This window comes from Litoreibacter roseus, assembly GCF_009811795.1.
Taxonomy (GTDB): domain Bacteria; phylum Pseudomonadota; class Alphaproteobacteria; order Rhodobacterales; family Rhodobacteraceae; genus Litoreibacter; species Litoreibacter roseus.
This window is the reverse complement of the sequence record NZ_BLJE01000005.1, coordinates 1-55,307: the sequence shown is the minus strand read 5'-3', so window position 1 is coordinate 55,307 and position 55,307 is coordinate 1. Positions and strand designations below refer to the sequence as shown.

Sequence of the window (55,307 nt, the reverse complement as noted above, 5' to 3'; positions counted from 1 at the left end):
ACCGGAGCGTTCGTTGTCTGATTTGTTCAGAAGCTCGCGTGCGGCCTGCGCGACGACCGGATGCGGGTGATCTCCGAGATGCGGCGTGCGCATCATGGCCGCGAGGGTCGACTCGATCGGGCGCTTCGGATCGGACAGGAACGCCGCGACGCCGGCGAGCGTCTTGTCCGCTTCGGCATAGAGGACATGCAGGATCGCGCCGACCAAAAGCGAATGGCTGGTCTTCTCCCAATGGTTCCGCCGTTCGAGCAAACCTTCGGGATCGACCAGGATATCGGCGACGTTCTGGACGTCGCGCACTTCCGTATCGCCGCGCCGCACTTCGAGCAGCGGATTGTAGGCCGCCGAATTCGGATCGGTTGGATCGAAGAGCAGCACGCGGCTAAAGCGCGAACGGTAGTTGGCCGTAAGCTGCCAGTTCTCGCCCTTGATGTCGTGGACGATCGCCGAGCCCGGCCACGTCAGGAGCGAGGGCACGACCAGCCCGACACCCTTGCCGGATCGCGTCGGCGCGAAACACAGCACATGCTCGGGTCCGTCATGGCGGAGGTAGCGGGATTGGTAGCGCCCGAGCACCACGCCATCGTCGACGAACAAGCCTGCCTCGCGCATATCTTTCTCGGTCCCCCACCGGGCAGAGCCGTAGGTGGTGACATTGCTCGCTTCACGGGCGCGCAGCACGGAGAGAAAGATCGCGACAGCGACACTAGCAATGCCGCCCGCACCGGCGATGATCGCGCCTTCCATGAAGACGCGCGGCGCATAGGCGTCATACCAGTACCACCAAACGAAGACATTCCACGGCGCATAGATCGGCAGGCCAAGGATCGTCGTCATCGGATCGCCAAGCTCGGACTGGAAGCCGAGTCGGAACGCCACCCATTGCGTTGCCGCCCATACGAAGAGCAGCGCGACGGTCGAGACGATGAGGATCTGGCCCCAAAGGATGGCGGTGGCCGGTGATGCGTGTTTCTTCGAGGTCATCAAATGCTCCAGTGCTCAGATCGACAGGCCGCGCTTGCGGCCGAGCGACCAGTCGATGCCGCCACCCGCCGTGACCGTGCCCGTGACCGTTTGGCCGAGATGCTTTTCGAGCGTGGGTTTCCAGGGCACGAGTTCGAAGCCCATCCCGTCGTCGATCATCACGAAGCGGCCGGACGCGAGGTCGAGGCGTTGGCGATAGGTGCCAGCCACGGTCTCGCCCTCACCAGACTTGCGGAACGACAGGCCCATGTTGTTGGCGATCTTGCTTGCAGCTTGATCGAGATCGCGTTGGCGCAGTGTCTTGAGAAGATCGCGGTTGAAGGTGACCCGCTGCCCTTGTCGCGTCGCGAGACTCTGTCCGACTAAATGCTCGGCGCGTTTCTCCAATGCGTCGCGGACCTCGGCTCCGAACCCGCTCTGCGCCAGCGGCGCACGGGTCTTGGCGAGCGCCAGCCGATCAACCCAGGTCGCACCATCGGCATCAACTTGTTTCTCGAGCGCGATATCCGACCGCCCGACCAAAGCTAGGCGTCGCGATCCTCCATCATTCCCGGCCCAACTCCGCGTCTCGACGATCCCGTCGATAGGCGTGTCGCCGGTGAGATCGAGATCGCGGAAGCGTAGGTGATGGAGACGCCCATCGACCCCATCGATGATCGCATAGGCTTCGCCGGAGAGTTCGTTGTGCAGCCCGCGATCGACCAGCTTGCCTAGGATCGGATTGTCCGGCTGTCCCTCGATAGCGAAGTCGGTTTGTGCGCGGGCCTGACCACCCATCGCCCGGTGCATCGTTTTGATGATGTCGCCGTGCACGGCCATTTCGCGCAGCGTGTCTTCCATGCCTGGCCTGAGCTGCCAGACCGAGGGCGCGAGTTTTTCGGCGAGGCCGAACCGTTCCAACGTCTGTGCCCGTCCGATCATTCGGCGCTTGAGGTCTTTGTCGTCGAGATCGGGCGCGCCGGGCCGCAGGTCGGCGACGCCGAGGGTGTCATCGGCGTAAGATCTCAGCGCGCGATCCAGACCGGTCCAGCGTTCAGCCTTCACCTCTGCATCCAGACCGGCGGCGATCTCCCTCTCGCTGCGCGGACCTAGCTCCAACTCGACAAGTTCTTCCGCCCGCCCACGCAGACCGCGGCTGATGTAATCGCGCGAGATGACGAGGTCTTTCCCATCATCGGCCTTGCCGCGGACCAGCACATGGATATGCGGATTGTCGGTGTTCCAGTGATCGACGGCGACCCAATCGAGTTCGGTGCCGAGATCGCGCTCGGCCTGGGCCATGAGGTCGCGCGTGAAAGCGCGCAGATCCTCCATCTGTCCGGCGTCTTCCGGCGAGACGATGAAGCGGAAATGATGACGGTCGTCTTCGGTGCTCGCGGCGAAGGCGCGGTCGTCGGCCTGGTCGTGCTCCTTGTCGAACATGGCCGCATCCCGGCCGTCCTTGGTGACGCCCTCGCGCTTCAGATAGTCGAGATGCTTGGCGAGCGGTGCTGACCGAAACTTCTGGCCGCGATGTCGGACGATCCGCGCATTTACCACAACCCGGCGTTGCGTTCGCGCGAGGCCGTGCGAGACTCTGACGAAGCGTCCGCGCCCAAAGGTCGACCGTCCAGCCCGACCTCCGTTCGTCCTGAAATGATTGCCGGTATGCCCCGCCTTCTTCGCGGCGCGCATGACCTGTCCGACGAAGCTTTTCGCGCGCCTGGCCGACGGTCCTTTGTCGCGGATACGCCCCGGCTTGATGCGGATGTCGCCATCGCGCTGGCTCACGCTCGTACCTTCCCAAAATCTGACATGGCACGGTGAAAGGCGCATATAATCAGAGGGATAGCTGGGAGTGCAGCACTGTGACCAAGTGCGCAGCACGCAAAAACCCCAACCACAACAACGCCGTAGCGCCCCCGCGTGCCCGGCCTTTTATCTTGCCCTCCCGTCGTTGAGTTCGGCTGCACTCCTCCGTCAGCTGCATTCCATACGAACCTGCACGACAGAACGGGGCGGAGCCAGACTGGTGCGGTCATCGGTCCGAATCCTCGGTTCTTGAGACGAAGAGCGGGTTCGGTTGGCTGTTCTGTGAACGCGCCTGAGTTGGTTCGTCGACGGTCTGAATATCAGCCGATGAGTGGTCTGGTTCGGCTCCACGTTGCGCTTCACGCGCAACTGTGACTGGCGCAAAAAGCGGTGCAGCTTGCCACCGGTCGGCAGAAACGGTGCGAACAGACTGCAACGGCGCTGCATCTAAGAAGCTGAGTTCCTGAGAAAGCGCAGCAACGTAGCGACGGGTTTCACGCGGCAATATCCGCCCGGTGCGAAGGTGCTCGGCATACCGTCCGGGGCCAACATTGTAGGCAGCCAGGAACCCCGGCGCGCCGAACTGGTCATACATCTGGCGCAGATAGGCCGCGCCCGCGAGGATGTTCTCGCGGCGGTCGAACGGGTCAGAGCCGAACCCATGCGCGGCTCGGAGTTCAGCCCATGTGCCGGGCATGATCTGCATCAGGCCCATCGCGCCGGCGCTGCTGACGGCGCGCGCATTGCCCGCGCTTTCGGCCTGCATGACCGCGCGTATCCAGCGCTCGGGGATGCTGAAGCGTTGCGCCGCTTCGGCAACATGAGCGTCGATATCGGACTTTGGTGCTGCGGTCTCCGCGGAGCGCGAGACAGTATCCTGTGCGCCGGCCGCGGGCGGATTGGCGCAGCCTGAAAGCGTGATCAGGATCGCGGACGCGGCGATGAGACGAAGGCCGGAAGGGAGAAGGAAGGCCATCGCGTCAACCGTCCCGCGTCCAGATCGGCACCGCACGACCGAGGATCGTGTCGCGCGGCAGCGGCCCGAAATACCGGCCGTCGAGGCTCGCCTCGGTGTCGGGATTGAGGAAGAAGACCTGATCGTTGGTCAGCCGTTGGCAGCCCTGCCAGACGGGCAGCGGGCGGTCGAACCGATCTCGCTCTTTCGCGGTCGCGACGGTCTCGCCGTCGATGCGGACCGTGACGCCGACGCGGCAGACACGCTGTCCGGGAAGCGCGACGACATGCTTGATGAGCGGGACGTCGGCGCCGATATAGCCGTGCTCCAGGAGCCAGTCGCCGAGCGGAGATGGCGGTTCGAGCACGGCGAGATCGCCGACTTTCGGCGTGTCGAGCGGCTGCACGGCGTAGAAGCCGATCGGCACGCTGGCCGACGCGTTCCACACGAGGATCGGGTTGGCGCGGACGATCGCGGAGAATGCGATCAGGGCGATACCGGCGCTGCCGAAGATGAGCGAGGGGCGCGCGCGTTTCATGCCGCCAGCGCCCGACGTTTGAGCCAGGCGTCATGCCGGAAAGGCGTGTAGCGGCGGGGCCCGAGATTGCAGCTGAGGCGGTTATGGACGTGCCGCCAATGGTCCGGGCAGGCATCCTCCGGTGGGATGTTTTCGGCCTCGATCTGGTCGATGCAGAGCAGTACCGCTTCGACCTTCGGCCAGCCGGACAGCCGCAACAGAGACACTCCACCGGGGGTCACGAATGGCGCCGTCGAATAGCGCTCGCCGGGGCGCACGGCTTGCAGGATATCGATCCGGCTCTCGACCGTGCCGTAGTCGTTCGCGGCCCAGCGGATGAAAGCGAAGATCCCGCCGGGATCGACACCGACGACACGAACCGATCGGCTTTTGATCGTCTCCTGAACGATCCGACCGAAGCGCAGCCAGCGCTCGATGCGGCCTTCGATCCACGTCAGCTCGATGGTCGTGCGCCTGCTCATGAGCGCTTCTCGCCGCTATAGGCCGGCGAGATCGCCGCATGCCGCTTGGCCGGAAGCACGGTGTCGCCCGTGTCATCGGAGGTCGAGCGTTTCTCGCCGCGGCTGACCCAGGCTTGCAGATCTTCGACCGCGTACACGACACGACCTCCGATCTTGGAATACTTCGGGCCGGTCCCGTAGGTGCGGTGTTTCTCCAGCGTGCGGCCGGACAGACCTAGAAAACGGGCGGCTTCAGGGGTTCTGAGATAGCGCGGCGGCAGGCCGGCATTGGGATCGGGCATCGGGGGCTCCTCTGATCATCGCGGGTCCGTCGCGGGATGCGAGGGACGGCTCGCGGCCAGAGAAGCGGAGAAGGGCGCCCGGGAGGGATGACGAAGATTCTCGCGAGGAATCGTCACCCCTTCGATAAGGGCGAGAAGTGTCGCGATAGCGCCCGTTTGGAGGGCGGTGAGACGGCTACTTTCGAGGCAAGCGGGCTGCTGATTTCCCGCGCAATAGCTGTCGATAGCCGTCACTGACGAGGGTACGTCCATATGCGGCGAGACGCGCGACTTGCGCTTTCAGAGCGCTCGTCTTCCAAGGTTCGGCGGCGACCCGTCGTGCGCCGAAATAGGCCACCGCGATGTCGCGAAGACGCGCGCTCGCTTGTCGGGCGTCGTCGGTCCTAAGCGCTCGAGCGATGCGCTTGCGTCGTTGAAGGGTGAACAAGGCGCGCGGTGTCTGGCCGCGCCAGACACGCCTTAAACGCTGGGCGGTCGCGATCCTGATTGACCAGTCGGGAGCCAAAGGGATGATGACGGCTCGCGGGCGGTCTCCGGTCAAAGCGTCGTCGGAAACGACGATCAATCCGGTCCGAATGTACGTCCAGTAGCGACCACGTGTGCCGCGCTTCGTTTCGACGATGACCTGATCGAAGACAGCGTGTTCGGCCTCACCGAGGGTTCTGGCCGTCATCAGGGACGTCACTGCTGGAGCAACGGATGGTCTCCAGTAGAGCCTTGCGTCCGTCGCTTTGAGCTCAGGATCGACCGGGAAATCGTAACCCCCAAGGGGCCGCATCGCTTTCGGCCATGTTCGGGAATGCGGCGCGGTAGTCCGGATTGCGTCTCAGGCACTCCCAAGCCAGCCCGGACGCATCGAGGTTTTCGATGTAATCGTAGTCGGTTTCGTCTCGCCAGTTCGTTGGCATATCCGCTCTCCAACTGTTACGCGCCGAGCGTCAGACGCTTTGGACTTAGCAATATGCTCGCGTTAAACGGGAATTCGTAGGGAGACGCTCGGCATAGGGCGATGCGCGAAACGCATCGTGCATTGGATCTGCCCTGGTCAGCCAGCGATGAGGCTTCGGTATCCGTTTTCGGTCATCCAGCGCGCGCGTCCGAGATGCCCGGCATGAAGCCTCTGGGCACGTTCTGGCTCATTCTCGGCGTCAATACCGAACAAGACTTTGACGATCTCGGCGAGCGGTGCGCCGTCCGCTTCGGCGTCAAGGAGCCGCGCGTAGAGCTTCAAATGCTGGCGATCGTAGTCGGTCACGAAGTCGTTTTTGGGAGGAACATCGGCAAAATCTTCGGCAATCTGGTCGGCCATTTGTGTCCCCCTCGTGCGTCCATACGCAACAATGGTTAATGCCTCATGCTCACCCCGGCTGGCAAGCATCCGACAACGGAACGGTCGTTTTTCTGCTGTTGAACGATGCTTGAACAAGCAGGTACGCGTATTATAGCGCGTCGCACTACAATACGCGATAGGGCTGTGTCGGCGGATGGATATCCGTCACACATTTGGTAACAATCTCAAGCATTACCGGACCCAAGCGAACATGAGTCAGGCCGCGCTCGCGGTGAAGATGGGCATTGATCGGGCGCATGTCAGCGCCATGGAGCGCGGCCAGCAGAACGTCACGATCGTCACGCTCTGGCATGTCGCGCAAGCCTTGGACGTCGAGCCGGCTGCGCTGTTGGAAAACCGACGCGAAAGCCAAAACGTCGTTAATAAATGAACTGCTGAATTGGCGGCAAGCGGGACAAACTTGCCGTTCGCAACTCAGTCACGAATGACGGCTTTACATTTGCTCAAATAGCGGGGGACGTCACTAATGTCGGAAAGCTTGGTCCAATCATTATGTCTATTGCAATTTTTCGAGCGCGATGACCGTGTCGATCACCGTTGCCGTTTGGCCGCCCGGGCCGTTTGCGACCCGTTCGATGGGCCCGATGAAGACCTCGTTCCATTCGGATTGGTTGAGGTCGAGATGGGCCAGTTCTTCGTCTGCCGTGGGATAGATCGTGTCCGCATCAGTCCAGGACCAGGGTGCGCGTGATCCGTGTGCTGCGATCAGAAGCATGCCTCCCGGTGCAACTACACTTGCTGCGCGCTGCAATGCTGCGGCCCGGTCGAACTTGCCCGGCGAATGCAGAAACATAGCCGAGACGAGATCGAACGCTCCATCTGGGATGGAGACATTCAGATCGTGACGCGCGAAGGGGGCGCGTTCGCTGACGCCAGCAGTTTTCGCTGCCCGTTGCGCCGCATAAATTGCGGACTGCGCCACATCAACGCCCGTGGCCGCCCATCCCTGCTTTGCGAGCCAGATCGCGTCGTCCCCACGGGCGCAACCCAGATCGAGCGCACGCGCAGGAACGAGGCCCTCAGTAAATCGAACCAGAATGGCTGACGGGCGACCACCAGAAGGCGTCGTCAACTTCGCATAGTGGCCTTCCCAAAACCCGGCAGCATCTTCATGGGCTTGTGGCATCGTCCTGTCTTGTCCCTTCTTGTGCGCCATGCCGAAACGCCAACCAGAACTGTCAGTGTCGCGAAAACGGCGATGGAATAGGTTGTGGCCATGGCAGCGGCCTCGACAAAGCGGGGTGCTGTGGCAGCGCCAGCGGCCATGCCTTTCTCACCGAGCAGCCCAAAGAAGATCTGACCCGCGATCGCGATGCCGAGGGCTGCGCCGATCTGTTGGAAAGCTTGCATGGCGCCCGACCCTCCGCCCGCATCCTGGGGCTCGACGCTCGACATGGTGACTTGAAACAGCGACATGATCGCCGTGCCCATGCCGAAGCCACAGACGAGAAGTGGCAGGGTGAACGCATAGGGGTTCAGGTCGGCCCCAATGGAGCGGATCACCAATTGCAGCGCCACCATACCAATCATCAGCAACGCTGCCCCGCCCGCGATGCGGGCTGAGAGGTAACGGTTGCCAAACCGCTCTGTTGTCATCGAGGCGAGCATGACACCGACCGGGAACGGGGTTGTCACAAGGCCGCTTTGCAAGGCGGTCAGCCCAAAGCCCGATTGCAGGAAAATCGCAAGCACGAGGAACAGACCTGGGACGCCGCTAAAGAACAGTGTCACCAGTCCGAGCCGTCGCAGATAGGGACCGTTCGATAGAAGGCCGGGCGGCATCAGGGCTGATAAGCCATTCGCGCTGCGGCGATGCTCAAAGGCGACAAAGGCAAGTGTTGCGGGGATTGCAGAAAACAAGGCGGCAAAACACCACCAAGGCCAACCAAGTGCGCGGCCTTCGATCAGGGGCAAGACCAGCAACACCGCAGCCACGGTGAAGAGTGATGTCCCGATCCAGTCAGACTGAGCGTCACTATCGGTATCTAGTAGGGGAACAAAGATGCGTATGCCGATCAGCGCTGCAATGCCAAGTGGGATGTTGATCAGGAAGGCCAAGCGCCATCCAAGACCTGCAATGTCGGCTGAGATCAATGCGCCACCGATGATCGGACCTGCCACAACCGCAAGGCTCGACACGGTGCCAAAGAGGCCGAAGACACGTGACTTTTCCTCGGCCGGAAAGATCACATGGGCGATGGCGAGAACCTGCGGCACCATCATTGCCGCTGCAATGCCTTTGACCGCCCTCGCTGCGATCAGTGTCACCACATCCGGTGCAAGGCCGCAGACAGCGGAAGACACGGTGAAACCGATCAGGCCCCAGATAAACAAGCACCGCCGACCGAAGACGTCTCCAAAACGGCCAAAGGGAAGCAGGCCAACTGCAAGGGCCAGGACATAGATCGCGGCGACCCATTCAAGCTGCGTTGCGGTGGCGCCGGTATCGGCTTGTATCTGCGGCAGGGCCACATTCACGATGCTGACGTCGATTAGGTTCATGAAGCTGGCGAGAAATAGTACGGCCAAAGCCGCCCATCGTTTTGAATGAACCGTATCGGCCTAGAAGCTGGCGTTTGATGCAATACTCATGTATCACTAAATGTATCAAGAGATCGCAAGTGTCAATCTCTTGTGTGTTTAAAAGTTACGTGAATGGGGTGAAACCACCGAATGAGACAGGACAAACGGCTTTCCCGTGTGCTGCACGCCCTTCTGCATCTGGATGAAATGGATAGGCCCGCGACCTCCGAGCAAATCGCACAAATGCTGCAAACAAATTCTGCCGTTGTGCGCCGCACGATGTCCGGTCTGCGCGAGGCCGGGATCGTGACCTCAACCAAGGGCCATGGGGGCGGGTGGTCACTTGCCAAACCGCTGACCGACGTGACCCTGCTTGCAATCTACGAGGCGCTTGGCTCCCCGAAGCTCTTTGCGATTGGCAATGACGAGGATAACCCAAGTTGCCTGCTGGCAAAGGCGGCCTACGCGGCAACCGATGACGCGCTAAACGCCGCACGATTGCAATTTGAGGCATCGCTGAACGGGATCACGGTCGCGCAACTGGCGGAAGGCTGGGCCAGTCCAACCGCAAATTGTGAAAGACGATAGTCAGGTACCCGACTAGAGAGGCGAGCATTCGTAACAGGTATCCGAACGATTGCTTTCAACCAAGGGCCACATAAGGCGGTGCTGATCTTCGCTGCTTTAATGCAGTTAGCGCCACTCAGGTTGATTGTTGCCATGCACTCGGTCAACATTCCCCTGCAACTATGATTGATAATTCGCGGGTGGGTGAGCATGGAACGCACAAGTATATTCTTTCGCTCCGATTTGTTTCCAGCTGACCAAGACGAAATTGACTACGCTTCACGCGAAAAGCACCCTGAATTGATATATACTAACGCCCTGTGCAATTTTCTGACTAAGGAGCTTGCGAAAACTGGATACAGCGTGCTGCCGGGGGAAGAGGACCAACGCGGCATCTATCGAGAAAAATGTCAGTATCTTCCGGTCGAACATGACGAGCCGTTTGCTCTTGGCATCTTTTGTGGGAGCTACTTGGACGGACACGGCATTTTGGTTCATCCCCAAAATGCTTATGCATGGAAAGGATTCAGGCGTTATCACGCCGAACCTGTGGCGATGCCGCTTTTTACGGCTATCGTCAGGCTACTCAATGAAACTGAAGGTATTTCTGAGTTGGAGCATGGCTGGAAAGGATAGCTCGATACTGAGCCTTTAGCCGGTCAAATCTGCTGTTTGCGCAATGCAGTACGGGGTCGGAGGTGTGATGAGGATTTCAGCGACGAGACGATAAATAATCTGCTTACTAGCGATCCCTATCAACGTTCATAGCGTCATTTCGCCCCCTCCCGCAGCAGTATCGCATCTACATCAGCCAGTTGCCTTCAACGCGCGATCAAAGAACCCAATCATCTCCCGCCATCCACGTTCTGCTGAGGTCACGTCATAGACCGGGAAATCCGGTTTCATCCAACCATGTGCAGCAGGATAGGTTTCAGCCGTGTAGATCACGCCTTCCTGATCCAGCGCTGCCTCAAAGCTCTTCGCCATTTCAGCAGGGTAGTGTTCGTCATTCGTGGCGGCAGCGATGTAGAGTTCGGCTTTCAGCTTTGATGCATAACGGTGTGGGCTATCAGGCGCATCACTGGCCAAATTGCTCCCGTGGAAACTCGCAGCGGCACAAATCTGATCGGGATAGGTTCCGGCTGCCGTGATGGCCATGCCGCCACCAAAACAAAACCCAACTGTGCCCACATTATCTCCAACGACATCGCTCCGCGTCGCGAGGTAGTCGAGGATCGCGCCGGTGTCTTCTGCGGCCTTCGCATTGTTCGTGGTCATGAGCAGAGGGCCGAGAATGGCCATCATGTCGCCCGCCAGCACTTCGACGGGATCGAAAGGTCCATATGGGCCGTGACGGTAGAAGAGATCTGGCAGCAGAACCACATATCCGGCGTCTGCGAGCTTCTGCGCCATGTCCGCGACAGCCGGGCGAATGCCTCCGGCGTCAAAGTAGAAAATGATGGCAGGGCCGCAACTGCCGTTTGTCGGGGTATAAACGAGAAGTGGGCAATCACCGTCTTGGGTTTTGACTGTAAGCTGTTCTTCGATCATTGAAGCTGTCCTGTAATGAGGTTGCGCAGGTTCAAAACGAATCTATATATCTACGTATGTAATATTTTGGCGAGGCTCGCAAGAATGGCTAGTGACAAGGATGATGTGCTTTCAACACCAGGGCATCTGATCAGCTTGACTGCACGCAGCTTCGCGCGGCTCAGCGAGGCGCGCCTGAAGCCGCTAGGCTTTGCGCCGGGTCATCTGCCGGTTCTGGTGGCTCTGCGAGACGGTCATGCGGACACGCAGCGTGACCTTGCACGCTTTGCGAAGATTGAGCAGCCGCCGATGGCACAGATGCTCAACCGGATGGAGCGCGACGGTTTAATTGAACGCAAGCCAGACCCCACAGATGGCCGCATTCAGAAGATTTCGCTCACATCAATGGCTTTGGAGCAGATGCCCATGGCTATTGACGCTCTCGTGAAGGGCAACCGAGAAGCGCTGATAGGACTAACGAATGAACAGAAAGTCCAGTTCACAGGCCTTTTGGTGCACATCATCGGAAACCTCGATCAAATGGTGCAGGGCGAAACCAGATCGAGCAGTTAGCTCGGATCGCGTGAAAGCAGGGCCGCAAATGCTGCTGTGTCTAGGAATGCAATGACCTCTGTGACAAGACCACCATCCATCTTGAAGATCCAGAGGTAGCTGTTCCTATAGATATCACCGGCTGCCGTTCTCCCCTGGCCATCGAAATGAATGATAACCTCGTCTCCATCTGCCCAAACACTGTATACGGTTGGGCTGAGACCTTCGCTCATGCGTTCGCTAAAGGGTTCGACCGTGCGGGAGAGCAAGTCTACTTTTCCATGGTACGTTCCAGATACCATTGGATCGAAACTTGTGATGGTCCAAATGACGTCATCGGCCAGGAGATCGAACACATTGACTGTGCCCGCCTCCCAGCCTTTGAACGCGTCACCAACAATCTGTCGGTTTTCTTCTTCCATCGAGGAGTCTTCAGCAGCGCTGGGAGAAAACCAAAGTGCTAGCATCAAACAAACGACGAGGCTCAAGCCACGCAGAATGGTAAGTCGGTAGGTTTTGGTCATTTTGATCTCCGGTCTCATATGCCGTTGATTTCACGGTGGATTGGGGAGGGGCGCTATTGCTCGCGGTAGAAAACGTAACCGCCGTGATAGAGGACACCATCTCGGAACTGGCCATCAGCATAGAAACCGGTGTCGTCCCAATATTGGATGATATCGTCGGTGACGTGATAGCGCCCCTGATAGGCACTTTCCCGGTCACCGCGTGCTTCATCGTAACGCCCGTTCGGCAGTAGATCATGGCGGATATGACCGTCTTCTGTCACCCACATGCCGACGAATTCGTGCGATTGCGGCTCTGTTGGGGCCTCTGGGCGCGGCGAGCGTGGGAAATCGGTGGTGACAAGCTGCGCGCCAGCGGTCGTGCCACTCATGATGACCCCCAATCCGACGGCGAAAACCTTGGCAAGCAATCCATGTCCAATCCCTCTCACTGGTTTGTCCCGGCACTGCGCCGCTCTTCAAACAGCTCTGACATGGTCTGCGAGGCGAGGATCGCCTTCGGAAAACCTGCTGGCACGGTGATCATGTAGACGATCTCTTTCAACTCGTCTTCGGTCACACCGACGTTGAGAGCGTAGCCTGCGTGGATTTTCATCAATCCACGCTCTCCCATGACCGCAAAGGCCGCCACCGCTGCAAGTTGGCGCGTGCGGTCATCAAGGCCGGGGCGGGTCCAGACGTCGCCGAGAGCGTAGGCCTGAGTGGCGTCGGCCAAGAACGGAAATTCTTCACGCATGTTTTCCAGCGTGGTTTGAGGAACGCCGTTGTTCAGCTTGAGAATGACATCAGCACCAAGCTGAAGCCGTTCTGCGGTGGTGTCGGGCATCGTGCTTCCTTCATCATTTTGAGCGTTCACCGGGGACATCGAGAGACTGATCGCAAACGCGATAACTGAAAGGGTAATCTTGTGCATGGTCATGGTCCTTTAGCTCTATGTTGATCTTCAAAAGGCATCCGAAATCACATGCCTTCAGGTCTAATTCAGCTTATGATCAAGCCGCAGACGCGGTTGCGCCGTCTGTCGATTTGGACAGGTCTTGCCACTTGGCCAGCTCACCCTTTCGGGCATCATAGGCACCGCTGAGATATTCAAATGCATCTGAGCCAGCGGCGTAGCGCAAAGGTGCCTCATCTTCGCGTGAGAGACGTACCAACGCAGCGCCAAGCTTTGCTGGGTCTCCGGCTTGCACATGGTTTTGTGATTGATAGAAGCCCTGCGTCGCCTTGGCGTATTCGGCATAGTCACCGATCGGCTGATCTGAGTATCGGATTGAGCTTTCATCAAGGAAATCCGTGCGGAAGAAGCCTGGCTCAACAATAGTGACACCGATGTTGAATGGTTTCACCTCAAGGGCCAGACATTCCGAGAACCCTTCGACCGCAAATTTTGTGGCGCAGTAGATCGACGCAATGTCGAAGCCGAGCGCACCACCAATGGACGAAATGTTGAAGATGTGGCCCGATTTTTGCGATCTCATGGTCGGCAACACAGCGCGGGTGACGTGCATCGTGCCATGCACGTTGGTGTCGAATTGGCGGACGATCTTTTCGTGCACAATCTCCTCGAACACGCCAAGCTGTCCATAGCCGGCATTGTTCACCAGAACGTCGATACGTCCAAAATGATCAACGGCTTTGGCCACGGCGGCATCGGCTTGGGTGGCGTCCGTTACATCCAGCTGCAATGCGAGTGAGTCGTCGGTGTCCGGCAATACTTTTTTAACAGCATCCGCGTCCCGCCCGGTCGCTACGACACGATCACCAGCATCCAAAGCCGCTTTTGCAATCTGAAGACCAAGGCCTCGTGAAGCTCCGGTTACGAACCATACCTTTTTGTTATCCGTCATATCGACCTCCTGTCTGTCGTTGGCCCCATGTTCGGGGCCGTCCCTCATGCAGGAGATATGTGGACGCCTGTGCTTTAAGCGGTAGCACGATCCCACGGGATCATTGCCTAATTCTCCGTGAAGGTGGGAAATCTGCTTACCTCAGCCTAGATGGTATGCAATGCAGCCGCACGGCTTGCTTATGAAATTTGGGATAAACCATGACAGAGACGGTGGAAGATCTTGCGAAGCTGGTTGCCCGATTTGTGCGATCTGACGGCGTTCATACAACTCCGGTTCCTCGGTTGGACCTCATCCGCAGCACGCACCAGACCCAAGACCTGCATGCGGTTCACGAACCGGCACTTTGTATCGTGGTGCGAGGTGCAAAGCGGGTGATGCTTGCCGATCATATCTATGATTACGACCCCGCAAACTACCTGGTTGTGTCTTTCGACCTACCCATAATCGGACAGATCACGTCCGCCAGCCTTGCAGAGCCATATCTTTGCATCCGCATTGGTATTGACGCTGGAGTCCTGTCCGATCTTGCCGTTGATATGCCTTGGGATGATGAAGCAACGTCAAAAGGGCCAGGTTTGTTTCTTGGTGAAACAACACCGGACATTGTGGATGCTGCAATGCGGCTGGTCAAACTTATTGAATCGCCCGACGATATTCCCGCGCTTGCCAAACTCTATGAGCGTGAGTTGCTCTACCGGATCATCCGTGCACCTGGCGGACAGGCGGCGGTGCGCAGTGTCTATGGGCCGGGGCAGGGGAAGCAGATCGCGCGTGTGATCGCTTCGATCAAACAAAACTACCGGGAGCCGTTTGAAATGGCCCGACTGGCCAAAGAAGCGCATTTGCAACCCTCGGCTTTGCATCAGCACTTCAAGGCTGTAACACTAATGTCGCCCTTGCAATATCACAAGCGTTTGCGTCTGCAGGAAGCGCGCAGGCTGATGCTTTTCGAAGAGAAGTCGGCAGCGCAGGCGGCATTTGCAGTGGGATATGAAAGCCCATCGCAATTTAGCCGCGAATACCGTCGGCAGTTTGGTTTGCCGCCGATGAAAGATGTTGAGGCTTTAGCTGGTTCAATCCTGGCGACGGAACCTCAAAGCAGAGAAGCAGTCGGGGCAAGGCCCACGTGAGAGACCGTTTACGGATGTCCGGAAGCCGCTGTTCGTTCACGTCGCAGCATCCAGTAAATTGGGCTCAGAGCCGTCATTCGCAAATATTGGTTGCCCGTATAGTCAAAAACTCCGCCCGGTCGCCCGGGCGGAGCTGAAACCGAGGTCCTCAGTCGCCGTTCTTGCGGCGTGCCCGGGACCAGATGAGGCTGAATGTCTCCTCGCCGCCCTCGACGACGGCGTCATCGAAGAGGTTGGCGTAGATCGGCTGGGTGAAGCTCGGATCGTCCAGCTTGAGGCTCAGATAATCGCGATCTTCGTTCGAGCGCTTCGACCAGGCGGCGCCAATCTCGGCGCGGCCGACGAAGACCCGATGGGAAGGAGCGTTCTCGCCCGAAGTGCTGTCCTCGGGGACGATGCGGACGTTCTGCGCCTGCACGTTGAGGGTGACGATTTCTCCGACGTACTCGTTGCCGGTCTTCTTGAAGGTTCCGATGGTAGCCATGTCATTTCTCCTATTGGTTTTCGATCCCGCGCTCGTCGCGGTCTCGATGGCGATCGTCAGGACCGGGACGACCGCCGACGCAGCCCCTGTGGCCCGCAGCGCAGCGGAGGACGCCGGGGCCGGACTTTTCTTGGACCCGTGAGGGTCGTCCCGCGAGGAATGGGCAAAGCCCAGGGGAAGAAAGTCCGAACCCGGCGTTGCGGCTGAGGCGGTCGAGGCGTCAGCCGGTCCCGGTCAGATCAGCCCATGGAGAGGCCGTGACGGGCGCGGGTGACGAGGGCGCTGGAAGAGAAATGACCGCCACCTCTGGACCGGGCAATCCACTGGCCACGTCCATCGGAGAAAGACAGGCTTTGGCGTGCAGAAAGGCGCATAGCGGATTTACAGTCAAACGTTGATAGCAGATTGAAAACCGCTTCCGATCAACGGGCATTTGTTGGTGGGTCTGAAATCGAACCCGGTCGAACCGATGAAATGATGTCGGAAGCTAATCCTGAGTTCGACAGAATCTAGCTTCAGCCTTTCAGCCGAACCTTTCAGCAATTGACCTCTTAAAACGACGAGATTTCAGCGAGCATTCGCCACCGGCCCATCCACGTTTCATGACAACGCAGCGACGCTCGTCGTCCTTTGAACGGGTTAGGCTTGCAGTGTCCTAGTAGGGCGTTGGAACCTAACGATGTCTCGGACGTGAGCTGCGAGATAATCGCGCTGCGCCTTGCTCAGTCCGGTCGGTAGGCTTCGTGTTCACTTCGAACGATGCTGCGGTTTGCACAAACGTCTACATCGCATACCTTCACTCCTTCAGCGTTTTTCGGAACTCTGACGGAGTGCTTTCAGCAAACTTTCGGAACGCCCGATTAAATGCACTGAGGGAGTCAAAGCCGACTTCTCCGGCGATCTGAATAATCGATAAATCGTCTTCGGCCAGAAGCTGAACGGCATGGATCATGCGAAGCCGGGTGAGTGTTTCGGACCAGCTCATACCAACGTTTTCGCTAAAGCGCCGCTGGAGGCTTCGCTCGGACAGGTTGGCAGCACGCGCGACCTGGCCTGCTGTAATGCCGTCAGTCAGGTGGCATTCGGTGAACGCAATAGCGGCTTGCAAGGCCGGGTCAGTCGCTGTTGGGCGCTTTACATCGATTGATCGGGTGACAAGCCCGGCGCAGACGTTCAGCAGCGCGAGAAAGAACCCGTTCGCTTCATCGGGATGCGGTCCATCGGCCCCCCAATCTTTGCAGTGCCGGATCATGAGCCGGGTCATTGGCGACATCTGAAAAACAGTCGGCGTATCAGGCAACGTCGCACAGAACCCCGGCGATGTCAGCACCGAACAAGTAGTCACCGGCTTGTCGATATCGACAAAGATCGGCGTATCCGCAGGTATCCAGGCCGCGAAGGACGGCGGCAGCAACCATATGTCTTCCGCGACGGTCACCCGCAAGGCACCCTTGATCGCATAAAGCAAGTAGTCACGATCAAAAACCGCGTCCAAGGGGGGACGCGGTTCAACATTCTGGAAAAAGCAATAGGCCGCCGGCAGGTCGCTCGTCATGCCTTAGATAGTATCGACCTCGGCCACCACAGTCACGGGCGGCGCACTCATCAGAGGCCGCAATCCAGCCCCAAGTTTGGCAAAGACGTCACTCGCCCGGTAGGCATCGAAGGCATCCATCGTCGCCCAATGCTGCAGGATCGCGAGGCCATCGCCCGACGGTTTGCGGTAGAGGGCATAGTGTTTGCACCCGTTCATGTTCCGCACTTCATCAGCCTGACTTGAGAACAGGTCGATGGCGGCGTCCAGATCGGCGGTCGCGAATGCAGCTTCAACAGTGATCAGTTTCATATTGAAAGCTCCTTTATAGATTTTCTGGATTGCCTGTGGCGATCCGAGTAACCAAGCCGCGCAGCTCGCCAAGTTTGGCATCCATCACAACGAAACCATCGGCACCCCGCATAAGCCGTGAGCAGCTGTTTTGTGGGCCATTTTTCCAGTCGATACAGTATTGATCCGCTTCGAGCGTCCATGACCCGACCAGTTTCAGTCCAGCCGGAAGTAATGCCGTGGCTGAGCCGTCCTTAGCGTAGTAGATGGGTGCGGTTCCCCCATCCGGCGCGCCGGGTGCACCGGCGGGAACGTCGACGTAAAGTGTGTTGCCAGTGACTAGCGCGCTGAGCTGTGAGGTGTTCATCACCTCGTCCGCATTGGCTGGTGTCCCTAACATTCCCGCTGCAATGACTATGCAGGGGACTATGAGTGCTTTGCTATTCATGATTGATCCTTTCTAAGACGAGCCAATCATGCGGCCGATTGATTTGGCGATCCGCCACATCTTCGCCAAACATGCGCCCTGAGCCGCCACGTGTAGAAACTCGGTTTCGTTACAAAGAAAGGCCGAACGGTCTCTTTAACGATCGTTCGCGAACGGACTCGCCTGCACCGCGTCTGTGCGCCGCACATCATCCTCGCCGATAGGGCCCGCGAGGCTTGCGATCCGCACCCAGGCGGTTCCGGCGGTGACGATACCGCCGATGATGGCGAAGGCGAGCGTCCAGCCTTCGGAAGCGCCGCCGATCTGCGACAGGCCCCGGATTGTTGAGAACCCGGCCACGCCAGCGGGTGCAGCGTAGAGCGCGCCGATGGCCAAACGAATGGGGATGGACTGGACCTTGGCGAAGACGATCTGACCGATGAGATAAGTGAAGACGGCGGCAAACATACCGGCGACCAATGCCGCGATCACGCCCGCTTCGGTGTCATAGACATACATGCCGACGCTCACCCCGACGAATGCGGGCAGCGCGTAAACGGCCAGTGCGAACAACACCCAGACGAGGAAGCCGAGGCCGATGACACTTAGGAAGGCTGATACGAACATGGGCGGTCTCCTCTCATGGGATGCGCCTCCACCACCGCCACGGCGCTGACAAAGCATAGCACAATTGCGATGTTCGCGGAATATTCCTGTGTGGCGCATCGCGATGCGATATACGCATCACGGGTCATGACGACCCGCCTTTCGCTGCGCGGAAATCATAGAGCGGGATGCCGAGCACCTTGGCCTTGTCGGCGAGGTTGTCGGTGATGCCGGAGCCGGGGAACACGATCAGCCCGATCGGCAGCGTCTCCAGGAGTAGATCGTTACGCTTGAACGGCGCGGCCTTGCCGTACCGGGTCCAGTCCGGCTTGAAGACGATCTGCGGGCATTTGCAGTTGTCGGCCCAGCAGGCCGCGATGCGTTCGGCGCCTTTGGGCGATCCGCCATGCAGGAGCACCATGTCGTCATGCTTGGCGCGCACCTTGTCGAGGGCGGCCCAGATGGTCCCGGTGTCGCCAACGTCCTGCCCGCCGGTGAAGGCGATCTTTGTGCCGGTCGGGATGAGCGGTTCGAGGTCGGTCTTCCGCTTGGCGTCGAGATAGTCGCGGCTGTCGATCATCGCGGCGGTCATGTGCTTGCGATTGACGTGGCTGCCCGAGCGCGGATGCCAAGTCTGGCCGAGATGCACTTCGAAATGCTCGGCAGCGAGATCGCGCATGCTGTCATAGGCGTTTCGTTGTTCGGTCAGGGTGAGCCCTTCGGCGATGAGGCGTTCCAGTTCGACCGAGCGGACCTCGGAGCCGTCCTGGCTGCGCTGTGCGCGCCGCTGCGCCTGTTCGTTATCGTCGAGCTTGCGGTCGATGCGGCTCGCAATGCGGTGGAAGACGTTGGTCGTGGACCAGAGCAGGTCTTCAAGATCGGGTTCCAGTCGCGTGTCGCCGAGGGCGACGACAAGCGCGTCGAAGATGTCGGCGATCGCGCCTTCGACGGTGCTGGCGTCCGGCAGTGGCCGCGGATCGGGTTCGTCGGCGAAGGGTCGATGTCCGAAGAGCTGCAATTCGTCGAGAACGAGCGCTGTGGCGGAGCGTGTGTCGGGGTCGTGCTGGGTCATTGGCGTTGTGCCTCCTTGTCGCTGACCGCGCCTCGCGCGGCCTTCATGGGCGACGGAAAGCGGGACCCGACCGGGCCTGCACCGACGCAATTCCCCACGAAGTGGTACTTCGCGGGGAACCCGTGGCTGCGTCGGCCGGAGCGTAAGCGGAGGATGGCGGAGGCGGCGCGGTTTTGGATCGCGATGCAAAGCCGGGCTTGCCCGGCGGCGGAAAACGGTGTCGCCGCAGCCATTGCCGGACCGGGCGGGTTCCGCTCCGGCTAGCCCCTCTCGGGAAGGCCTTCAGGCGCGGCTCTGTGGCGTGAGGTTCATTCCGCCTGTCCAGTTGACGAGACCGGTTCTCTGCTTCAGTCGGACTCGACGGCGAGCAAGGCCGGAACATCGACCGGCAAGAGCTGAGGACGCAAATGGCTGCGCATCTCGTCGATTGGGCATTTCAGGAGATCGCCGTTGAAGTCGTCCAGCATCGGACGCAAGGGCAGCAGATGGAGATCACAGCCTTCGAAGCGATCCGCCAGTGCGTCGAAAGCCGCCTGCCCAGTCTCGTCATTGTCGATGGCGACATAGAGCCGGCGAAGATCGGTCGGCGGATCGAACGCTGCAAGATGATTGCCCGACAGCGCCGCAGCAATCGGCAGACCGGCAAGTGCCAGCTTCAAGGAGAGCATCGTCTCCAAGCCTTCGCCAACAGCGAGAATGTTGGCCGGTGATCCGATCCTGACGGCATGACCGAGCAGATTGCCCATCGCCTTGCGGTTGGGATCGAGCGGAGCCTTTTCGGCTGTCTGCGGATCAAGCCAGGTCCGATGAACGCCGATGAGGGTTCCCGAAGTGTCGGTGACCTTGGCGAGCAGTGCGGGCCAGGCTTCGGGTGTGTCGTAGGCATCCGCTTTTTCTCGCCAATAGTAGCAATTCGGATGGAACCGAAGCGCGCTCACGCTTCGAAGGTCCGTCAGTCCGCGTGCGGAGAGATAGCGTTCTGCCAGCGTGCCCGCGATCGGCTTGCCCATCGCCCATAAGCGTCGTGCTGCCTCGGGCGATCCTTGCGGAGTAGATTCTTGTCGCTGTCGCGCGGGTGGTTCGGGACGTGGCAGGCTCAAAAAGCGACGCGCCTCCTCAAGCGTGTCGCGCAGCGTCGAGAGATTGAGATTGGCGGCGATGAGGTCGAGCAGATCGCCATGCTCGCCGGTGGCGGCATCGGTCCATTTGCCCGCCGCACCCTTGCCGCGGGTCGGCCCGGTGAGCCGGACATAGAGACTGCGACCCGGCGAATTGTCGACATCGCCGACGACCCAGTAGTTGCCGTGCTTGCGTCCATTGGAGAGGTACTGGCGGCATACAGCCTCGGCCTCGCGGCTGAGCTTCTGCGAGAGGTCTGCGGCGGGGCTGTCCATGTCTTTCTCCTGAATGATGCACAGAAAAAAGGGCCTGCCGCGTCCGACAGGCCCCCGGGGTGAGGGAGTTGGGGGAGCGTCTCCCTCGGTTGGTGGTCGCCTACTGCTCGAAAGTGGGCGAAGGCGGCTTCGGCGACAGGTCGATCATCGCCCAGTCAGTTGCATCGAACCATCGACCGCGCGCCGCCGAACGCCTGTCTCCGTGCGATCACTCGGCAGCTTGGAGTGCAGCCTCGTCGTCCTCGACGATCTCGAACTCCGGCTCGTCGGGTTCTTTGGCGAGCGGAGTCGTGCGGAGCGGCTGCGGGAGCCAGCCCGTGCCCACCAGCAGCTCCTCGGCCGCTTCGACCATGTCGGGCTTCTTGAACCCGGCGATCCGGTCGGCGTCCTTGTCGCCCTTCGCCTCGCGCACCGCGGCGAGGATCTGGGCCTTGGTCACACGACCGAGATAGCTGTCCGCCGTCGGCGTCCAGCCCGCCTTCACCATATCGAGACCGAGCGTCGATGCGAGGATATCGGCATGGGCGATCTGGCGCGGCTTGCGGTGGTGCGGCTCTTGTACAGCATTCACCGTCATCGCCACGCAGTGCGCGAAGAGCGCATCACGGCTGTCGCTGTCCCATTCGGTCAGCGCATCCCACAGGTCCTCTGGTTGCTTCGGCAGGTTGCTTGCCCAGGTCTCGATGCCGAGATCGATCGACTGGACATAAGCAGACTCGCCGAGGTTCGGGGCTTGTGATCCGAACTGCGTGGAGCGCGGGCTGATCTCGATGCAGCTGTCCTGGCCGTAGTGGTAGAAGAGCTGCAGGACCATCGCATGCAGGCAAGCGAGCGCGGCCAGCTGCGGATCGTTCGCGAGCGCATCTCGCAGCGCCATCGTGCGATGGACGGTCAGTTCGCAGACGAGGCGATCCGACAGAGGCTTGGTGCCGTCGTCATCGTCTTCCTCGTCCTGATCCATCACCGGCTCGGATGCGTCGGCGACTGCATCGTCCGTATCGGGATCGACGGTTGTGCCCACCGGATCGTCCTCCGTCTCGACTGCCGGTTCGTCTTCGGGCCGGACATAGCCGCGTTCGACCCGCACCCCGCCGGAGCCGTCGATGCTGACGAAGGCGCCCGCGATGGCGTAGTCTTCCGCCTCGAACCGGATCGGACGGGTCTGGAGTGCTTCCATCGCCGTCTCGATCTCGCCAAGCCGTTCGTCGACCTCCTCGGGGAGCTCATCCGCCTCGGAGTATTCATCTTCGAGCTTGTCATATTCCGCCTTGAGCGCGGTGTAGGTCTTCTCTTCCTCCTCGCTCATCGGCTCGGCTTCGCCGCGAATGCGCCGCAGGTCATAGGTGTGCCCGTAAGGAAAGTCGGTGCCGACCTCGATCCAGTGCCAGCCTTCGGCGCGGATAGCCTCGGCTTCCTCGTTCAGCTTCTCGGTGACCATGGTTTCGAGCAGCGCCGCGTCCTGCAACCAGCCACCATCATCGGTCTGGAAAAGATCGCGCAGCACGTCGCCGCCCGCCTCGACATAATTGTCGAGGCCCACGAATTGCGCGCGCCGGTCGGAGGCGCGCACGGCGCCTTCGGTCAGCATGCGGCGGATTTCGTAAGGCTGCTTGTTGTAGTGCTGCTTGAGCGCGTCCCAGACCTGTTCCTGGCGTTCATGGTCGGGATTGACCGTGAAGGCCATGAGCTGGTCGAGCGTCATCTCCTCTTCGGCATAGGCGTCGAGCAGTGTCGCCGAGACGGCGGCCAGCTTGAGGCGTTGCTTGACGACACCCACCGAGACGAAGAAGGCCGCGGCGATCTCCTCCTCGGACTTGCCCTTCTCACGCATCGCTTGGAAGGCGCGAAACTGATCGAGCGGATGCAAGGGCGCCCGCTGGATGTTCTCGGCGAGACTGTCTTCCTCGGCCAGACCTTCCGTGCGCACGATGCAAGGCACGGGCGCTGTCTTGTTGAGACGCCGCTGTTTAACGAGCAGTTCGAGCGCGCGGTAGCGGCGCCCGCCGGCCGGGATCTCGAACATGCCGGTTTCTGCGCCCTCATCGTCGAGGACAGGACGGACCGTGATCGACGACAGGAGCGTGCGCCGGGCGATATCCTCGGCCAGCTCCTCGATCGAAACGCCGGCCTTGACCTTCCGGACATTGGCTTGGCTGAGGACCAGCTTGTTGAAGGGGATGTCGCGCGAGGCGCTGAGGGTGATCTTCTTGGACTTCGTCATGGGATTTCTCCGCGACGGGCGGTCACGAGACTCTCTCTGACCTCCAAACCCGTCACGAAAAAACCCGCACTCCTCTCACTCTAGGCTTCGAAGAGCGCCGACGTGTCCCCGAACACGCGGATCGAAGACACGAGACCGTCCTCGTCCTTGTCGGTGAAGGCGACGGCACGAACCGTGACCTTTTTCCCGTCATGTCGCTCGTAGTGATTGAGCGCTTCGAGGACGTAGGACCGATCGGTGCCGTAGATGTTGGTCAGGTCGTGCTCGATGCTCTTGAAGCTCTGCCAGTAGCCGCCGAGCATTTCGACGACGGCGGCCTTGCCTTCGACGGCTGGCGCGTTGCCGAACTGGATCGACACATCGTCGGCGAGGAAGGCCGCATAGGCGTCGATATCCTTGTCATCGAGCACTTCCAGGTAGCGCAGATAGCTCTGATAGGCGTCGTCGCTGAGTTGGTTGATGCGGAGGTTGGAGGTGATCACGGTTTCGATCCTTTCATCTGTGTGGCTTGATTTCTGATGATCTGAAAGTACCGCTCTGGCCTCATATCTTCCAATCGAAGGAGTTAGTGAGTATCATAAGCATTTATTATGAGTGCCAAACCTGATCTGAACCTGTTGATCGTCTTCGATGCGATCATGTCCGAGCGCAATTTGCGGCTCGCGGCGGAGCGCCTCGGGCGTTCGCAGCCGGCTGTCAGCCAGTCCGTCGCCCGGCTGCGGGACATTCTGGGTGATCGGCTATTCGAGAAGACGCCGAAGGGGGTCAAACCGACTCAGCGGGCCGAAGCGCTCTGGCTGGAGATACGGGATTCACTGCATCTGATCGATCAGGCGCTCACCCATTCCGAGTTCGACCCGAAGTTGATCTCGACGCAAGTCAGCATCGGTCTTGCCGATGATGTACACGAGATGGCCTTCGCCGATATCGTCTCCGACCTGCGCGAGCGCGCGCCCGGCGTGGTCCTGCGCGTGGCGGAAGTCGACCATCAGTCCGTTTGGCAAGATGTGGGTGATGGCCGTGTGGATCTGGCCGTCTCGGTCGCCCCGCCACCGCCGCGTGGTCTCGGCGCGTCCACTTTATTGGAGCAGCCATTCGTGATCCTGCACCGACCGGATGTGTCTCCGCCGACCACCCTCAAGAGCTATCTGAAGTCCACACATGTCGCGGTGGGATTCCGGGACGAAGTGGCCGGATACACCGATCAGCGGCTTGCGAATATGGGGCACACCCGCGAGGTGATCGCATGGACACCCCGGTTCGGTTCGATCCCCGATCTCGTCGCGCGGACGGGTGCGCTCGCCACGATGCCGGATCCGATCGCCCGCTGGCATGCCAAGCGGTTCAACCTGGCTATTGCAAAGCTGCCCTTCGATCTCGACCCGGTGCCGGTCCACCTGTGCTGGCATCAGCGACGGCGGACCGATCCGTTGAACATTTGGCTGCGCGACCAAGTGGGGGCGACGGTCTTGAGACGGATGGCGTCATAAGCTCAGACGAGTCAGATGCGGTCGGAAACCAGTTTTGAAGGCTTGATCACGCCGCCTGTTCCAGCAGCTTCTTGGCGCGGGTTTCCATGGTGAGCCGTGCATCCTGCTGCGGCTTGGACCGCGCGACAGCGGTGATACCCTGCACGAAGTCGAAGACACTCTCAGGCGGGCGGCCTTCCTCCGCGAGAACTGTCTCGACGATCTTGCCGATCTCCGTCTTCGAAAATCCCCGCTTGCGCAGGAAGTCGGTGCGGTCGTCGTCGCTGCGCGCGACGATCCGCTCGCGTGCTGACCGGATGCCCAGGACGAAGGGCTTCGGCGACGAGTCTGCGAAGTTCGCCAGCGCCGGGGCCGCCTCGTGCGCGAAGCGGTTCGCGGCGTATTTGGAATGCCGGATCGTGATCTCCTGGAAGTCCTCGACGCCCCAGAGATTGCGGTTCTGGCAGACGGCGCGGAGATAGAAGCTCGCGATGCCGAGCGTCTTGGCGCCGACCTCCGAGTTCCAACAGTAGAATCCCCGGAAGAAGAGATCGGGAGAGCCGTCGGGCAGCATGCCCGCCTCGATCGGATTCATGTCGTCGACCAGGAAGAGGAAGACGTCGCGGTCGGAGGCGTAGAGCGTGGTCGTGTCCTTGGTGACGTCGACCACCGGGTTGTAAATGCCGGTGGACCAGTCGAGGACGCCCGGCACCTTCCAGCGAGTTTCGCCGACGCCATCGCCTGCGATACGCTGGACGGCAGAGACGAGTTCATGGTCATAGATGCGACCATAGTCCGGGCCAGTCACAGCGCGCAGCTCGGTGCGACCGTTGGCAACCTCCATCGTCTTGAGCTGCTCGGCGCGGTGGTTGGTGAGGCCGTATTGCAGGTTGATGCCCGCGAGCGGCGCCGGAAGCTGACGCAGATAGGCTGCCGGCGCGCCGACGAGGCTTGCGAGTTGCCCGAAGCTCCAATGGGTTGGCGCGACCGGCGTCTCGGCGTCCGGAAGGACGAGCCCCAACTTCTCCGGATCGTCGCGATGGGCCTCGACGCGGATCGCCGCGCTCTCGACCGTCCGCGTCTTGCTCCGTTCGGCGCGGCCTTTGACCGAGGCATATAGGTCCGAGAGGGAGAGATACTTCTCGTCGTCGGGCCGGGAAAACCATTCGGACGATACCCGCCCGTTATGCCCGCCACGGGACACATCCACCTTGTAGCCGCCGCTCTCGGGGCGGTCGTTCATGATCTCAATCGCTGTCATGGCTATTCTCCATGACGGGCGGTCCGAGAGCCTCTCTCTCGACCTCCAAACCCGTCACAGCGACAGCCGCAGGCCTCTCACTCTCCGACACGCATCAAGCTGTGGTCACAGATCCGCAAGCATGTGGGACGAGGCGGTCCGTCGCGAGAGTCATGCGTTGACGCCCTTCATGCCCTCGGCGGTGTAGCGTTCGCCGATGAAGCTGCCCGGCGCATAGGCGCGGTCGAGTCTTGCGATATCGTCGGGCGACAGGCGTAGACTGGCGGCGGCGACATTCTGTTCCAGATAACTCAGCTGCTTGGTGCCAGGGATTGCGAACACCCCTTTGGCCAGCACCCAGGCGAGCGCGACTTGCGCAGGGGTGGCCTCGCGTCGATCGGCGATGACGCGGAGCGTATCGAGGCGGGTAAGATTTTCCTCCATTGTGGAGCTGCTGAAGCGCGGCAGGTTCCGGCGGAAATCGCTTTCGGAGAGGGCGTCAAGATCGAAAGCGCCCGACAGCAATCCTCGCCCCAGCGGGCTGTAGGCGACGAAGGCTATTTCTAGTTCCCGGCAGGCGGGCAGCATTTCAGCTTCCATGTCACGGGTGGTCAACGAATATTCGCTCTGCACAGCTGCCACGGGATGGACGGTATGGGCGCGGCGCAACGTATCGTCGGAGACTTCGCTTAGACCGATGCGGGCGATCTTGCCGGCCTGCACCAGATTGGCAAGCGCCATCATGGTGTCTTCGATCGGCCGCCCGGTTTCGGCGCGGTGGACGTAGTAAAGGGCGATCCGTTCGACTCCGAGGCGCTGCAAAGACGCCTCGCAGGCTTCGCGGATGTATTCCGTGCTGTTATCGATCGTTCGGGCATACTCGCCCGGCGCCTTGCGGATGCCGAACTTGGTGGCGACCAAGGCACTATCGCGGCCGCCTTCGCTGAGAAAGCGGGCTAGCAGCTCTTCATTGTGGCCATTGCCGTACATGTCAGCGGTGTCGAACATCCGCACGCCGAGCTCATGGGCGCGCCGGAGGACAAGCAGCGACCGTTTGTCATCAGTTTCGCCATAGAATTCGGACATGCCCATGCAGCCTAGACCGAGCGCAGGCAAAACTGGGCCGTCGGCTCCGAGCGGAAGGGTCGGGATCATCGTATTGCTCCAATCTATCGTTGCGACGAGATGTGGCAGGCCAAGGTCCTGCTGAAAATTCGTTCTCTCGTCACGGCATCTGTGCAAAAACGATCAAATGGATTGGCGCGATTTACATGTTCTGGCGGTGTTGCACCGCGAAAGCTCATTGGCTGGTGCAGCGCGCGCGTTGGGCGTGAACCATGCTACAGTGTCGCGCCGGATCAGTGCATTGGAGGCAAGCCTTGGCCATAAGCTGGTGCGGCGTCTCGCCCGTTCCACGCCGCTGACAGAGAAGGGGCGAGAGGTTGCCGAGGTCGCTCTGGAGATGGAACGTCAGGCGTACCGCATCGAACGTCTGGTCCGCGCCGCTGAAAGTACCCTGACCGGCCGGGTCAGGCTGACGGCGCCGCCCGTACTCGTCAGCGAGATTATAATTCCGGCGCTGAGTGATCTACGCGCGGCGCATCCGGACCTGCAGATCGTGCTGTCCGCCAATTCGCATCTGGCCTCGCTTGATAGCGGAGAGGCGGATCTAGCCGTCCGCATGGTCGAGCCGCAGGGACGGCATAACATCGTGCGGCGCATCGGCTCGGTCTCTTTCGCGCTCTATGCCAATCGGTCTATCGCGGGACTTCCGCAGCATCGGTGGCGTTTCATAGCCTTCGACGACACACTTGCCCATGTTCCGCAACAGCGCTGGCTGGAAGAGTTTGCGAAAGAACGCCCGCTCGACCTGCTTACCGGCGACTTTCATAGCCAACGCGCCGCGGCTGAGGCCGGTCTCGGCGTCGCGCTGTTGCCCTGTGTTATGGCGGAGCACAGCCGAACCCTCATCCGAGTCACCGAGCAGCAACCCGATCCCAGGCCCGTCTGGCTGGTCATTCACGCCGACTTGAAGGATGCGCCAGCCGTGCGTGCTGTGGCTGACCTGTTGATCGGCGCCATTGGGTAGAAGTCGCATGGTCGGTACCGTTCACTCGGCATCTTCAAGCCCTTCCGCGTCAGGGATGGACGCCCGTCAGGGGGAAGACCCGCTGGGGCTTCCGCTTCGCCGACAGCCCGACCCGCAGTGAGACGCCCTTTTGAATCCTCAGATAATACGAAACCTCCAACAACGGCACCCAGAGTGGGAGCAAAGGTATCATCCGTGGTTTCGCAAAATCATAACGCGATCTCCGCGTCTGGCGCGCACTTAAGACTATGAATTTCAGCTTCAGATCGTTGGCACTTGCTTCCGGTTCCGGGGCGTCGCCGCTGTCGACAGCACCAGACCTCTGGTTTTGTCAAACCGTGCACGACACTCGGCATCGCCTGTCCGAAGCGTGTAGACAGATTTCGGACAGGAGTGCTTCTGACCGCACATCCGACGATGAGCTTGCTAATTGGACGAAATTTCACTATCAGTCATATTTGACGGTTAAATTATGTTTGGACGTCAGATATGGCGGTTAAAATGAACTCAGTCAGCGCACGGCGATCCTTGGAGGCTCTGGGCGCAAATATCAAGACGGCGCGGTTGAAGCGGCGGATCTCCGTGAAGGACTTTGCGGAGCGGATCGGTGTGTCCGAAAGCACCGTGGCCCGGCTCGAGAAGGGCGATGACGGTGTAAGCATCGGCACGCTCGCCATGGCGTGCCTCGTCCTGGGCGAGATCGACCGTATTTCAGACTTCCTGGACGCGGGTACAGATGACACCGGATTGCTGCTCGACCGGGAAAGCCTGCCCAAGCGGATAGATCGCAAGCGCACGCTGAAGTCATCGAGCAAAGGCCCGGACAAGGTTGCCCCAATCGGCGATGGTGATGACGAGGAAGGGGTCGGTTTCTGATGCCCGAGGCGATCGTCGCGCTTGGCGAAGGAAAACGGATCGTGGGACGCCTGCGCTTTGAAAGCGACGGGCGGCGCCAGCATTCGCAGTTCGGATATCATGAGGCGTGGCTCGTTGCCGAAGATCGCTTCGCGCTCGCGCCGGGACTGCCGCTGCGCAACGGCAGTCACTTCTCATCCGGAAAGGATGATAAGCGCTCGGCACTGCCGGGCTGCTTTGCCGATGCGGCGCCAGATTCCTGGGGGCGCGCGCTGATGACCAAGGCCTTGGGCGGCGGCCTCAGCGAGTTCGATTATCTCGTCCTGTCAGACGACCGCACCCGGCAAGGAGCGCTGCGGTTTCTCGGCGAGGACATGGAACCGCTGTCCGACCTCACGCCGCCCATTCCCTGGCTGGTCGAGCTTGAGCGCCTGCGCACGCTCGCACAACGCTTCGAACAGGATCCTGGCGGCGCGGAAGAGGAAGCCCGCGATCTGGCCGGTGTCGCTGGGTCGCTGGGTGGCGCACGACCAAAAGCCAACGTCGAAGGCGACGGACATCTCTGGATCGCCAAGTTCACGTCCGCACAGGACACCAAACCGGTCGAGCGCGCCGAAGTGGCGACACTGAAACTGGCGCGCATGTGCGGGCTGCGCGTGGCCGAGGCCCGGCTTGAGCTGCGCGACAGCGACAGTCCCATTGCTTTGATCCGCCGGTTCGATCGCCGCGGCGACACGCGCATTCCCTATATCTCGGCGCGCACCGCGCTGGACTGGCAGAGCGAGGACGGCGGGTTCTACACCGACATCGCCGATGTGATCCGCCAGATTTCGAGCAAGCCGACCGAAGATCTGCATGAGCTCTGGCGACGGATCGTGTTCACGATCTTGGTGTCGAACAAGGACGATCACCTGAAAAACCACGGGTTCATCTATGCGGGTGGAAATCGGTGGCGGCTGTCTCCGGCATTCGACATCAATCCATCCCCCTCCAGGCATCGCGTTCTGGAAACGGGGATTATTCAGGGTGGGTCCTTCAATGCGTCGCTTGAAATCGCGCTGGAGGCGTGTGAGTTTTTCGAATTGAACGAGGAGAGGGCGAGGTTGATCACACGTGAAATGGCTGCGACGCTCTCGGGCAACTGGCGCGGAGCCATGCGGGAAGAAGGCATGACCGGTAACGAAGTTAGGCTATATCAAGACGCCTTCGAGCACTCGGAGAGCGCTCGAGCCTTAGGGGCATAAATGTAGGAAAAACCTGGAAAAAAGGGCGGAAACCGGACCTTCGCGGCAGTTGCTAAGGGCCCAGCACGCTGCCTGCAGAGCTGCCGTTCGCTACATACTCAGAGCGGTGCTGCACAGCGTAGTAGGATGAACAATCCACTGGGAATGCAATGTCACAAGATTGCGCATCAAATTCGTTAGTTTATTCGCTTCGGATCTTTGACCTCTTGCAGAAGAACTGCCTCAAGCTCTTCTAGAGCAAATCGAAGATCAGATATCGCCTCTCGAATTTCTCCGTGCGGATCGTTTTGATCGTCTCCCTTTTCCTTATCGTACACCACAACCTTCAAGACATGTAGAAAGCTTGTTTCTGCGTCTGGATCGGCAATATTGGCAATCTCAGCAAGCTGGTCTTGGTCGAGATCTAGTTCTGCCACGACTTCGTTAACCAATATGGAGGCCAAACTTGCAGAATGGTGCTTCAGCTTTCTGGCCAAGCTGAGTTTATCCTCATTGGAGCCATTCGTCGGTTCAAACGGCGTCCGGATTTGGAACACTGGATCACCGATGGATAGCTGTAACTCCATGGCAGAAAGTGCTTTTTCATATCGTTGCATTGGATCTCTGCCAGGGTAGTGGCGTCGTTCCCGCCAAAGCTTCAAAATTAGATCAGCAGTTTCCTGTTTGAGTTTTGCATCTTCATCAGAGGCGATCATCTGCTCAGACAAATAAGCAGCCATCCATTTCGCGATTATGTCCCGATCATCCAGATCGCTGATTAGCTTGCGTCCAAGTTCCTCTATGGCCTGATCGCGTTTCGTACGTTCCGTCCCGACCGAGCCGGATGACTTCGACCCTTTTGTGAGCGGATCTTTTTTTGCTGCTTTTGCCATATTCGCTCCCAATCGAACGTTCTAGGTTCACTGTAACTAGTAAATCACATTCCAGTGCATTCATTGACTTTTGAAGTGCCTTTTCAGTTACGCTCAACCTATAGCCGTCGACGTAGGAATAGGATCGATGTCGCATCGATCTTTCGCTGTCGTTCGGAGTGGTGCTCCAAGCACTATAGCTCAAATCGGCAATCCCATTCTCCTCAACGCCCCAAGATGAGGACCACGATGGACCAGACGGTATTTGAAGAACATCGAGGACTGTCTTTGAGGGGGCCGCTTGAACACCGCGCCCCTTGAAGCAGCGCGGGTCTTCCTCATCAACTCCGACGTCACGACCGGCCAAAGGCCGCTGGATAGCTGAGATGATGCTGAAATCGCCGTCTTTCCCGTCATTCTCTTCAAAATCGTCGGGGTCAGGAATGAAGACGTCATAGTAATCCGCTGTGGCTGCGTAGGCCCTCAAAAGTGCAGGTGCCGTTTTGCTTGGTACGAATGCAGCTTTACTGCGAACTTCGCTATGGGCTGCCTGATCTCCATACTCATGCATTCCATGCTCTCGATACTGACTAAGGGCCAGCCCGCCGTCTTCCCCCATTATCTCTGCCAGCGGATCAACTGCATCCACCTCACCAACCCAATCCTCACGATCAGGTTCAGGTTGTTCCCAGTATCTGTTTGAAAGTGGCAGTGTTCCCAGGAGGTCGGATATCCAGATTGTTGGGTAGGTCGTATCGTCGCGCTCCAACCATCCTTCAAACGCATCATACGGGTCGTCGTCACGCTCCACTAAAGAGCGTGTTTTTATTAGCTCTCCAACCGCCATGTGTAAGCCGTGCCATTGCAAATAAACGGAGTGTCGATGGATGGTCGGTCGCGAACCGTGACTAGCCGAATAAAGCCCGTAGTCGTCATCTTTCAAACGGCTCTTTCTCGGTTCATTCACCCAATGACTTGTTTCTTTGTGGCCACCCCAACGATCCACAATCCATTCTTCGGCGACGTGGATCAACTCTCTCGACGATAAATCTGCAAACACCCGGCACGCAGGGGAGTACCAATACGGTATGATGTCCATGCTGTCGAAGCTAAATCGCGAACCTGGGTCGGCGTGACTATCGAAGTCACGCGAATAGCGATCCTTCAATCTAGGGGTTCTTGTTGAAGCCGATCCATTCATTGATGAAAGGATTGTTTCATCCACGCCTACTTTCGCTCCTCCCTGTCGTGCCTGAATAAGCGTTCTCGCGAGCAAGTGTCCGATTAGGATGTGCGCTTGGTTTTTGGTCCATAGCTTCAGGATCTCAGCTTCATGTTTTTCAATCATTGCTGGATGATGAGACGACACTCGAGCCAACACGATCGACAATTGCTGAGCAGCATTCATTTCCTGAAATGGGCAGTCGGGGAAAGCGTAGTGGCAATTGAACTGCCCGTTAGCGTGATCAAAAATACCTTCTATCAAGTCTGCTAGGCCTAGCTGCACAGCGCATAAAAGTGCGTGAGATGCCTGCCAACGCACTCTTGCATCTATATCGCCCAAATACCTGTAAATCAGAGCGGAGACGATCTGGCTTTGAGACGTGGGCAAATTTTGCGGCTCAAATAGGTACCGCTTACGCACGTTATCATCCATGTTTAGGCGAGCTTCTGTGCGGTCCACCAGCCGCACCAATAGTTCATCCGCTGTTTGCAATTCCAAGTTGCTCACGTACTCGGCAAGAAGCTTCAAAAGACTCGCCGCTCCCAGCTTCGCAGCATTCTGTTCAACCAAGTCTAAAACTACCTGACGTCGACCTTCCGGAGGCAGCCCAGAGCGGGCCTGGAGTTCAGCGAACTGTTCTCCATGATACCAGCTATAGCCCATCGTCCTGCCACCAAGTTCCACCGTCAGCCTAGGAAGCTCGGTTGTGCACCATTCGTTTGTTACCCTTCCTGGCCAGTCGTCCAAAGCTGCAAAGATCGCCTCTATTTCATTGTCGGGCCACCTTGATGTACGTGCGCATTGAGCCAGCGTATTGAGGTGTTCTATCCGATCTGCAAATCGAACTCGCGTTCGCAACTCAAACAGACGTTCTTTGAAGTCGAAAAGTCTTGCCTTTCGATCTGCTTCTTGCGCTTCCACAATCGCATTAGCTGACAGAGGATCGACGGATGACCAATCAACCGCAACTTTTTCCTCCTGATTTTCCTTCGTGTGCTCTCTCTGCTTTTTACCGATTCTACCGCTACTAGGCTTTTGTGGCGCGGGGGCCATCGACTTGAAATTCCTGATTTGCTCAAGACGGGACCAGGCTTCCGCTGCGGATTTCCCAGATCGGCACAACTCTTCAAGATTGTCGGGAATGTAGGCGTCAGAGTAGGGCGTTGTTGCCAAAATTTTTCGCTCAACGAGATGTTTCAACAAATCATCCCGTACGTCCTCAGAAACCTCGCCCAAGCCAATCAGAATTCTGTCTTCAACCGATGGTGGGACATCTCCCAAGACCTGAGCAAGCGTGTATCCATCGGGTGCGGTAAGCCAACCTTTGTCGAGCGTCGCTTTCAGGAACAGCCTTATCTCATTGCCGCGCGAAGTGAATCCCTCGTCTCCCCAACGAGAAGCAGTCATCGCGCCGACAGATGGGTTTGAAAAAGAGATGGCTTCCAAAGCTTCCTCTAGAGGAAACCCATCCTCCGAATCTAGCAATTCGCCAGCGTGCCGTACAACTCTCGCAAACGCGCCCAAGAGTTCTTTCGTTTCCGATGTGTCTGGGCGTTCCCGTTTCACGATGCGGCACAAAGCATGCAACACGTCTAATGCTTCGAGATCGACTTCCTCTGCAATCTTCAGCGCGTCCGAAAAAATCGCCGATGCATGGTCTTTAGAGAAGTCCATGAAAACTCGCGCAATTGAAAGCAGATACTCAGATTTTTCGGTTGCTCGGACGTGAAGACTCCGAATTTCCTCCGACTTTTGCTCCAACGTTTCAGCAACTACAGATTGCAGCGAAAGATCGTGCAAAGTGATCGCACATAGCTCCGCGTCTTGTTCAAAAAAACCCTCGCCTTTGGCCAAAGAGGACTTCAAGAAAGTGACCTTGGTTGGACGGTCCAGCCTTGATGAAAGCATCAGATCGGTCGCCTTGAGGCGCAGAGTACTCTTCACGTATGAAAAGTGATAACTTCTGCTACTTGTGCTACCCAGGCTTGTTATTTTCTGATCCAACTGCGTAGCGGCGGCACTTGTCCTGCTGCCTAATAAAGATGCGTATGCTTTATACGCCGGGAGCAACCCGCAAATCTCGTCGTACCGCTCTTTCGCGAGCCTGAATTCCCTTCGGCTTTCCTCAGGTTCTTCTTCTCTCGGCTTATCCGGTTCAGTGAAGACAGCCTCGAGGTCAGGCTCCTCACTGTTCGAATACGATGTCAAAATGGCCGTGCGAAAAGCAAAGTCGATAGGGTAGGGATAGGTTAGATGCAGCCCCTGGAAGCTTTGCGAGCGGCTGCTTCGAAGTTTGTCCAAGATTAACTTCGGTATTTCCTGCGCAATTTTTCCAGTTGGTACTAACCCTTCGAGAAAGAACAGTATCTCTTCCCTTATTTCGGCTGTTAGCGACGGTCCGGAACCAAGTCCGTCATCTTTCGCAATCATCTCAAAATCGAATTTGGAGAGGCCGATCAGGGCGGTTTTCAGCTGTTCGGGTGAGGGAGTAACTCCAGCTCGACCCAAAGCATTGACTGCCAGGAAATGATAGCGAAAGTCCATCTCCTCCAAGACATTAGCGATCACACTAGGGCCGAACTCGACCACAATCTTTGCAAGTATCCATTTGCGCAAAGCTACACAAAAAGAGGCGTTCGTCCATCGATCGCAATCCCGCTCGACCAGTGACCATCCTCGGAGGGCGAAAAATGTAAAAAGCCTTGTTACGACGTCACGCCTTTGCGTGCTCCATTTGTGATGCCAGTTTTCATCTTTGAAAGTTTCGTTCATCCACTCTTCGGCGGCCTGTAGATTTAAGCGGCTTTCAAAGAGTTTGCCTTGTCTCGCCTTTTCTCGTGCAAGGTGGAACAACACGGGGCCTTGTCTACTTCGCTCCTCGGGGTCATTGAGGATCAGGAGGCCGATTGTTGTTTCGTCTAGGCAAGGAGCCGATAAATCCGTGTTCTCCAAAATTAGACTGTCCACTTTGCCGGAGGTCCGCATCGCTTCCGCCGCAACAAAAATTGTCTCTCCGACTGCTATTTCGTCTTGATTATTTGATGCAATGTGGAGTGCGGCTTGCAAACGTGAAAGGTCCACTCTTCGCCTAACAATCGGGTCTGAGATTGCGGCAGTGCCATCCTTCTCTCCGAGAAAACTGCCAATTTCGGATTTTCTGCCGCAAGCTATAAGTGCGTCAAACAAATGCGATGCTGCGTAACCTGAGTTCAGTCTTTCTGTAACAAGAGCATCCGCAATCGCCGAACGCACTTCGTCCGTGGCCTCTTTGGCAGTGGCCTGAGAGTACACTTCGAAATCCTCGTTAGAAAACTCTACGCCTCGATCTCCCAGCCTTAGGTTCGGAGCAAGGTCGTTCACTATGTCTTCAGCGACTTCTTCGTTAAGCTCGCAAACGCGAGACAAAACACCAATTGGTATCGGAGCTGAAAGTTCGTCCAAAGCTGCGCACCAAAGGCTACGCCGTATGTTGACTCCACTACGGTCAAATGCCTCGCGAACCTTTGCATCGAAGAGATCATTCAACGACTTCCCATTAGGGCGTAGAAAGTCGACCGCATCTGACAACGATTTTGCTCCGGCCAATGCACTTGTTTGAACGCGAGGAATACAACGCGAGAGAGCATGAAAATCGGTGATCTCAGTTTCGCCTCCTTCCAAACCATGTAGCCTGACCATTGCCCTAGTTTCGCTCAGAGAAAACGTGGGGCATGGGATTTTTTGGATCCCATCAGGCAGGTTCATTTTTGACAGCCTAGAGGTGCGGCAGGTGACAACAATTCGAACGTTGGAGGGTATATCTGTGAAGGCAACCAACTGATCCACAAAGCACATTTGTGGCGGAGTTTGTGAAGCTGCGTGTGTTACGATGTTATCCGCCGCGTCGATGACAATTACCAACAGTGAACCAGTGTTCTCTCGACCAAAAATCTCAGCCACCGTTTCCAGCTTCTGGCGGAATGCCGGAGCCATGTCCTCCCGTTGCTTGTACGGAAAGAACAGCGGAGTATTGGTCGACCTCGCAAGTTCATTGGATAACTGAGTGAACCCCTGCCAGGAACTATGCCTTGGTCTTGACGGGTCACGATAGCTGCCCGCGCCGTAGCAGTCATAAACTATGGTTCTTGAGCCGGGCGGCAAGGCGGTCTCTAGACTCCTAGCTGTCGTTGTTTTCCCACAGCCTCCTTTCCCATGCAGCACTACCAGTGGATGCTTTTGAACCTCACTAGCAAGAGTTTCAGTTATGGTTCGCGGGATCACTTCGGAAAGGGGCTCGAGCTCTGGGTCGCAAGGGAACAGACCTTGGCCTCTGCCAAGGTTGAACCAGCTTAAAACTGTTTCGCGCTTTATTGTTCGGTCACCATCCGGCCCAAGCTTCTCCTGAATACGCAATCGAAGGCTGTCGGACATGTCTTTGACTGGGCTCAAGATGAGTTCAGCGATTGCATTTGTATTCTGTTCACGGAGTTCTGCTCTGGCGTTTTCACCACCTTCAAGCAATAGAAGCTTGCAGAATTGGATTAGTTGGTTTTTCCCGAGACCCGTTGCTCGCCTCAGTGAGTCGTAATCGTCTCCCTGCAACTCGCTGCTTTTTGCCTTGGCTATAGTGTTTTGCAGATTCTTTGCTATTGGCTGGTTCGTTACCAGTTTGATGCTCAGCGACACCCCCAAATGGCCGGTTTTTTCCCCCTTAGTCGCACCCTTAAATGCGTCTGCAAGTCTCCGTGCCACGGAATTATTGCCTGTCTTCTTTGTTGATGAGCAAAAACGAGCTAACGTCCAACTTTTGTTCTGGCCGGTCACCGAGTACTTCAGCTGAACGAGTTCAACGCGCGAGTTCTCAGGATGCTCGTTGTCGTCAAAGTATAGTGCGCAGTCCACGCCGTCCCAATTGGCGTTGTCATTGGTTTCTGCAGCGTCCCTGACGCCCTCGACTGTTAGCTCCGTAAGTCCTGTCGCCGGGTCCAGCAGTTGCAGGGCGTTTCCTAGTGCCCAAGCTTCATGAAATTCATCTCCGGCGTTGGAAGCAGGTGCGCCAAGAACTTCTAAAGGTCTGCTCAATACTTCGCCTTTTCAATGCAATAGGGGGTCTTGATGCCAAGTCCCCGATGAAGTTCCCACCGATGGCTCCTCGAAACAAGGTGTTTACAAGGATATGGGTTGCCACCGGGCATACCTTACTTGGCAGGACATTGGTCAAAGGCTATCAACAATCTGGGGAATGTCACGGTAGGACGAGGCCCGTTCAACTCGATTGCAAATTTCTTCTAGGGATTTGTTCTTCCTGAAGGCCTGACGGAAGGCGTGATGCATACGCTTATCGACGAATGTCACATCTGCGTAGGGTGCGAGTGTCGCCAGGTGCATGTCATTTAATTCGCTTCCTTTTCGTTCAACTGTTGTTGGTAGAAACTTCGCTACATCCCCAACAACAACCGCTGAAGGGATGTTGCTCTTTCGAACTCGCTTCTTCAGTTCTTGCCAGAGCATGCCCTTTCCCTGAGTTACTGTTCTGACCCTCGAGAAAAACACGCCCAGCTCCAAAGCTTCGTCTACGGTCATGTCAAGATGTAGATCTGATGGCTCAATGCCTTGCTCGGCAAGCCCCGCCAAAACCAAGGACTTGGCATCGCCAGGATTGGCATCACCAAATGCACGGACTGCTGCCATGAACTCTTGTGCCAAGATCTCCGGATCATCGATACGTCTATCACCGGAGGCCTTAATCTCCTGAACAAATGTGCCCTGCATTATTTCGAGAGAAACCTCCAACTTATCACCAGTCTTCCGACTACTGTTCATAAGCTTCCGAAGCGTCAGCTTAGACGTACCGATGACATCGGTATGAGTGAGGGCAGCAATTTCCCGTGCTCTCTCATTTTGGGTTGCGAAAACTGGAATGAGGTCCAGCCAATCATGCGGGTCCGGACCTAGCAGGTCCTCTCCAGTACCGACTGCGATGAGGCCCTTCGCAGCCAAACGAAGTACGGTTTCTACGTCAGCATCGGGCGATTGGAAAGCCGCCTGAACTTCAGAAGCCAAAATCGTGGTCACTCCCCCAATCGATGGCTGTGAGTCATTTTGAGATATCCAAGCTATTAATTTCTGTCTGTGGAGAAAACGAAGACGCTGTGCGACCATCTGGGTGTCATCGTAGGCACAAAGTTCCGAGATATGGTGAAGCGTAAGAAGAGGTAAGCAACCGTTCCTTTCGAGCCATTTCTCAAACGTCTTTGCGGCCTTCCGCTCTTCAACGCTTGGTGACAAGGAGTCTCGAATCCACTGGCTTAGGTGCGAGGAGTCTAGTGCGATGTATCTGGGTTCAAAAAGAGAACTGTCCACTTCAAATCTCCCAAACCGGGTCCCCAACATGCTCAAATAGATGAGCAATCTCAGCTTGCGAAGACGCATTCTTAGCAAGCTACTTATCCTAAACAACCTTTTAACAATTCCTGCTGCCATCATTGTATCAAGCGGCGGGTATAGCGCGTCGGCCACCAACCGCTGTGTGGCCGTGCCGCGTGAACCGTCAAAAAGTCGACTATCTCGCGCTTGCAACGAAAGGCAGGTTCGGCGGGCCGCGCCGCGGCATCTTGCCCGATTGGTGAATGGCCGGTTTGGGCCGTCACTTTCCTCGCCAGCGTTGAATCGTTTGCGCGAGATCAGGACCTGCACTCCATCCCCAAGCGGCACCGATAGCCGTGAAGACCAGAACTCCGGCAATCGCTCCGAAGATACCACCGACAATACCGGTGCCACCACCAACCATGAAGCCAACCGCCGCCCCGGCCAAGCTGCCTGTTACTCTGGCTTTCATTCGACCCTCGCGCTTTTTTGCAACTTAGCCGCGATGTCCGCTATCGGGAAGCTGCATCGCGGCATGTGGTGGTGCCTTGAACGGCGGCTCCGGGCCGCCCGTGAAGGCGACCCAAGACAGTTAGATTTCAATGGCTTCTGCAATGGCCAACGCATCCTCGAGCTCCACACCAAGATACCGAACAGTACTGTCCATCTTCGTGTGGCCGAGCAGAAGTTGTACTGCCCGCAGGTTGCCTGTTTTCTTGTAGATCTGGGTGACCTTTGTACGCCGCATTGAGTGGGTGCCGTATGCGCTCGCCTCAAGCCCAATGGACGTGACCCAATCACGCACGATCCCGGCGTACTGCCGGGTCGAAATATGCAGCCGTTCATGGAACCGACCCGGCCAAAGGTATTCTGAGCCGACCATGAGCTCGTCTTCCATCCACTTCTCAACGGACGCGCGGGTCCCTTCGGATATCTCGAAGCGTACGGGTTTCTGTGTCTTGCTCTGCAAGACCGATGCGCGTTCCTTGATCTGACCAGACGCCATCACATCGACAACTTTCATCTTAACGAGATCACATCCGCGCAGCTTGCTGTCGATCGCCATGTTGAACAATGCGAGATCGCGATGGTTCTCCGCCAATTCAAGTCGCACTCGGATGGCCCAAACGTGCTTTGGCTTCAATGGTCGCTTCTGACCGACGATGCGACCCTTATTCCATGCGGGGCGAAGTGCGCGAATGGCTGGTAAGTTAGGTATTTCCATGACTGATCCTCCGATCCGCCACGCCGTCCCAAAACGACAACCCGACGTTGACCAGAACATCCTACCACAACATGCCGCGCCGCATCCGAAGTCGGCTAAGAGCCCAGAGCGACGAATGCTGCGAGGCCCTTGAATGTCAGCTCTCAGAATAATCGGATCGACTTGCGTTCGTCGAGCCTAGCGCCGTCGCGCGAATTGTGGAAAGTTTCGCGGCATGTGCTTTCGAAAAGATGATTACACCAAGTTTCACATTGTAAAGGCACCCATCGAAAGGGTGCTCCCCCTTTGTGTGGGATTGCTGCGTGCTGAAAATCAGGGCGCCATTTTGACCCGTGGCGTTACTGCGGCACCGCTTCGCTACCAACGCGAGCGGCAGGGGCGGGCCGATCACTTTGACTTCTCTGCAGGCTTTCTGATTTCCACCCCCATTGGCAAACCAGAATTGACATTGATCGAGTGCCCTCCATTGCACGCTTTGGCACGCGGTCTCGAAGTGCTCGACCCCACGCTCGAAAGTATTACGATCTGGTCGCATATCGAAAACCAGAGCGTGCAGGATCACGGGTTTGAACTACGCCAGAAAGGAGACCGCGTGCGGCGCGCATGGATCGAAAAAGGCATGGAATCGCCCCGCTGGGAGTGGCACGAAGATGGTCCAGTCCTTCCATTCGAGGAACCCATCGCATATGTGCAGCGCTCAATCCCGAAACGTATGACAGCGCAGCTTCTGGCCGGTTACACATTAGCGCATGGGGTCGACCCTAAGCGGCATCTCACCCAACGGAACCTTGAAAATACTGTTCTGATCACCTCCGGTCAGGTCCTGTACGCCGATGACCAGAGACCACGCACGACCGAATTTCAGGATGTTTACGAACATGTTCTGTCGCTCGGCATCGGAGAGCCCGAACCAACCGGCGCTGAGCACCAGGTTGCGCGAGACATGTTTTCCGAAGCGGACACGCAAATCGAGATACAAAACAAGGCTGCCCGCGCCCTGAACCGGCTGAGCAGGAAGCCCGGCGTGACTGTCGAGCACGTGATGGCGTGGTTTGAAAAACACTACGCTTTGCTTCAGGATGCACTTGGACCCGATGTTGACCCCATGCCGCTTGACCTCTGGGCGGCAGCCGAAGCGACTAGGATTGAGCCCACCCATCCCCAGAGTGAAAAGCTCTTTCATCTGAAGACGCAGTGGGAAAGCATTCGCGGGGTCCACCTCCGATTGGTTCAGTTGCTGCCCGACGGTCAGAGCGCATCTTGGCCATCCAATGCGGACATCGACAGGATGATCGGAAAGACGCTGGCACTGCGGGATATGGCCGAGGCCGATCTGTCGGCTCGCCTCATGGACGGGTTCCGGGCGCTTTGCGACAGCCAGGGCGTGACACTTGATCCGGATGCAACCATGCCCAGCACAGCAGAAGCGAAGGCATCGGCTCTGTCTTACCTGATTGGAACCCATGGACGGTCCAGCCCTGATGTGACGATGGATACAGAGATAAAGCCAGTGGTCTTTGTTCCAGGGAAATCTACAGGGTCCTGACACTGTGCAATAGGTCGGTATATCGGTGAGGTTCGTAAAGCTTTGCGCTTTTATCTGAAGAGCCACAGTGGGCGCGTTTCGCAAGTCAATGCGCTTATGTCGGTATTGGCCAGCCTTCCCAGCAATACGCCGATCAATGAACTTATTGGAATTGCGGAAATACAGTCTCAGACGTCTTTGAAGCAAATACGATCAATCTTTTGGGCGATCTTCGCCCTCTCTATTTGCCGCCAATTGAGGGGCAAGCGCGACACAGCATATGAGTCAAGATTAGAGAGCAACAACAAAATAGCGGACAATTGCGGGGCATCCGCCAATGGCAGCAAAGTCCGCTGACTGTGAGTTCGAGCTGATCGAGATTTCGGCAGTGCAGCGAACGGCTAGTTCGACGGGCTGCACCGCGGCGACAGATGGACCTGGCCAATGGCGGGTATGGGCCGGTAACAGAAGCCAGGGGGGTCAAGCGTCGGGCATACCTGCTTAGCGGTCACAATACTCTATAGACCTCAAGTCAGATGGTGTCGCACCTCCCATTACAGGCAATTTGGAACAATATAGTAGCTACTTGGATGATCATCTGTCCCGTCCAAGATAACATCTGATGGCGCAAGGCACCTCTCTGCCTGATCTCTAACATGGCCGCGCAACAGCATCGAAATATCACGACGAACGGCCGGTGTGTTGATGTGATAGCTGTGGTTAGTATTGTACAGGGTTGGGCCAGACGCAGTTTCAACGAATTCAGCAAAAAGCGTATTTACGATCATCAAGCGATCATCGGGCGTATTCGCTAGAGTATCGTATCCGCTGCCAAGTCTTGGTCCATCCCCAGGGCCGATCTCCAGTCTTTCCAAAGATGATGAGAACTCAAGGACAGGATCACTTGGCGCAACATAGATGGTCACGCGTTCTGCAGCATTAAGTATCAGTTCTCTGTCTGCTTCAAACACACTTTTCGCAAGGTCCGCAGCTGAAAAAACGATGTTCTTTGCAATGGTACCTTGAAGCTGTGTGTTAGCGTCGTCTGCATTTGGGCATCCATTGAGCACTTGGTGCAACATGTAGCTACCCATCGAATGCACAATGATGTGTACGTTCTCATCGCCATACGCACTGCGAATGTCCAAAAACGCACCTTTGATCTGCTGACAGGAGTCGCGTACGCGGCTTCGGTCCAACCTATACTGGTTGACCGGCAAGCTCAGCCTTCCGCTTGTGTCAAAAACCGCGGTTGCTTGGGAAGGCCAGCTAACTAGAATTGGCTGAAAGCTCCCTTGAAGCCTCGCAGTCAGAATAATGCGGGCGAAGTCACGCGCGGCATCTTCTAGTGAGTTGTTGAAACCGTGAATGTATACCACAGCTTGTTGCTCTGTTGTGCCAGTGCTCGACGGCTTCAGCACTTCCGTGAAGGCGTCAACTTCGGCAACATCAAACTGCAACGGCCCGGCGTCAGTCGCATTGCGAGCAATATCTTGATCGCAATCAAAGACCCCTTGTGCCAGCAGAGTCTCTGTCACACATGATCGCGCACCCCATCTGCCAAGATCATCGCGTCGCCGATGCAATTCGGACAACAAAGGTACGTCCAGATGACCAAAGTGAACCTTCCCATTCGATGCAGGTTCGTTGGAATAACCTTCACCGGCAATCTCGGCACGGTTGGTAAAGTAGATCATAGACGGAGCCTCGCAGGGTCCACCATCTCGACCGCCATAGGCCGCACACAGGTTTCGCTCTTGCTGGGCAGCAATTGCCCGTTCTTGAGGAGTTTCAGCCTGGACCAATGCTTGAGCAGTCGCGGCAATTATCACAGCATTTGGTGTGTTCGGATAGGAACTAAGATGTTCCAGCGCCTCAAAATCACCACCTACAAAACCATCCAAGTAAGTACTGACAATTTGCCGATCTGATAGGACACCCGGCAATTGCGGATTCTGAGCGCTAAAATTCGCGAAATCCGTTAGTGCAGACGCAGGCGAGTTTTCGTCTGAAACTGCTTCGTTGAATGCAGCAAGAGCCCCTTCGAGATTGCCTTGATCTCTTTCAATACGGGCACGAAGATGGTCAGCCAATGGGTCCATGCCAAGGGGTGCCAAACGAGAGAGCGTCTCTTCGACTGTCAGCTCTGTCAGGCCGGCTTGAGGCAATGAGAACCCCTCATAAGACCTGTCGTATAGTGCCCCCAATGCACGAGGATCGGAGGTGGTGGGATTTGCATTCAGCCATTCCACCATCAGCTCATCACGCGAAGATGAATCGGATTGCGCTAGCAGTATGCCAAAACTCTCACTCACCGGCTCAGGCGCAAAGGCCATTGCATTAGCGAGACCAATGTCCGCATAGCCGCCACTATTTTGATTGACAAATTCGGACCACACAATCGCTCGTGCGGTATCCGTGAGTTGCGGTTGTTGTGCAATAATTGCACGCATGTCGTCAGGTGTGAATGTCGCGATTGGTTGCGATTGGGTAACTTCCAAACCTTGCAAAATGTCATCGATCGGTGCATCCGATCCAAACCGCTCGATCACCTCTTGCTGTCCTGCAATTGCTGCCAATCCTTCAAGGTCACGGTTTTGCGTGAAAATTAGGGCCTGCAATGCCGGGTCCAGCTCCGTGACTGGTCGATTATCACGAAGTGGATCGCTTAGGTCAAAAGTAAAGTCGTCATTTATTGTTGTGCTTGGTGACAACATGGTCCCAGGCAACACGCGTGGCGAAATCAGTTCCAAAGAGTCATTGTCAATTCGTACGCCGAACCCATTCGGTAAAGCTGGGACTGCTTGCTGTGGCCTGAGCAACTCACTACGTAAGTTAAGATCAATTCCGTAGTCCGAAGGCCCGATATCTTGTGCATTCAGTCCAGTCGCAAACGAGACGAAGACACCGGCAAAAACGATACGATAGCCATGCTCGAACATCAAAACACCATTAGATTTAAATCAATGCTTCAAAGGATAGCTACCTAGATGAGTTTTAGTCAACGGCAGCTTTAGTAGAGTCTTGAGACATCGACCGCCGTTCAGAGCGCGCAGGCGCCGCGAATGTCGGCTATCCGGGCTGCAGTTGCAGCAACCGTGCGCAAGGCCGGCTTAGGGCCTTTTAAGAGGGGAGGTCACGACTGACCAACAACGCGCTGCATTTTCATAAATCGTCGTAAACGTGATACGTTCTGAAGATTGAATAGTCGAAAGTCAGAGTTGGAGTAATTTGATGCGAATAATGTCTTATAACATCGAGTGGTTTGATGACTGTTTTGAAGATGATAATTCTCTGAAGACCACGCCCGAGGCGACAAGCAAACTAGACGCTGTGGCGGCCGTCCTCACAGCGATTGATCCTGACCTGATCGGCGTCACGGAGGGTCCCAACACGACTACGACGACGGGTGAGCGGGACACGGTCGCAGCACTAAAGAATTTTGCCGCTGCCAAGGGGCTTAGACAGGCCGACGCAATGATAGGGTTTCCATCCGCAGGTCGTCAGGAAATTGCGGCGATGTTCGATCCAAACGTGTGTTCGTTGGCGCATGACCCCGGCGGCAGAACGGGACACAAGACCAATCCGCCTTTCAATGAGGCTTTCCAGGCCGACAGTGATGCGGATGGCATCAAAGAGCTCTACAAGCACTATCGCCCGCCGTTGGAAGCAAGGGTCTCGCGGGCTGATGGCGGCGCGGACTTCTGGGTGCTTGTCGCGCACGCAAAGTCAAAAGGTATCTTCAGCGCAATGGATCGCGTTCACTTTGAACGAGCCTCAGACCGCAACCGGCGCAAGCTTTTTGCAGAATGCTCATCGATCCGACTGCGTGTCGATGATTGGCTGAATGAAGGCCGTTCGTTTGTCGTGATGGGCGACATAAACGACGGTCCGGGATTTGACTATTATGAGAGTCGGTTCGGACGCAGTGCTGTTGAACTGATCCTTGGCGATGTTTTCGATCTGGACGGAATGCTGCGGTATCCGATCGGACGACCAAAGTTTGGCCGTTACGGCTGGGAACCCTCGACCGCTAGGTTTACTGACAGCTTCACCGGTGACAAAGTTAACGCTCTCATTGACCATATCATCGTTTCAGCGGGTATCGCGCCATCCAATGGAGACGGCGCGCTTGTTTGGAATCCTTTTCAGTTGGACGCAGCAAGACCGCACAAGCAAGTTCTCTTGGATGCTTCTGATCATTTCCCGGTTACCTACGACATCGCCTAGCGTCCGAAATTGGATGAGGGTGCCTGGCTGTCAGAGTTACTGCACATGAGCCCAAGGTAAGTGCCGCCTCGGAGCGGCTCTTCCGGCATGACTTGGTCACATCGTTCTTGGCTTAGAGGTTCGTTGATCGGAGCTCCAGCAGGTTTAGCGGTCAATGTCCGCTTCGGGGAAGCTGCAGTGCGGCATCAAGAACTCTGTTGAAGGTCTGGTTTGGGCCGACAGCAGCTTGACTGGCAGCACCCATCTTGCTGATGCTGCGCCGCATCCGAGGGCGGCTTGGAGCCCGAATTGACTTATGCTGCAGTGCAGCTATCCTGCGAATATGATCACATTAGATGGCAGCCCAGTCCGAGTTTTGGCACCGGTTGCGACCCTCAATTACTTTGACAAACAGAGCGTTAGCCTGGCGGAGCACCTGTCTTCGTTGCAAGCGTGGAATCTGATAATGGAAGATCCGCAACCATTGCTCAATATCGCGTTCAAAATACGGGATGCGGTGTCGGTCAGATTTGGCGTGAAGTCGATCGGCGGCTTCTCTGGCGCGCGTGAAGATACTGTTTCAGTTGGCGATTATTTGGATTTCTTTCTAGTTGAATATACCGATGACAGCACATTGGTGTTGACTGAGCGGGATCGCCATCTTGACGTGATGACATGCGTTAGTACTCAGGGCAAAGAGCTTTCCATTACTTCATCAGTCCAAGTGCACAATCTATTCGGTAAAGGGTACATGTTACCCGTCGGAATTGCTCATCGGTTGATTGTAAAAAACATGCTGAAACGGCTTCAGGCGAAGCTTTCGCGAAATTAACCAACGGCAGGATTGTCCGCATCGTGCGTTCGACCGGCAGGCGATCATGCACCTGCAGCGAATGTCTGGTAAGCGGGCTGCTATTTCAGCATCGCCACTACGTGTCGAAGGTCGGCTCTGGGCCGTCCTTGGCGGTCGGATCGCGGCCAATCTGCGGTAATGTCGCGAAGCGGCTAACGGCAGGATTGAGCCCTTATTGTAAGATGCTGCATTGTGCACAAATGTCCGCTCCTTGGCTCCTGCCAGAAACGTGACAAAATCAAAGGCGGTTTTGCCAAGGGTTTGTGGCACAAGATTTTTCAACGATTCCGGCATCAGCACCGCCTGTGACAAAAACGACCGTTTGTGAGCGGCCAAGTTTCTCGAAAGCAGACGTCGGCGCTGCTGCGGCGAAAGTCGGGTTTGCTTTGTCCCGCGCACCAGTCATCTGACAGGAGTAGCGATATGCTGGTGCAGCAAATGTCCGCTATGCGGACTGCGACTGCAGCATCGGAACAACGTGTTGGATGTCTCCTATGGGCCGTCCTCGAAAGCCGCTCTCGCGATGCAACGGCAGATGCCGTGACGCCTCCAACGGCGGCTATGAGCCCAGGTAACTGATGCTGCGCGACGCACGAACATTTGCTTACGCGGAATTGTCGCCTAGGCGGTTCTGTTGCGAAAGGCACGGATAGCTTGAAAAGCGAGGAGGCCCGCGGGCCCAAACAGAAAGACCATGGGCAGGCACGGAGCAACGAGCCAGAAGCTCACTCCTTCTGCGCGCGCGGTGCGACAGGCCCATGCGCCAATGAAGAGATCAAAAGCGAGAAAGTGAACCCAACCGGCAAGTGCGGCTTGTTCATATGAGAAAAGTACCATCACATCGGCCAGTGTTCCGAAGCCACCGGCACTGTCAGAGGACGGTATGACGAGAAGGATAACGTAGCCCAAGGATAGGATAATCGGCAAGATCATTCCTGCGATCCAGTCCGCCCATGTCGGGATGAGTGGTGAGAAGATCAAACATAGCCAGCCGACCATTGCGATAAGACCGGCGATTGAGAACAGCGTTTCGAAGTCCATGGCTGGTGTTTCCTTGGTGCGAACAAGTTGGCGCTATATCTTGCAATATGCTTGCGTACGCAAGCGATTCGCAATAGATATCTCATATGACTGATTTGCATACAACCAACGCACTGCGCCTGCTTCAAGTCGCTGACGATTTCCGGGCCGGGCTAAGTGGAGAATTTTCCGCGGTTCACGGAATATCCGTAAACGAGTTTCTCCTACTGCTTCATCTTGAGCGTTCGGCGGCCAATAGACTGCCCAGAGTTGAGTTGGCGAGACGGATGCATGTCAGCGCATCCACGATCACGCGAATGGCCGCGCCGATGGAGAAAATTGGCCTCCTTGACCGCGAGGTTGACGAGCGCGACGCACGGCTGGTCTTCGTCGTGGCGACGAATGCTGGGCGCGCAAAACTGTCTGAAGCGCTTTCCACGTTCTCAAAGCGAGCAGGTTATCTGTTCGGCGACCGTTGCGAAGACGAGGAGATGGACCAGTTCGCATCGATGTTACGTCGGTTGATAGCCGGAACAGGCGACACGTTGGCGTGAAATGACAGCGTCGCGATAGAACCCGTAGCAGACCTTCGTAGCCTCAAGACGAACGGCAGAAAATCCGCGGGTCCCGACCTTGAAGTACCCACGAATTTCGCTCCAGCAGCGAATGTCGGTTATGCGGACTTGCAGGCGCAGAAAGTCTGGTTGGTCTCGAGTGACCGGTTTGGGCCGTCCTTGCCGAGGGTGCAGGCTGCGGATTGCCAAAATGCTGCAACGGATCTAACGACCGCAGAGAGCCCAAATTACCGGATGCTGCGCTTTGCACAAAGGTCTGCTATCCAGTTCCTGAGGATATCGCGTGAGACAAGTTAAAGATGCTAAAATTCACCCAACTCAACGCTGACTGGAATGCCGAACCAAACGCACCTGATCTCCGAGTCGAGCATGACGATACTTCGCTCGTCGCTCGCTTTAGACCCAACGCATTGCTTTATCCCGAGTTCGAGCGTGTCTCGTTTATCTTGGTCCGGTTTGAAAACTGCGAAAGATACCGCATTACAAGCGTAAACGACCACGGCTGGTATGATGGACGGTGTCGTTTCAGTGGTCTCGCACCGGCTTGGGGCGAGTTTTACGAAATTTCGGGCAATACTCGTGATGATCTGGACGCAACTCCTTGGATCGCAATGAACGGCTTAGGTGCTAGGCACTTCCATTTCTACTTCAGAGACGAGGCGCTTGAGGTCAAAGCACTCGACTGGTCGATGCAAACCAAAAGCTGACATTTGTAGGCGTTGGAGCAGTGTCCGCTTCGTCCGCCTTTGGTGAGTTCGGCTGATGTCGACGTTTGCTACTGCAGCGAATGGCCGGTTCGGTGAAGCTGCACTGCGGCGCAGTCTGACGCGATGAATGGCTGGTAAGGGCCGTAGACTTCGGTCGTCTTAGAAGTGATTTAGTGAGGCCCACCCGAAGTGGTGTCGGGTGAGCCTCGAATACGGGGTCAGCCCGAAGACGATGCGATGACGGACGGACCTGCGATCGACAGCAGCGGAGGCTCTGGCACCCTGAAGTATTGCGGAGCATCCAACACGCATGCGCAAATTCGATGGAGACGGCGCTCGCCCTCGCCTTATTTCTTCCTAGAGACGACATCCACCGAGAGCTTGCATATCTCGGCGAAGACTCGGCGGAAAGATGAGGCCTGAGAACACTATCGGGATGGAACGTCGTTTCGTCCAGACGGGCGATAGCAGCATACCACCGAATTGGAACGTCTCACCCGTGTTGGTTCGCTGACGGTGGGGATTTGCTTCGTAAGGTCCGGTTTACGGCAAGTTAAGCGATGAGACCCGGCGGGAACGTCGCCGAGCACCGCACGACGGCACCCGCAAGGCGGCACTCTGAACATCGGGTGATGACTTGACCGACCTTTTTCGGAAAGTTCGCACGCGTTTGCTGGGACGGATTACCGAGCTTCGTGCTTAAGGAGCTCTCCAATCTCACGTGGCGGCTAGCGACGGTTCCGCCTTGGCCTGCGCTGCCATCGCGTCGAGGAAGACGCGCAGCTTCGCCGGGCGGAAGGGGCCTGGCAGGAACACGCCATGCAGCGGAAAGGCCGGGCTCTGCCAGTCCTCAAGAACCCGCACGACCCGGCCGTCTGCCAATGCGTCCTCGCAGGCCCAGAGCGGCGACAGCGCCATCCCTTGCCCTGAGAACATGAGCTCCCGAATTGCTGCCATGCTGTTGACGGCGATCCGGGACCGGTCGACCGCGACTGAGACCCGCTCCTCCCCGCGGACGAGATGCAGCCTCATCTCTGGCGCGGGGCGGTAGAAGATGAACGAGTGCTTGGCGAGGACCTCGGGCCGTTCGGGCCGGTCGTGCCGCTCGAAATAGGAGGGGGCAACGACGATGGCGCGCGGCACATCCCCGAACCGGCGGGCGATCAGCGCGCTGTCCGAGAGCGTGCCGATCCGCACCGCCACGTCCACGTTCGACTCGCGTAGGTCGGCGAACTCGCTCCCGAGGTTGAGTTCGACCGAGAGGTCCGGGTGCTTTGACAAAAGGTGGTCGACCACCGGTGTCACGAACCGCGCGCCGAAATCGACCGGCGCCGTCACCCGCAAGACGCCCCGCGGCGTATCGGCAAGCCCTGCGATCTCGGCCTCGAGCGCGGCCTGCTCGGCCACGATGCGCCGCACCCCGTCGTAATAGGCCTGCCCCGCCTCGGTGGGCCGCGACCGGCGGGTCGAGCGGATCAGCAGCTTCGCACCCAACCGTTCCTCCAACTTGGCGATCCGTCGCGTGACGGAGGACGGGTCCGCCTTCACCTCGGCCGCCGCGGCCTTGAGGCTTCCGGTCTCGACCACGCGGAGAAAGAGCTCGACATTGGGGTCCGCCATAAATTGCATATAGCGCAATTAATAAGTGCATGACTAGGGTCTACTCGACACATTTGGCAAGCTCTATCTTTCGATCATCCCAGACGAAAGACCCAAGATCACTCAAAGGAGCCAGTCATGCTGAAGATCGCCGCCCTCTCCATCGCCCTCGGCAGCAGCCTTTCGCCGGAGGTCCGGCTTGCCCCGCAGCAGAACACCATAGCCACGCCCGAAATGCTCGCCGCCTACGAGGCCGCGGCCTGGGCCGACGCAACCAACTGACCTCACCCAACCCCCTCAGAAAGGACCCAAACCCATGTTCAAGATCCTCCTCCCCGCCGCTGTTGCCGCTTTCATCGCCGCCCCGGCGCTCGCCAGCGACCAGCTCGCCGCCCAGCTCGGTGTCGAACCGGCCAGCTAAAGCGTGACCGTGAACCGGCTGACCGGTGGCAGCGACGCGATTGTGCCGACCCGCAACACGCCGGGCGTCGGTCACCTGCAGTTCGCCACCATGCTGCGGGTCGACACGCTGACCCACACGACGGCAGAGCTGACCTGGATGAAGTTCGCCCGCTTAAGCGACGACGACTAGGCGGTGATGGTGCGTGGAGTTGGCACCCTCCACGCGCCGACTCGATCTTTGGTGCCAGCTTTCCGTACTCCAGTGAAAAGCAGGGCTTCGAATACGGCTTATCTTCACCAATCGACGTGTTCGACGCTGTTTCGACGAACACGCCATATCTCGAAAGGAGAGACCAATGACACACGACACCGACACTAACTTCGACCGCCCCACCGATCCCTCCCGCCGCCTGGCCATGGGCGGCGCGCTCGGCGCCGCTACAGCCGCCATGATCGGCGCCCGCGCAGCCAATGCCCAAGCCGCGCCCACAGGCGAGCTGACCGGCAAAACCGCCTTTATCACCGGCGGCGCGCGGGGCATCGGCCTCGCCTCCGCCGAGGAGATGGCGAAGGCGGGCGCGAACATCGTGCTGTTCGACATCGCGACCCCGAGCCTGCCCCCCGTCGCCTATGCACTGTCCAGCCCCGCGGACCTCGAGGCCGCGCAAGCCCGGATCGAGGCGCTCGGCGCGCAGTGCATGACCTACCAGGGCGATGTGCGCAGCCTCAGCGACCAGCAGGACGCGATGCAGCAGGCCGTCGACCGTTTCGGCAGCCTCGACATCGTGCTGGCCAATGCGGGCGTCGGCCATGCGGGACCCGTCGAGAGCGTCACGGCCGACGAGATCTCGATCCTCTACGAAACCAATGTCGGGGGCTACTATAAGACAACTCAAGCCGCCGTTCCGCATCTGCGCAACGCCGGGGGCGGACGGATCATCTACATCTCCTCGGGGCTCTCGCGCACGGGCAATGGCATCTTCGGCAGCTACGGCGCGACGAAGTGGGCGGTGAACGGTTTCGCCAAGACCGCGGCGCTCGCCTACGGGCGCGACGGCATCCTGTGCAACGTCGTGGCGCCGGGCCTCGTGCGCACGCCCTTCGCCGACAACGCGGTGGTGCTGGGTGCGATCCTGCCCGATGCGGCGAACCCGACCTTCGACGACGTGTCGGCGGCGATCGCGTCGGGGAGCACGCTGGGGATCGGGCACCACGAGCCCGAGGACATCGCCAAGGCCGTGATGTTCTTCACCGGCGAGGCCACCAGCCAGATGACCGGCGAAGTCATGGACGTCAGCTACGGGGACGCGGCACGCAGCCTCGCCTGATCGCGCCATCGAACCGCCTTGCACTTCTTCGCGCGCCGACCGGATCGGTCGGCGCGCCGAGCCCCCGAAAGGAAAACCCCATGCGTTATCGCCGTCTCGGCCATTCCGGCCGCCTCGGGCAGGCGGAGGCCGACGCCATCGTCGGCACCGCGCTCGATGCGGGGATCACCTTCATCGACACCGCCAACGTTTACGCCGAAGGCCGCAGCGAGGAGATTGTCGGCCAGGCGCTTCGCAACCTGAACGTGGCCCGCGACGACGTGGTGATCGCCACCAAGGTTCACGGCCCCATGGGCGACGGCCCGAACGCGCGCGGCGCCTCGCGTGGGCACATCATGACACAGGTCGAGGCGAGCCTGCGGCGCCTTGGGATCGATCATATCGACCTCTACCAGATCCATGGCTTCGACCCCGCGACGCCGATCCTCGAGACGCTGGAGGCGCTCGACACGCTCGTCCACCGGGGCGATGTCCGCTATCTCGGCCTCGCGGAGGCGCGCCGCCTCGCGCCCATCGTCTCGCTGCAGGCCTATTACAGCCTCGCCGGTCGCGACCTTGAGCGGGAGATCGTGCCGATGCTGCGCGCGGAGAAGATCGGCCTGATGGTGTGGAGCCCGCTGGCCGGCGGCTTCCTGTCGGGCAAGTTCCGGCGCGACGGCGGGGTGGCCGAGGGGCGCTGCGCAAGCTTCGACTTCCCGCCCGTCGACAAGGACCGCGCGTATGGCATTATCGATGTCCTGGACGTGGTGGCCCGCCGCCGCGATTGCACGGTCGCTCAAGCGGCTCTGGCATGGCTCCTCCACCAGAAGGCCGTCACGAGCGTGCTGGTCGGCGCGAAGCGGATCGATCAACTCCAGGACAATATCGGCGCAACGGAGGTGATCCTCGAACAGGACGATCTGGACGCCTTAGACGCCGCGAGCGCTCTGACATCCGAATACCCCGGCTGGATGATCGCGACCCAGGGCGGGAGCCGACAAGCCATGATCGACGCGGAGTAACGATCGTTTTTCTCGAGATTACGGCTCTTCGACGGGCTGAACCTGCACTGAGAGGGTCGGTCTCGGCTCTACCATCGGACGAAACTCGGCTGGAACGTCCTCGAAGGTGATGCCCTGCAAGAACGGGGCCATCGCGGGACGGCGCAGCGAAAGACCACATTGTCCCGCGGACTGTGAGTTGGACTGCGCACTGATTTTGCGTTCGCAGCGAACGTCTCCTTCGACGGGCCGCACCGCAGCGTGTCGGTTGCATGGTCAAGGTCCGGTTCGGGCCGTACTCATCGGGGTTTTCGGTAGCTACTGCGCTGATGCTGCGCCAGCCCCAACGGCAGCGAAGAGCCCATCGTGTCACCTACTCTTCCTGTTAAGCAGGCTGTTGACATAATCGGAACGACTTCCATCCCAGCCGCAACGAGCGCAGTGACCGTTTTCGAACTCGTGGTTACACCTTGGGTACCCGTAGATCATGTGCGCGCATTCATTACAAATTTTTTCCATCGCGGATTGCGTACGTAAAAAGGATGTTCCGCACTCGTCGCATTTATCTATTGTTGATCTGTCCATCCTACTTTGATGACACAACTCGATTTCGAAGTCAGCTTCGTCCGCGACTGTGAGTTCATCCATCCACCAGTTTTGCTCATGCAGCGAATGGCCGGAAAGCGGGGTGCGATTGCAGAAACCGTGGTCGTCGTTGGACGGCAGCTCTGGGCCGTCCTTACCCGAAGCGAGTAGGTCCAGCTATCATATGCTGCGCTTGCTCCGATGGCCGTTTTGAACCCAAGAAGACCTATGCTGCACTGTTCGTGAACGTCAGCTTGAGAAAGTGCAGTACTCTTTCACATACACATCATAGGTGGAAGTGAAGCTGATTGCCTTTGCGTCGACATCGGGCCCCTTCATGCTAACAAGCATGCTTTCCCGCCATTCAAAGTAATGGCTGTTACCATCGCCTCTTGGAGAGGGTTCCGTGTCCCTTGATGGTTCTCTTAAGATTGAGCGCTCTTGCCTTGCCAGCGTTCCTTCTTGCATCGAAAAACCGTAGACAGCGAGGCCTATCTCAGGCGGGCCATCGCTAAGTTTTGCATATGCGTACTTCTTTCCTAAAAACCGCTTATCTTCATCCAGTTGGGCGTCAGCCATATCAAACTGGAATGATGTCCAAAGCACCCAGCCATGATCAGCTAGTTCTCGCCAACGATATGTCGTCATCTGACATCCATTCACATGGGCTTCACGTCTCTCGTCTTCAAAGAGATGGGTTCCCGAACTTTCCAAAACCTGAATGAGCTGTGCCCTATCATCCGCAGCAGCAGGTGACGCCAAGAGCAGTAAAAATGGAAAGAGCGGCTTCATGATTTGGCTATCCGATTAATCAGTCTAGGCACTTCTACTCAAACTAGTCCTTGTCAGAAAGCAGGCATTGGCGCAGCCGCAGCGAATTGGCGTTTTGTCCCGGATCTGTTAGTTCGGCCTCACCCAGTTTTCGCATCTGCAGCGAATGGCAGGTTCGACTGGCCGCAGTGCGGCGACGGGAGCGCACGATGAATGTCTCCTATGGGCCGTTGGTTTTCCAGTTCAAACTAACTAGTGTTTCTACAGTTTGAGTTTCTAGCCCTGGGTACAGAATGCATATCACACAAACATATTTGGGCAGACACGGCGACAGTGGGCTGTTTGTATACTACCTTTTCGAGGATTATGCCTTTGATCAAAAGACGCTGACCGAAAGGGTACAGCATGCCCTAGACGATTTAGGCGCAGACTATATGAACGAAATTGACCTGTTTCGTCCTAACGAGAGGTTCGCGGGAGACATAGCATCTGAAGTCAGAGCGTTGCCCCCAGTCTGGCAGTATTGCCACGGCAAGCTTCCGGGGTTTCTTGTTACGTATGTCCCGCTAACAGAAGTTGATCCCTCCAATGACACGGTCGTCTTCTTTTCGATCAAAGATCGAAATGAAGAAGAAGCCCTTGAGGTTGTAGCAAAAATTCGAACTATAGTCGTCGATCAAATCCGTAGACACAATCCTGCGGAAGATCCGATCGAAAAAGGTGATGGTTTCATTGCTAGGTTCTCGGACGCATTGGAAATCAAACCCGGTTTCTTTGGCGTCTCATTGGACTTGAAACGCCTAATGCGTCGGTAGTCCGTGAATACTCACAACAAGCGTCTACGGACGACTTCAGACCTTTTGTATTCTGATCACTCGCCTCCTAGTCGTTGAATGTCTGCTTCGGAGAAGCCGCACTGCAGCGTTGGTGTTGGTGGTCGATGTCAGCAATGGGCCGGATCCCCCGTGATCGGGCCCTACCAAGTGAAGATGCTGGATCGGCTGCGATGACCGCAAGGAGCCCAATTTTCCGCATCTCGCATTTGCGTCGAATGTCGGGAATCGTTCGGCATTCATCGAACATCGGTCTGTATCCCTATTGCGCAGCTTCGCATATGTTTCCCACATGGCGATGGAACCCAGAC

58 protein-coding genes (1 of these 58 running past the window's edge) are annotated in these 55,307 nt (G+C 57.7%); 22 read left to right on the top strand and 36 right to left on the bottom strand.

Annotation, left to right across the window (positions count from 1 at the left end):
• From KIN_RS18100 to KIN_RS18060, 9 genes are all read right to left on the bottom strand, one after another.
• Positions 1-984, bottom strand: partial view of a conjugal transfer protein TraG gene (locus KIN_RS18100; RefSeq protein WP_159809736.1) — the start only. Its footprint begins 1,011 nt before the window's first position; 984 of the gene's 1,995 nt are visible here — the first part of the coding sequence; it begins with the start codon at positions 982-984; its stop codon lies beyond the left edge, outside the window.
• Between the two features lie 15 nt (positions 985-999).
• Positions 1,000-2,754 carry a relaxase/mobilization nuclease domain-containing protein gene (locus KIN_RS18095; RefSeq protein WP_159809734.1) on the bottom strand — a complete coding sequence of 585 codons (1,755 nt, stop codon included), beginning with the start codon at positions 2,752-2,754 and terminating at the stop codon, positions 1,000-1,002.
• A 247-nt stretch (positions 2,755-3,001) separates the two neighbouring features.
• Positions 3,002-3,751, bottom strand: a complete 750-nt coding sequence (locus KIN_RS18090; RefSeq protein WP_159809732.1) for a lytic transglycosylase domain-containing protein — start codon at positions 3,749-3,751, stop codon at positions 3,002-3,004.
• 4 nt (positions 3,752-3,755) lie between these two features.
• Positions 3,756-4,268: a S26 family signal peptidase gene (locus KIN_RS18085; RefSeq protein ID WP_159809730.1), complete on the bottom strand. Its 513-nt coding sequence runs from the start codon at positions 4,266-4,268 to the stop codon at positions 3,756-3,758.
• Complete coding sequence (locus KIN_RS18080) at positions 4,265-4,729, bottom strand: DUF2840 domain-containing protein (protein ID WP_159809728.1); 465 nt, start codon at positions 4,727-4,729, stop codon at positions 4,265-4,267. Before KIN_RS18080 ends, KIN_RS18085 begins: the two co-directional genes overlap by 4 nt.
• Entirely contained in the window at positions 4,726-5,010 is a 285-nt protein-coding gene (locus tag KIN_RS18075) for a helix-turn-helix transcriptional regulator (protein ID WP_111793675.1), read from the bottom strand. Before KIN_RS18075 ends, KIN_RS18080 begins: the two co-directional genes overlap by 4 nt.
• A gap of 175 nt (positions 5,011-5,185) precedes the next feature.
• A complete protein-coding gene (locus KIN_RS18070) occupies positions 5,186-5,683 on the bottom strand; it encodes a DUF2285 domain-containing protein (RefSeq protein ID WP_159809726.1) in 498 nt (165 codons plus the stop codon).
• Between the two features lie 64 nt (positions 5,684-5,747).
• Positions 5,748-5,918, bottom strand: coding sequence for a transcriptional regulator domain-containing protein (locus KIN_RS18065; RefSeq protein ID WP_159809724.1), 171 nt, complete (start codon positions 5,916-5,918; stop codon positions 5,748-5,750).
• Between the two features lie 137 nt (positions 5,919-6,055).
• Entirely contained in the window at positions 6,056-6,319 is a 264-nt protein-coding gene (locus KIN_RS18060; protein ID WP_159809722.1) for a DNA -binding domain-containing protein, read from the bottom strand.
• Between the two features lie 175 nt (positions 6,320-6,494).
• Between KIN_RS18060 and KIN_RS18055 the strand changes: the two genes are divergently transcribed.
• Complete coding sequence (locus KIN_RS18055; protein ID WP_159809720.1) at positions 6,495-6,731, top strand: helix-turn-helix domain-containing protein; 237 nt, start codon at positions 6,495-6,497, stop codon at positions 6,729-6,731.
• 126 nt (positions 6,732-6,857) lie between these two features.
• Here KIN_RS18055 and KIN_RS18050 read toward each other — a convergent pair whose 3' ends face one another.
• Both KIN_RS18050 and KIN_RS18045 read right to left on the bottom strand, forming a co-directional pair.
• Positions 6,858-7,487: a class I SAM-dependent methyltransferase gene (locus tag KIN_RS18050; RefSeq protein ID WP_159809718.1), complete on the bottom strand. Its 630-nt coding sequence runs from the start codon at positions 7,485-7,487 to the stop codon at positions 6,858-6,860.
• Positions 7,430-8,890 carry an MFS transporter gene (locus KIN_RS18045; protein WP_243144975.1) on the bottom strand — a complete coding sequence of 487 codons (1,461 nt, stop codon included), beginning with the start codon at positions 8,888-8,890 and terminating at the stop codon, positions 7,430-7,432. Before KIN_RS18045 ends, KIN_RS18050 begins: the two co-directional genes overlap by 58 nt.
• Before the next feature lie 144 nt (positions 8,891-9,034).
• Between KIN_RS18045 and KIN_RS18040 the strand changes: the two genes are divergently transcribed.
• A complete protein-coding gene (locus KIN_RS18040; RefSeq protein WP_159809716.1) occupies positions 9,035-9,472 on the top strand; it encodes an RrF2 family transcriptional regulator in 438 nt (145 codons plus the stop codon).
• Positions 9,473-9,661: 189 nt separating this feature from the next.
• Entirely contained in the window at positions 9,662-10,087 is a 426-nt protein-coding gene (locus KIN_RS18035) for a hypothetical protein (RefSeq protein WP_159809714.1), read from the top strand.
• A gap of 171 nt (positions 10,088-10,258) precedes the next feature.
• On the opposite strand, the gene KIN_RS18030 is transcribed toward KIN_RS18035, so the two are convergent.
• Complete coding sequence (locus tag KIN_RS18030) at positions 10,259-11,002, bottom strand: dienelactone hydrolase family protein (protein WP_159809712.1); 744 nt, start codon at positions 11,000-11,002, stop codon at positions 10,259-10,261.
• A gap of 84 nt (positions 11,003-11,086) precedes the next feature.
• Here KIN_RS18030 and KIN_RS18025 point away from each other — a divergent pair, with 84 nt between their 5' ends.
• A complete protein-coding gene (locus tag KIN_RS18025; RefSeq protein WP_159809710.1) occupies positions 11,087-11,554 on the top strand; it encodes a MarR family winged helix-turn-helix transcriptional regulator in 468 nt (155 codons plus the stop codon).
• On the opposite strand, the gene KIN_RS18020 is transcribed toward KIN_RS18025, so the two are convergent.
• The 4 genes from KIN_RS18020 to KIN_RS18005 all read right to left on the bottom strand — a co-directional run bounded on the left by KIN_RS18020 (position 11,551) and on the right by KIN_RS18005 (position 13,904).
• A complete protein-coding gene (locus KIN_RS18020; protein WP_159809708.1) occupies positions 11,551-12,057 on the bottom strand; it encodes a nuclear transport factor 2 family protein in 507 nt (168 codons plus the stop codon). The genes KIN_RS18025 and KIN_RS18020 overlap by 4 nt on opposite strands.
• Positions 12,058-12,110: 53 nt before the next feature.
• Positions 12,111-12,428, bottom strand: coding sequence for an Atu4866 domain-containing protein (locus tag KIN_RS18015; protein WP_159809706.1), 318 nt, complete (start codon positions 12,426-12,428; stop codon positions 12,111-12,113).
• Between the two features lie 56 nt (positions 12,429-12,484).
• Positions 12,485-12,970 (bottom strand): carboxymuconolactone decarboxylase family protein, encoded by a 486-nt coding sequence (locus KIN_RS18010; RefSeq protein ID WP_159809705.1) that lies wholly within the window; start codon positions 12,968-12,970, stop codon positions 12,485-12,487.
• A gap of 79 nt (positions 12,971-13,049) precedes the next feature.
• The gene (locus tag KIN_RS18005; RefSeq protein WP_159809703.1) at positions 13,050-13,904 is read right to left on the bottom strand and encodes an oxidoreductase; all 855 of its coding nucleotides are present in this window, start codon (positions 13,902-13,904) and stop codon (positions 13,050-13,052) included.
• A gap of 200 nt (positions 13,905-14,104) precedes the next feature.
• On the opposite strand from KIN_RS18005, the gene KIN_RS18000 reads away from it, so the two are divergent.
• Entirely contained in the window at positions 14,105-15,037 is a 933-nt protein-coding gene (locus KIN_RS18000) for an AraC family transcriptional regulator (protein WP_159809701.1), read from the top strand.
• A 148-nt stretch (positions 15,038-15,185) separates the two neighbouring features.
• Here the strand turns inward: KIN_RS18000 and KIN_RS17995 are convergent, their stop codons facing one another.
• A complete protein-coding gene (locus KIN_RS17995; RefSeq protein ID WP_159809699.1) occupies positions 15,186-15,521 on the bottom strand; it encodes a DUF736 domain-containing protein in 336 nt (111 codons plus the stop codon).
• Here KIN_RS17995 and KIN_RS17990 point away from each other — a divergent pair.
• Entirely contained in the window at positions 15,520-15,663 is a 144-nt protein-coding gene (locus KIN_RS17990; RefSeq protein ID WP_159809697.1) for a hypothetical protein, read from the top strand. The two genes, KIN_RS17995 and KIN_RS17990, sit on opposite strands and share 2 nt — an antisense overlap.
• A gap of 654 nt (positions 15,664-16,317) precedes the next feature.
• On the opposite strand, the gene KIN_RS17985 is transcribed toward KIN_RS17990, so the two are convergent.
• The 5 genes from KIN_RS17985 to KIN_RS17965 all read right to left on the bottom strand — a co-directional run bounded on the left by KIN_RS17985 (position 16,318) and on the right by KIN_RS17965 (position 19,451).
• Positions 16,318-17,076, bottom strand: coding sequence for an AraC family transcriptional regulator (locus KIN_RS17985; protein ID WP_159809695.1), 759 nt, complete (start codon positions 17,074-17,076; stop codon positions 16,318-16,320).
• Positions 17,077-17,079: 3 nt separating this feature from the next.
• Positions 17,080-17,367, bottom strand: coding sequence for a putative quinol monooxygenase (locus KIN_RS17980; RefSeq protein WP_159809693.1), 288 nt, complete (start codon positions 17,365-17,367; stop codon positions 17,080-17,082).
• 13 nt (positions 17,368-17,380) lie between these two features.
• The gene (locus KIN_RS17975; RefSeq protein ID WP_159809691.1) at positions 17,381-17,794 is read right to left on the bottom strand and encodes a hypothetical protein; all 414 of its coding nucleotides are present in this window, start codon (positions 17,792-17,794) and stop codon (positions 17,381-17,383) included.
• 135 nt (positions 17,795-17,929) lie between these two features.
• Complete coding sequence (locus KIN_RS17970) at positions 17,930-18,400, bottom strand: hypothetical protein (protein ID WP_207710149.1); 471 nt, start codon at positions 18,398-18,400, stop codon at positions 17,930-17,932.
• A 124-nt stretch (positions 18,401-18,524) separates the two neighbouring features.
• Positions 18,525-19,451, bottom strand: a complete 927-nt coding sequence (locus tag KIN_RS17965) for a DUF2493 domain-containing protein (RefSeq protein ID WP_159809689.1) — start codon at positions 19,449-19,451, stop codon at positions 18,525-18,527.
• Positions 19,452-19,496: 45 nt separating this feature from the next.
• On the opposite strand from KIN_RS17965, the gene KIN_RS17960 reads away from it, so the two are divergent.
• On the top strand, positions 19,497-19,715 hold the full coding sequence (locus tag KIN_RS17960; RefSeq protein WP_159809687.1) for a hypothetical protein: 219 nt from the start codon (positions 19,497-19,499) through the stop codon (positions 19,713-19,715).
• 83 nt (positions 19,716-19,798) lie between these two features.
• On the opposite strand, the gene KIN_RS17955 is transcribed toward KIN_RS17960, so the two are convergent.
• From KIN_RS17955 to KIN_RS17945, 3 genes are all read right to left on the bottom strand, one after another.
• Positions 19,799-20,845, bottom strand: coding sequence for a DUF7146 domain-containing protein (locus tag KIN_RS17955; RefSeq protein ID WP_159809685.1), 1,047 nt, complete (start codon positions 20,843-20,845; stop codon positions 19,799-19,801).
• 208 nt (positions 20,846-21,053) lie between these two features.
• Complete coding sequence (locus KIN_RS17950) at positions 21,054-23,066, bottom strand: ParB/RepB/Spo0J family partition protein (RefSeq protein ID WP_159809683.1); 2,013 nt, start codon at positions 23,064-23,066, stop codon at positions 21,054-21,056.
• A gap of 80 nt (positions 23,067-23,146) precedes the next feature.
• Positions 23,147-23,548, bottom strand: coding sequence for a nuclear transport factor 2 family protein (locus KIN_RS17945; RefSeq protein WP_159809681.1), 402 nt, complete (start codon positions 23,546-23,548; stop codon positions 23,147-23,149).
• A gap of 108 nt (positions 23,549-23,656) precedes the next feature.
• Between KIN_RS17945 and KIN_RS17940 the strand changes: the two genes are divergently transcribed.
• The gene (locus KIN_RS17940) at positions 23,657-24,556 is read left to right on the top strand and encodes a LysR family transcriptional regulator (RefSeq protein ID WP_159809680.1); all 900 of its coding nucleotides are present in this window, start codon (positions 23,657-23,659) and stop codon (positions 24,554-24,556) included.
• 46 nt (positions 24,557-24,602) lie between these two features.
• Here the strand turns inward: KIN_RS17940 and KIN_RS17935 are convergent, their stop codons facing one another.
• A complete protein-coding gene (locus tag KIN_RS17935; RefSeq protein WP_159809678.1) occupies positions 24,603-25,796 on the bottom strand; it encodes a DUF932 domain-containing protein in 1,194 nt (397 codons plus the stop codon).
• A gap of 150 nt (positions 25,797-25,946) precedes the next feature.
• Positions 25,947-26,930: an aldo/keto reductase gene (locus tag KIN_RS17930; protein ID WP_159809676.1), complete on the bottom strand. Its 984-nt coding sequence runs from the start codon at positions 26,928-26,930 to the stop codon at positions 25,947-25,949.
• 97 nt (positions 26,931-27,027) lie between these two features.
• On the opposite strand from KIN_RS17930, the gene KIN_RS17925 reads away from it, so the two are divergent.
• From KIN_RS17925 to KIN_RS17915, 3 genes are all read left to right on the top strand, one after another.
• A complete protein-coding gene (locus KIN_RS17925; RefSeq protein ID WP_159809674.1) occupies positions 27,028-27,864 on the top strand; it encodes a LysR family transcriptional regulator in 837 nt (278 codons plus the stop codon).
• 501 nt (positions 27,865-28,365) lie between these two features.
• Complete coding sequence (locus KIN_RS17920) at positions 28,366-28,740, top strand: helix-turn-helix domain-containing protein (protein WP_207710148.1); 375 nt, start codon at positions 28,366-28,368, stop codon at positions 28,738-28,740.
• Complete coding sequence (locus KIN_RS17915; RefSeq protein WP_159809670.1) at positions 28,740-29,963, top strand: type II toxin-antitoxin system HipA family toxin; 1,224 nt, start codon at positions 28,740-28,742, stop codon at positions 29,961-29,963. Before KIN_RS17920 ends, KIN_RS17915 begins: the two co-directional genes overlap by 1 nt.
• Positions 29,964-30,139: 176 nt before the next feature.
• Here KIN_RS17915 and KIN_RS17910 read toward each other — a convergent pair whose 3' ends face one another.
• From KIN_RS17910 to KIN_RS17890, 5 genes are all read right to left on the bottom strand, one after another.
• Entirely contained in the window at positions 30,140-30,682 is a 543-nt protein-coding gene (locus KIN_RS17910) for a hypothetical protein (protein WP_159809668.1), read from the bottom strand.
• Positions 30,683-30,704: 22 nt separating this feature from the next.
• Entirely contained in the window at positions 30,705-37,100 is a 6,396-nt protein-coding gene (locus KIN_RS17905; RefSeq protein ID WP_159809666.1) for an ATP-binding protein, read from the bottom strand.
• Between the two features lie 135 nt (positions 37,101-37,235).
• Complete coding sequence (locus KIN_RS17900; RefSeq protein ID WP_159809665.1) at positions 37,236-38,093, bottom strand: hypothetical protein; 858 nt, start codon at positions 38,091-38,093, stop codon at positions 37,236-37,238.
• Positions 38,094-38,664: 571 nt separating this feature from the next.
• Positions 38,665-38,856, bottom strand: coding sequence for a hypothetical protein (locus KIN_RS17895; RefSeq protein WP_159809664.1), 192 nt, complete (start codon positions 38,854-38,856; stop codon positions 38,665-38,667).
• A 120-nt stretch (positions 38,857-38,976) separates the two neighbouring features.
• Positions 38,977-39,609, bottom strand: coding sequence for a tyrosine-type recombinase/integrase (locus tag KIN_RS17890; protein WP_159809663.1), 633 nt, complete (start codon positions 39,607-39,609; stop codon positions 38,977-38,979).
• A gap of 214 nt (positions 39,610-39,823) precedes the next feature.
• Here KIN_RS17890 and KIN_RS17885 point away from each other — a divergent pair, with 214 nt between their 5' ends.
• Positions 39,824-41,155 (top strand): hypothetical protein, encoded by a 1,332-nt coding sequence (locus KIN_RS17885; RefSeq protein ID WP_159809662.1) that lies wholly within the window; start codon positions 39,824-39,826, stop codon positions 41,153-41,155.
• 533 nt (positions 41,156-41,688) lie between these two features.
• Here KIN_RS17885 and KIN_RS17880 read toward each other — a convergent pair.
• Complete coding sequence (locus tag KIN_RS17880) at positions 41,689-44,076, bottom strand: alpha/beta hydrolase (RefSeq protein WP_159809661.1); 2,388 nt, start codon at positions 44,074-44,076, stop codon at positions 41,689-41,691.
• A 301-nt stretch (positions 44,077-44,377) separates the two neighbouring features.
• On the opposite strand from KIN_RS17880, the gene KIN_RS17875 reads away from it, so the two are divergent.
• Positions 44,378-45,364, top strand: a complete 987-nt coding sequence (locus KIN_RS17875) for an endonuclease/exonuclease/phosphatase family protein (protein WP_159809660.1) — start codon at positions 44,378-44,380, stop codon at positions 45,362-45,364.
• A 322-nt stretch (positions 45,365-45,686) separates the two neighbouring features.
• On the top strand, positions 45,687-46,175 hold the full coding sequence (locus KIN_RS17870; protein WP_159809659.1) for a DUF2867 domain-containing protein: 489 nt from the start codon (positions 45,687-45,689) through the stop codon (positions 46,173-46,175).
• 642 nt (positions 46,176-46,817) lie between these two features.
• Here KIN_RS17870 and KIN_RS17865 read toward each other — a convergent pair.
• Complete coding sequence (locus KIN_RS17865; protein WP_159809658.1) at positions 46,818-47,237, bottom strand: ABA4-like family protein; 420 nt, start codon at positions 47,235-47,237, stop codon at positions 46,818-46,820.
• Between the two features lie 86 nt (positions 47,238-47,323).
• On the opposite strand from KIN_RS17865, the gene KIN_RS17860 reads away from it, so the two are divergent.
• Positions 47,324-47,770 (top strand): MarR family winged helix-turn-helix transcriptional regulator, encoded by a 447-nt coding sequence (locus KIN_RS17860; protein WP_159809657.1) that lies wholly within the window; start codon positions 47,324-47,326, stop codon positions 47,768-47,770.
• Positions 47,771-48,090: 320 nt separating this feature from the next.
• A complete protein-coding gene (locus tag KIN_RS17855) occupies positions 48,091-48,498 on the top strand; it encodes a hypothetical protein (RefSeq protein ID WP_159806990.1) in 408 nt (135 codons plus the stop codon).
• Between the two features lie 717 nt (positions 48,499-49,215).
• On the opposite strand, the gene KIN_RS17850 is transcribed toward KIN_RS17855, so the two are convergent.
• Complete coding sequence (locus KIN_RS17850) at positions 49,216-50,118, bottom strand: LysR family transcriptional regulator (RefSeq protein ID WP_207710147.1); 903 nt, start codon at positions 50,116-50,118, stop codon at positions 49,216-49,218.
• 117 nt (positions 50,119-50,235) lie between these two features.
• Between KIN_RS17850 and KIN_RS17845 the strand changes: the two genes are divergently transcribed.
• The 5 genes from KIN_RS17845 to KIN_RS17825 all read left to right on the top strand — a co-directional run bounded on the left by KIN_RS17845 (position 50,236) and on the right by KIN_RS17825 (position 53,563).
• Entirely contained in the window at positions 50,236-50,379 is a 144-nt protein-coding gene (locus tag KIN_RS17845) for a hypothetical protein (RefSeq protein WP_159809656.1), read from the top strand.
• A gap of 148 nt (positions 50,380-50,527) precedes the next feature.
• The gene (locus tag KIN_RS17840; protein ID WP_159809655.1) at positions 50,528-50,689 is read left to right on the top strand and encodes a hypothetical protein; all 162 of its coding nucleotides are present in this window, start codon (positions 50,528-50,530) and stop codon (positions 50,687-50,689) included.
• Between the two features lie 166 nt (positions 50,690-50,855).
• Complete coding sequence (locus KIN_RS17835) at positions 50,856-51,827, top strand: SDR family NAD(P)-dependent oxidoreductase (RefSeq protein WP_159809654.1); 972 nt, start codon at positions 50,856-50,858, stop codon at positions 51,825-51,827.
• An 80-nt stretch (positions 51,828-51,907) separates the two neighbouring features.
• Positions 51,908-52,828, top strand: coding sequence for an aldo/keto reductase (locus KIN_RS17830; protein ID WP_159809653.1), 921 nt, complete (start codon positions 51,908-51,910; stop codon positions 52,826-52,828).
• Positions 52,829-53,401: 573 nt separating this feature from the next.
• Positions 53,402-53,563 carry a hypothetical protein gene (locus tag KIN_RS17825; protein WP_159809652.1) on the top strand — a complete coding sequence of 54 codons (162 nt, stop codon included), beginning with the start codon at positions 53,402-53,404 and terminating at the stop codon, positions 53,561-53,563.
• A gap of 78 nt (positions 53,564-53,641) precedes the next feature.
• On the opposite strand, the gene KIN_RS17820 is transcribed toward KIN_RS17825, so the two are convergent.
• Positions 53,642-54,184, bottom strand: coding sequence for a hypothetical protein (locus KIN_RS17820; RefSeq protein ID WP_159809633.1), 543 nt, complete (start codon positions 54,182-54,184; stop codon positions 53,642-53,644).
• Positions 54,185-54,456: 272 nt separating this feature from the next.
• Between KIN_RS17820 and KIN_RS17815 the strand changes: the two genes are divergently transcribed.
• The gene (locus KIN_RS17815) at positions 54,457-54,978 is read left to right on the top strand and encodes a hypothetical protein (protein WP_159809631.1); all 522 of its coding nucleotides are present in this window, start codon (positions 54,457-54,459) and stop codon (positions 54,976-54,978) included.
• The last annotated feature ends 329 nt before the right edge of the window (positions 54,979-55,307 follow it).

What these genes read in the sequence shown, in the direction of transcription:
- KIN_RS18090 (WP_159809732.1), bottom strand. Translation starts at nt 3,751, where the DNA reads ATGGCCTTCCTTCTCCCTTCCGGCCTTCGTCTCATCGCCGCGTCCGCG.
- KIN_RS18085 (WP_159809730.1), bottom strand. Translation starts at nt 4,268, where the DNA reads ATGAAACGCGCGCGCCCCTCGCTCATCTTCGGCAGCGCCGGTATCGCC.
- KIN_RS18080 (WP_159809728.1), bottom strand. Translation starts at nt 4,729, where the DNA reads ATGAGCAGGCGCACGACCATCGAGCTGACGTGGATCGAAGGCCGCATC.
- KIN_RS18075 (WP_111793675.1), bottom strand. Translation starts at nt 5,010, where the DNA reads ATGCCCGATCCCAATGCCGGCCTGCCGCCGCGCTATCTCAGAACCCCT.
- KIN_RS18070 (WP_159809726.1), bottom strand. Translation starts at nt 5,683, where the DNA reads ATGACGGCCAGAACCCTCGGTGAGGCCGAACACGCTGTCTTCGATCAG.
- KIN_RS18065 (WP_159809724.1), bottom strand. Translation starts at nt 5,918, where the DNA reads ATGCCAACGAACTGGCGAGACGAAACCGACTACGATTACATCGAAAAC.
- KIN_RS18060 (WP_159809722.1), bottom strand. Translation starts at nt 6,319, where the DNA reads ATGGCCGACCAGATTGCCGAAGATTTTGCCGATGTTCCTCCCAAAAAC.
- KIN_RS18055 (WP_159809720.1), top strand. Translation starts at nt 6,495, where the DNA reads ATGGATATCCGTCACACATTTGGTAACAATCTCAAGCATTACCGGACC.
- KIN_RS18050 (WP_159809718.1), bottom strand. Translation starts at nt 7,487, where the DNA reads ATGCCACAAGCCCATGAAGATGCTGCCGGGTTTTGGGAAGGCCACTAT.
- KIN_RS18040 (WP_159809716.1), top strand. Translation starts at nt 9,035, where the DNA reads ATGAGACAGGACAAACGGCTTTCCCGTGTGCTGCACGCCCTTCTGCAT.
- KIN_RS18035 (WP_159809714.1), top strand. Translation starts at nt 9,662, where the DNA reads ATGGAACGCACAAGTATATTCTTTCGCTCCGATTTGTTTCCAGCTGAC.
- KIN_RS18030 (WP_159809712.1), bottom strand. Translation starts at nt 11,002, where the DNA reads ATGATCGAAGAACAGCTTACAGTCAAAACCCAAGACGGTGATTGCCCA.
- KIN_RS18025 (WP_159809710.1), top strand. Translation starts at nt 11,087, where the DNA reads ATGGCTAGTGACAAGGATGATGTGCTTTCAACACCAGGGCATCTGATC.
- KIN_RS18020 (WP_159809708.1), bottom strand. Translation starts at nt 12,057, where the DNA reads ATGACCAAAACCTACCGACTTACCATTCTGCGTGGCTTGAGCCTCGTC.
- KIN_RS18015 (WP_159809706.1), bottom strand. Translation starts at nt 12,428, where the DNA reads ATGAGTGGCACGACCGCTGGCGCGCAGCTTGTCACCACCGATTTCCCA.
- KIN_RS18010 (WP_159809705.1), bottom strand. Translation starts at nt 12,970, where the DNA reads ATGCACAAGATTACCCTTTCAGTTATCGCGTTTGCGATCAGTCTCTCG.
- KIN_RS18005 (WP_159809703.1), bottom strand. Translation starts at nt 13,904, where the DNA reads ATGACGGATAACAAAAAGGTATGGTTCGTAACCGGAGCTTCACGAGGC.
- KIN_RS18000 (WP_159809701.1), top strand. Translation starts at nt 14,105, where the DNA reads ATGACAGAGACGGTGGAAGATCTTGCGAAGCTGGTTGCCCGATTTGTG.
- KIN_RS17990 (WP_159809697.1), top strand. Translation starts at nt 15,520, where the DNA reads ATGTCATTTCTCCTATTGGTTTTCGATCCCGCGCTCGTCGCGGTCTCG.
- KIN_RS17995 (WP_159809699.1), bottom strand. Translation starts at nt 15,521, where the DNA reads ATGGCTACCATCGGAACCTTCAAGAAGACCGGCAACGAGTACGTCGGA.
- KIN_RS17985 (WP_159809695.1), bottom strand. Translation starts at nt 17,076, where the DNA reads ATGACGAGCGACCTGCCGGCGGCCTATTGCTTTTTCCAGAATGTTGAA.
- KIN_RS17980 (WP_159809693.1), bottom strand. Translation starts at nt 17,367, where the DNA reads ATGAAACTGATCACTGTTGAAGCTGCATTCGCGACCGCCGATCTGGAC.
- KIN_RS17975 (WP_159809691.1), bottom strand. Translation starts at nt 17,794, where the DNA reads ATGAATAGCAAAGCACTCATAGTCCCCTGCATAGTCATTGCAGCGGGA.
- KIN_RS17970 (WP_207710149.1), bottom strand. Translation starts at nt 18,400, where the DNA reads ATGTTCGTATCAGCCTTCCTAAGTGTCATCGGCCTCGGCTTCCTCGTC.
- KIN_RS17965 (WP_159809689.1), bottom strand. Translation starts at nt 19,451, where the DNA reads ATGACCCAGCACGACCCCGACACACGCTCCGCCACAGCGCTCGTTCTC.
- KIN_RS17960 (WP_159809687.1), top strand. Translation starts at nt 19,497, where the DNA reads ATGGGCGACGGAAAGCGGGACCCGACCGGGCCTGCACCGACGCAATTC.
- KIN_RS17955 (WP_159809685.1), bottom strand. Translation starts at nt 20,845, where the DNA reads ATGGACAGCCCCGCCGCAGACCTCTCGCAGAAGCTCAGCCGCGAGGCC.
- KIN_RS17950 (WP_159809683.1), bottom strand. Translation starts at nt 23,066, where the DNA reads ATGACGAAGTCCAAGAAGATCACCCTCAGCGCCTCGCGCGACATCCCC.
- KIN_RS17940 (WP_159809680.1), top strand. Translation starts at nt 23,657, where the DNA reads ATGAGTGCCAAACCTGATCTGAACCTGTTGATCGTCTTCGATGCGATC.
- KIN_RS17935 (WP_159809678.1), bottom strand. Translation starts at nt 25,796, where the DNA reads ATGACAGCGATTGAGATCATGAACGACCGCCCCGAGAGCGGCGGCTAC.
- KIN_RS17930 (WP_159809676.1), bottom strand. Translation starts at nt 26,930, where the DNA reads ATGATCCCGACCCTTCCGCTCGGAGCCGACGGCCCAGTTTTGCCTGCG.
- KIN_RS17925 (WP_159809674.1), top strand. Translation starts at nt 27,028, where the DNA reads ATGGATTGGCGCGATTTACATGTTCTGGCGGTGTTGCACCGCGAAAGC.
- KIN_RS17920 (WP_207710148.1), top strand. Translation starts at nt 28,366, where the DNA reads ATGAACTCAGTCAGCGCACGGCGATCCTTGGAGGCTCTGGGCGCAAAT.
- KIN_RS17915 (WP_159809670.1), top strand. Translation starts at nt 28,740, where the DNA reads ATGCCCGAGGCGATCGTCGCGCTTGGCGAAGGAAAACGGATCGTGGGA.
- KIN_RS17910 (WP_159809668.1), bottom strand. Translation starts at nt 30,682, where the DNA reads ATGGCTGCTTATTTGTCTGAGCAGATGATCGCCTCTGATGAAGATGCA.
- KIN_RS17895 (WP_159809664.1), bottom strand. Translation starts at nt 38,856, where the DNA reads ATGAAAGCCAGAGTAACAGGCAGCTTGGCCGGGGCGGCGGTTGGCTTC.
- KIN_RS17890 (WP_159809663.1), bottom strand. Translation starts at nt 39,609, where the DNA reads ATGGAAATACCTAACTTACCAGCCATTCGCGCACTTCGCCCCGCATGG.
- KIN_RS17885 (WP_159809662.1), top strand. Translation starts at nt 39,824, where the DNA reads ATGTGCTTTCGAAAAGATGATTACACCAAGTTTCACATTGTAAAGGCA.
- KIN_RS17880 (WP_159809661.1), bottom strand. Translation starts at nt 44,076, where the DNA reads ATGTTCGAGCATGGCTATCGTATCGTTTTTGCCGGTGTCTTCGTCTCG.
- KIN_RS17875 (WP_159809660.1), top strand. Translation starts at nt 44,378, where the DNA reads ATGTCTTATAACATCGAGTGGTTTGATGACTGTTTTGAAGATGATAAT.
- KIN_RS17870 (WP_159809659.1), top strand. Translation starts at nt 45,687, where the DNA reads ATGATCACATTAGATGGCAGCCCAGTCCGAGTTTTGGCACCGGTTGCG.
- KIN_RS17865 (WP_159809658.1), bottom strand. Translation starts at nt 47,237, where the DNA reads ATGGACTTCGAAACGCTGTTCTCAATCGCCGGTCTTATCGCAATGGTC.
- KIN_RS17860 (WP_159809657.1), top strand. Translation starts at nt 47,324, where the DNA reads ATGACTGATTTGCATACAACCAACGCACTGCGCCTGCTTCAAGTCGCT.
- KIN_RS17855 (WP_159806990.1), top strand. Translation starts at nt 48,091, where the DNA reads ATGCTAAAATTCACCCAACTCAACGCTGACTGGAATGCCGAACCAAAC.
- KIN_RS17850 (WP_207710147.1), bottom strand. Translation starts at nt 50,118, where the DNA reads ATGGCGGACCCCAATGTCGAGCTCTTTCTCCGCGTGGTCGAGACCGGA.
- KIN_RS17845 (WP_159809656.1), top strand. Translation starts at nt 50,236, where the DNA reads ATGCTGAAGATCGCCGCCCTCTCCATCGCCCTCGGCAGCAGCCTTTCG.
- KIN_RS17835 (WP_159809654.1), top strand. Translation starts at nt 50,856, where the DNA reads ATGACACACGACACCGACACTAACTTCGACCGCCCCACCGATCCCTCC.
- KIN_RS17830 (WP_159809653.1), top strand. Translation starts at nt 51,908, where the DNA reads ATGCGTTATCGCCGTCTCGGCCATTCCGGCCGCCTCGGGCAGGCGGAG.
- KIN_RS17825 (WP_159809652.1), top strand. Translation starts at nt 53,402, where the DNA reads ATGACACAACTCGATTTCGAAGTCAGCTTCGTCCGCGACTGTGAGTTC.
- KIN_RS17820 (WP_159809633.1), bottom strand. Translation starts at nt 54,184, where the DNA reads ATGAAGCCGCTCTTTCCATTTTTACTGCTCTTGGCGTCACCTGCTGCT.
- KIN_RS17815 (WP_159809631.1), top strand. Translation starts at nt 54,457, where the DNA reads ATGCATATCACACAAACATATTTGGGCAGACACGGCGACAGTGGGCTG.